The following is a 55,005-nucleotide window of genomic DNA, read 5'->3' on the forward strand; positions in this document are numbered from 1 at the left end:
CCAAAAGGGCAACAGCCTCTCGCTTGAACTCCGGGGTGAAGTCTCGCCTCGTCTTCGTCATCGAACACCCTCCCGCTCCCTCAGGAGCTTAGCAAAGGTGTCCACCAATGCGAGGGAGGATCACCCATTCATGCCGCCAACAGCTACGCCGCATCAGCGTCTGGTTGCCGACGCTCGCACCTCAGATGCAGTCCGTTCCCGTCTGCAGGAAATCTACGCCGGGCTCGATCCTGTCCTGCTATTGCGCGATATCCGCGCCGTGCAGGAGCGGCTCGCTGCGCTAGCCGATACTCCGCCGGCCATCCCGCCCTGACGGGACAGCTCAGCCAATGGACCTTTTCCTGGCGAGTTTGCGGACTGCTTGGAAGGACGGAGCTATCCGGCCGACGGATCGCCCGATTGTGAAAGCCAAAAGGGGGCGGCGGCGTCCTGACCCTCTCGTCAAGGCGACTGCTGACTTGCGAAATTGGTTCGAACCATGGCGAACCGGCAGCGAACTTCTGTCACGACTGCAGGCCGAGTATCCCGGCGATTACCCGGACAAACTGCTTCGAACACTTCAGCGTCGGCTGAAAGTCTGGCGCAGCGAACAGGCGGACGAGTTGCTGTTTGGCCCCCTAAACAACTGGCCGCCGATCCCGGAGATCGCAAGGCCACACTGAGGCTTCCTGGCGCTCGCCAAGGAGGCTGGTGAGCAATTTTATTGCTCGGGGCAAGTCGTTGATTCAGAATAGATTTCGTGCTGGGCCGCTGAGGCGGATGCGGGCTGTTTGACGATCCAGGAGCCCTGCCATGAATGCCTGTCTCTACGCCAGCGATCTCAATGATGCCGAACGGGCGCTGCTCGAGCCTCTGGTCCCGCGCAGCCATCCGGCCGGGCGGCGGCAGACCTATGCGTTACGGCGCATCGTCGATGCGATCTTCTATCTGCTACGCACCGGCGCTCAATGGCGGCTGCTACCGCACGAGTATCCACCGCGCTGCGCCGTCTTCTACCACTATGCGCAATGGCGTGAGGATGGCACATGGGAGCACGTGACCCAAGCTCTGCGCGAGAGCTATCGCCGCACGATCGGCCGGGCGCCGCAGTCCACGGCGCGATCATCGACAGCCAATCGGTCAAAACCACTGAGATGGGCGGACCGCGTGGCTATGATGGTGGCAAAAAGATCAAGGGCCGCAAGCGCCATCTGCTCGTTGATACGCAAGGCACGCTGCTGAAGAACAAGGTGCACCCGGCTGACATCCATGATCGCGCAGGGGCCGAACTCCTGTTGGAGGGTTTGCAGCATCTCTTTCCGGCCATCGAGCAGATGTGGGCCGACACGGCCTATCGCGGATTGAAGGATTGGCTGCGCAGAGCGCTGGGCTGGAGGCTGTCGATCCCGCAACACTGGTGGAGCGGAGGCGTCTGGATGCGGGTTGGCGCGGAGCCGCTAACGCGCCCGAGTGGCTTTCAGGTGCTCGCGCGAAGGTGGGTGATCGAGCGGACGATCGCCTGGTTGACCACCAACCGGCGGCTGGCCAAGGACTACGAACGCCTGATCGAGATCGGCGAGATGCTGCTTTATCTTGCCATGAGCCGCATCCTGCTGCGTCGCCTCACGCGAAAGGAAAGATAATTGCTCACCAGCCTCTTACGCCTGCGAAGGCCTTGCGGGTTCCCACTGTGCGCCTGCTGATGACGTTGAGGGCGTAGGTGAAAGCCATCTGCATCTTCCTTTCGGGGATTTCTCAAATCATTGGATCGCAATCTTGGCTGGATCAAAAGCGATGGGGTTTGGCAGCGGCAACAATAAAAAAGGAGGCCCGGAGGCCTCCTTGTGCCGCCTAGTGGGCGGTACGGGTCGCAAGCAGGTGGAAGGCGGCCGTTTCCCGGATCGCCTGGTCAACGGCGGTCGCTCCGTCCGTTGGCGCCAGATCCATGAGCTCGGTCTGGCGGGTGTCGGGAACGAAGATTTCCGGATTGATGAAATCCTCGTCGGCTGGGCGGCCGAGAAGCGAAGCAGCAGTGGCACGGATCGCTTGTCGTATCGCATTCGCTGGGAAGGATGCTGACAGGCCGATCAGATCGCTGCGGCGGTCAGCCGGCAGGAACTGCTGCGGGTCGAGGGAACTGGCAAGGCCTTGGATGGTCGAATGGCCATTCTGGTTCATGTCTTTTCCTTCCGGGGATTTCAGATCAAACTTGATCGTATCCTTCGCATCTAATCGAAGTCGAGTTGACCCCTTGACCTAGGTTCCCGCCGAAGGATTCTGAGCATCGGTATTACCTTTTTGTCCGACGTTCGTGCACTCTGATGGTGCCTGGCTGGTTTGCTTGCCGAATGATGTCAGGAGCTCAACCGTGGAGACGACGGCTCGGCCGCAGGCAATGATAAAGACACCGGCAGCCAACATAGTTAGGAGGGGCGCATTCAAGCCGTTCAGAATGGTCTCAAGCTTTAGTGCTTCGCTACTGCCGGATTGTGTCTTGAAGGTAGCTGCTGCAGCGAATATGGTGGCGACACCCAATCCGCTCCATACGTTCCAAAGCAGATCAAGCAGAGCCTTCATGGGCTTCAAGACGGTTTTGACGCGGGCAAGCACTAGCGAGACGGATAGCATGGCGGCGAGCGCTAACGCGATATTTGGCGCCCAATGGGGTACGAGTTGATCAAGCTGAATAGCAAAGAACAACACGACCATCAGGATAGGCGGGACAATGGTGATTAGCACCGTCCACAAAGGAAGCGGCTTACTGTTGTCATCACGGTAGAGATGTACTGACATGTTAAAAGGGTTCTTCATTTTTAACATCTGTGTAAGTTAAGGGAACGTCAGGGCACTACGTCATCCAAGAGTGGATATCGGTCAATCGCTCTGGCTGATTATCTCCACATAGGTCTGCGTGACCCCGTGCTCATGTGGATCGCCTAGCCCAGCGGCTGTCACCCGATGGCCTGCGTATGTGCCGCCGTATTGATACCGACTTGTCGCGTAAACTTCATGACGGCGACCGGCGATGTTGCCTCTTTCGTCATGATAGTTGTGCTCATTGTCCGCTCGGATGGTCACTCCGCCATAGGGATCGAAGTTGGAGATCAGGGTTCCGTTGTCCGAGAATGTGTTGATGTAGTGTGACGGCAGGACGAACTTGACCCGACATCCGGGTGTGAACGGCTTGCCGTTGCAGTCCACAATCGGAGCATTCCCCGGATTGAACGGCGTTCGGACCTGGAGGCTGTTGATCTCGTCGCTGGGATCATCCTGACGCGGTGTCTGATCGCCCATCGTCCTCATCTCCTGGGGTTTGCAGTAGGTGTGACCTACTCAGGGCTTGAACAGCTTCAGGAGAGGGGCATGGGCCCGAGCTCCGTCTCGCTTGATGAGTTCGACGGTGTCAGGTGCACAGGTTGCGAAGGGGCTCCATCCGTCAAAGCCCTCGGCACGCTGGTAAAGGATGCAATAATCGGCATCGACACCGAGCTGCCGGCAGTGTCGCCACACCGTCGTGTCGGTGAGCGGCCGGAACTCGACATCCGTCTCGGGGCCGTTTAGCACCGTTCCAGTCACGCCTTTCATAGGCGAGGCGAGCCTGCACGATCGGATGCACAGGATCGGTGACATCCCACCCGCCGATATATTGAAGGAGCCTGAGCAGAGGAGCAGCCAGCGGGTTTTCGGGCCGTGGCGCCTTACTGGCGAGAACGAGAACGAGCGGTTCGCCTTTATCGAGGCACTCGGCGATTTCGCGAGCCTCAGTCTCCGTGAGGCGAAGTTCGCCATTCGCTCCGGCGACGGTGGCCCCACCCTCAGAATCGCGGCGGTCTACGTACCAGTATCCACCTCGCTCTGAATAAAGAGCGACGTGGCGGACTTCATCATCGGTCTCCTCTTCCTCAACCTCTTTGGCATAGGCCTGGAAGTATTTGTTCTTGGCGAGGTCCCATGCCCTGTTCCACAGAGCGAAGTCGGCATCATGTTCCGCTTCAGAGCAGCGGCCTTCCTCCCAGTCAGAGGGCATCCAGGTCTTGCGGCCAAGAACCTCCTCAAAGGCCGAGGCCATGACCATGTTCGCATCGCAGAAATCATGACTGCTGCAAACGAGGTCACTCTGGGTCTCACTGTTGCGGCGAACCACATCCGGCATGTTGACCCGGATATCCTGGGCGAGGTGGAAGGTGAAGACGGCCGCCAGCCGATGGTCCAGACCTAAGGCGTCATTATCCTTGCGGATTGCAAGGGCAGGCTTGCTCCACCTGTTACCAGGGTTTGCCCGGTCGGCAGGGTCCGCTCCGGGATCATCCTCGATCCTGTCCCAGTCCGGGCCGTAGAACTGAACGCAATCGCCCCAGTGGGCAAGGTTACCCTCTTTCAGGAGAGCCTTGTCTTCTGGAATCAGGCGAATATCCAGAGCCGGGCTATCCTGGGCTTCGAGACAGTTGCTGACGACCACAAAGCGGGCTCCTGCCTCAATGAAGTAGGTCGGGTAAGAGTCCAAGGTCCGGGTGCCGATAACGACATCTCCGACTTCCAGATCCCGGGCCGCGGTCAGGTAGGCCATCGCTTCGCCGGCCACAGAGACCGATTGATTAGCTGGGCCTGACTCTCGGAACTGATCCTCAAGTTTAAGCCAGTCCCGAAGTTGGGCTTCGCGTTCAGCAACAGAGATGAGGGGCCACGCGTCTTCCCAATCGAGCAGATCGCCGAGCTCGGGCTGCGCTGGGTCGGTGCTTTTGCCGCTGAAGTGGATTCCGGCAATCCCGCCATCCGTGATGCCAACCGCGTTCTGAAGCAGAGCGCAAGACGCATTAAGGTCGCTGAGGCTGGCGGCTTGGCGAATGAGGTCATCACCTGCTTGGGCGGCGTAGGAGTTTGCAACGGTCATGGGAGATCCAATTGGGAGGAGAGCGGAGCGCAAACGTAAAAGCCCGCCTATGAGGGCGGGCTGGATCGGCTCTGTTTATACGGGGACTAGCTGTCTGGATGCGAGACCTCCTTGGCATGAGCAACGACCCGGAGGGCTTGCGGCAACGCGTGTGAATCAGGCGGCTTGAAGCGCCGGTTGGCCAGCTTCGGCTCGGCGGCCAAGCGGCTCCGCACAACCTCGTCTGGTGATCGGCCCTTCAATACGCGCTGACGTCTCCGGTTATAGGCCTGATTGAAGCCCTTGAGCAGCGTCTCGAGATCCCGGTGGCTGTAGATCGTGATCCCCAGCACCTCACGCTGCACCCGGCCATTGAAGCGCTCCACGAGACCGTTCGTCTGCGGCGTATAGGGCTTGGTCTTTCGATGCTGCACCTTCAGCCTGCGGCAGGCCTCCTCGAAGCCATCAGCCGTGAAGCAGGATCCTCTGTCCGTCAGCACGTGCGTGACCTTGAAGGGGAACGCGCGAACCGCCTCTTTCAGGAAGGCGACCGCACTTGTGGTCAGCTCGTCGTCCTTGACCGCCAGGTGCACCCAGCGCGAGCAGCGGTCGATGGCCACATACAGATAGCGCTTGCGGCTCTCCCCATTGGCGGTTCTCAGCTTGGGCAGGTGCTTGATGTCGATATGGACGAAGCCGAGGTCATACTCCTTGAACGTGCCGCTCTCGCGCTTGGGCCGGTGAGCCGGCAGCCGCCCCAGCCCTTCAGCCTTGAGGATGCGGTAGACCGCATCGCGGTTGAGATGCGGCAGGAAGTGCGTGACCACGAAGGTCAGATCATCGAGCGGGAAGCCGGTCGAGCGGCGTAGGGCGCAGACGATCGCCCGCTCCTCGTCCGTGGCTTTCCAAGGCAGCTTGTGCGGCCGGCTGCTATGATCCTGACAGTCCTTGGCTCCGCGCTTGCGCCATTTGCGGATGGTCTCGGTGCTGACCCCGAAGCGTTTGGCCAGCACGCCGGTGGGCTCAGATGAGCGGGCGATCTCTTGGCGGACAGCCGGGGTGGTGCGGGCTTGCGGGTGGATGGACAGCATCAGGTCCTCCTGCGGTGAGGAGCTCGGCGTCGCAGACCGTCAAAGCGCCAAGCATACTCCTCAATCGCGCAACGCACCTGATCCCAACAACGTTCCGCTACCAAACAACTAGCACTACAGTTGCACCCTGCACTGGCGCTCTAATTACCTCCTGATCTGACCCAGGAGGCTGCCATGACTGGTGTGGCCGTCGAGCAGATGCTCGAACTCTGGTGTGTGGAGTTGCGTCAGGTTAAAGCTCACCTCAAGTCTCTGTTTGCTCATCCCAACATCGCCACCTCGGCGGCTGCCTTTCTCGATGGTCTGCTCGGGCCTGAGCGGCGCAAGACCGGCTGGATGCGGGCCGAAGCCGCGGGCGATCCAGGCCCCTGGCGCCAGCAGGCGGTGCTCGGCCGCAGTCACTGGGATGCGGAGGTGCTGCGGGACATGGTGCGCGAGTATGCGCTGGAGACGCTCGCCTCACCCGGTGCGGTGCTGGTGATCGACGAGACCGGCTTTCTCAAGCAAGGCGTGCATTCGTGCGGAGTGGGCCGCCAGTACACCGGGTCGGCGGGTAAGATTGCCAATTGCCAGATCGGCGTGTTTGCCGCCTATGTCTCGAACAAGGGCTGCGCTTTCATCGATCGTCAGCTGTATCTGCCCAAAGACTGGACCAACACGCCTGAGCGCCGCACCGCCGCTCTGGTGCCCGACAGCATCGGCTTTGTCACCAAGCCGCAGATTGCAACAGCAATGATCGAACGGGCCCTGGCGGCGGGCGTGCCCTTCGACTGGGTGGCCACCGATACGATCTATGGCGTGGGCAAAGTGGAGATGCTGTTGCGCCGGGCCGGCAAGGGCTATGTGCTGGGCGCGCATGCGAGCGATCGGTTCAACTCCTGGGACAAGAGCCCGCCGGTGGCCGGCACGGCCGCGAAGATCGCGAAGACTCTTCCGTCTGAGACCTGGCAGCGCCTGTCGGCCGGCTTCGGCACCAAGGGAGCGCGCCTGTATGACTGGGCCTATCTCGAACTCGCAGATCTTGAGGCAGATGAGTACAACGAGCACCTCACGGGTCTGTGGACGCGCGGCCTGCTGATCCGACGCTGCATCGCTGATGGGGATCTGGCGTTTTTCTCGACCTGGTGCCCGGCCGGCACGTCGATCGAAGAGCTGGCGCGGGTGGAGGGCCAGCGCTGGGCGATCGAGGATGCGTTTGAGACGGCCAAAACGGAACTGGGGCTGACGCACAACGAAACCCGCTCGTGGCATGGCTGGCATCGGCATGTGTCGCTGGTGATGCTGGCCTTTGCCATGATGGCGGTGGTGCGCGAGCGCGCCAACACTCTCACGTCACCCCAAAAAAGAAACGACGAAGCCCGGCTCCAGCGCTGGTACGATGGTCTGTCCAAGAAATCCGCCGCGTGGCCACCCGCCTCCAGCAGCGTCGGATCGAGCCTGCATTCGTGATTGCCTGGTCCGCGTGGCGACGAGCGCATCAGGCGATGGCGCAAGCCTCACAACGCAAACGCAAGGTGCAACTGTAGTGTTAGAACAACACGGTTCTTGTTCGTCACTGGCGACAGAATATGCAGTTCGGCCAGGAGTGTACGAGGCTTGATGAACCTTGGCTCGTCGTTTTCGTCGTCTCCAAGCTCAATTTCGTGACCGTCCTCAGGTATGGAAAGCCATGACATCGCTTGGATCAGAACTATTGATCCGGATTGGGTGATCGTAAACGTCCAAGGGACGATTAGCGAGCTCACGCGGGCGACGGGCCGTGAACCAGGGATCCTCGGTGAGAAGCCTGGGTCGTGGTGCATGACCTGGCATGCCGACGGGGAAACACGGTGCATTTTTGCGTCGCTCATTTACGACCGCATTGAAGGCCGTACAGCATTGGTTCTGACCAAGCCCGAAGGGGAGGGGCCCAAGACCAGTGGGGTCAAGTCTATCGAATGATAGGCTTTTGCGCCTATAACGGCGTCAACTGGGATGTGGAGGAGGCTCTATGAGAGTTCATCAGCTTTACCGTGAGAGTATCACTGCTTTCATCCGCCGAGTGGGCAGAGGAGGGGCGGTTCCAATTGCCGACATCGCGGCTCGATTTGCCTGGAGCGTTCCTGATACCTGCACGCGGCTGCTATTCCTTGAGAGGGCGGGCCTGGTGCGCCGGCTGGGGAAGCACCTTTGGGAAGCCGTTAAGGTCAAGTAAGGTCGCAGCCGCGATCGGGATTTCGCGCCTTCTCATGGTGCATCGGATGGACATCGGTGGCCTGCCTCCACAAAAGTGGTCCTCCCTGATGTATGGCTTTCAAGCCGAATGGAGCGCGAAAGACAACGAGCAAGAAGAGACACACGGTTGAGGAAATCGTCGCCAAACTGCGGCAGGTCGATGTGCTGACTGCGCAGGGCCGTACAGTCGCTGAGGCCATCCGGGATCGGGGTGACAGAGGTCACTTTCTATCGCTGACGCTCCGATTACGGGGGCTCAAGGGGGACTAGGTCAAGCAGCTCAAAGAGCTGGAGGCGGAGAATGCCAGGTTGCGGTGGGCCGTCTCGGATCTCACCCTCGACAAGACGATCCTGAAAGAGGCTGCCAAGGGAAACTTCTTCTCTATTCGGGGCTCATGGATCAACTCCCTGATGCTTTCTTCCTTTGGCTCCGGATGAAAGATCCTGCGGAGCTCTTGCTTCTCTCCGAGGTCGGCCGTCCAGCCGCCTCATGATGGGATCAGAAGGAGTGGGCGGAGCCATCTAAGCCGCGCGATCAGCCGAAGCGATCGCTCCAGTTTCCCCGGCCTCGCCAACTCTGGAGTTGCTTCGGTTTAGATACTGCTGGCGAATGTGCCGGAGCCCTTGAGGCAGGGATTGGCGTTCTGGGTTTGAGGGGGCAGCCCCACTAACCCGGAGGTCCTCATGTCGCTCCGCCCGACCCCGTGGCGTGATGTCCCGGCCGCAATGGCAGTCATCGCGCGTGCCGCGTTCCCGCATGGCAGCCCCTATCTGCGCCTGCGTGACCAACTTGGGACGATCTTTACCAATGCCCAGTTCGCGTCCCTCTTCGCTCCTTGCGGGCAGCCGGCCGAATGCCCGTGGCGACTGGCGCTGGTGAGCTTGCTGCAGTTTGCTGAGAACCTCTCTGATCGGCGAGCGGCTGATGCGGTCCGCAGGCCCTGTCCGATCCCACCCTGATCGAGGAGGTGCAGTTCCTGGAGCACCGGATCCGGTTCGGGCCGACGCAGACCGGCTGGGTGTCCTTCATCGCACGGCAGGGCCAACGGCCGACGATCCTGCTTGCGGGCGATCGCGAAACCCTGATCGCCGAGGCGCACAAGCTGATCAGGCACCGGATTGCCGAGAGGAGGTGAGGGGATGCCGTTGGTTGCCAGAGGTCAGGAGATCATCGTGGATCCTTGGACAGTCTCGGCGTGAGGCGTGGGTTGCCTTTTCTGGCCTGTGCCCAAAACCTACCCTTGCGCCCTCAGCCGGGCGGAGTGCTCCTGATTGAATCAGATCACGAGCCGGAGCGGCAACGGAAAACGCAGGAAATCCGCCGTTGTCGCCCCGCAATCCTACAAAATGGAAGGCGATGATGCGTCAGATGAACCAACCATCTCAACGAGATCGGGGTTCTTCACGGACGACTACGTACGAGAGGCGCCAGGGCCTGTTTATCAATCCAGTTCGCCAAGCACGTCGTGCAATCGATCGTATGATTCAAATACGGCTGTTGCACCTGCTAGCAGCAACCTTTCCCCGAGCTTCTTGTCACCATGTCCACCACCGGTGAAGCCGAGGACTGTCATTCCAGCCGCAACGCCTCCCCTAACCCCGTGTTCAGCATCCTCTATCAGTATGCACCGTTCTGCCGGAACTCCTAAATCTTGGGCAGCAAAAAGGAACAAATCTGGATATGGTTTTCCTCGGGCCACCATTTCAGATGAATAAATATGCCCACCAAAATATTCGAGTAACCCGCACAATGCTAGCTTCTCACTGAGGGCACTGACAGTTGATGAGGAGGCCACTCCAATGGGGCAGCAGAGACCAGATAGTAATGCGTGAACGCCCTCGACTGCCTTGAGCTCCGATCTGAACCTCTCCTGCTTTGCTGAGTAGAGCGACTCGGCAAATCCCTGAGGCAATGATTCGCCTAGAGTTGCAAGTCGCACTTTCTCTACGGACGCCATGAAGTCAACGTCAGACAAGCCGCCGTATCGAATAAGAAATTCGTCGAGACTGTAGGGGAGTCCAATAGCGGAAAGAAACTGTCTCTCCACCACAACTCCGATTTCTTCAGAGTTCACGAGAACTCCATCACAATCGAAGATTATCGCTTCTGACGCGGCAGCCATGCTCCAAGACCTAGCTTATGAGAAGTTTAGAATTTCTTGGCCAGAAAGAAAGCATGCCCCGCGCTGGTGCGCATACTTCCTCGCCCTATCAATCGATAGGGCCTCGCCGGTATAGGCGTCGATAATCTCAGACGCCACCATAATAGGTTGTAGCCCACCAATTTCTGCAATTCTCATAATCAACTCCGTATGGCCACGACGACGGTTCAGTAGACCTTTCGCTGCAGTGATAAGCGGTACGTGTCCTGGTGACCGAAACTTGCTCTCAAAATCAGCGGTCCGGCCGTCCTCTATGATTTTCGCAAGTTCCCTAATGGTGTTAGAAGTCTCGATGTGCGTGCAACCTGTCTTGTTGCCACGGAAATCTAGAGTGATGCAAAAGCGAGGGTCAAATCCGCCTGCCGGTTCTACTAGCCTTTTGAAGCGCTGGTATTGATCGCCGGGCAGGGACAATATGAAGTCCTGAAACGTTTCAAGACCGAGCTTAGTCCCTGAGTCGTGGTCAATATATACCGAGAGTGGTGCTCCAGCACTCAACCGGAGATCGGCCACGGCTTCGGGTGTAATCTCCTTTCCGTAATAGATTAGGTCAGTCTCCTCTTCTCTCCCATCAAAGTCGTAGAGGAAAATGGGCTTACCTGAGAGAAGATCGCCAATTGCACGTTCGATAAGTTTGGAAAGCTGCGATGACACTGCGGTTGTACCTTTGGATGGTTTGCTGGGATGAAATTTAATTGTCACCGGCGAAAGTCCGGCATCACGTCAAGAAGCTCTATCAGTCGGTCGACTTCATCTACTGTATTGTAGTGGCAAAATCCTACTCGGATAAATCCGCCCCGATTATCGGGATCGTCGAGTCCAAGATGTTCCGAAAGTGATATAGAGTAAACGCTCCGACTCCACACGTCGACGTCATTTTGAGAAAGGTATCTAGCAATGTCATTAGGTATGACGCTATCCAGAGAAATCGCTACGGGCGAGAGGCGTTCGGCACGACGATGATATTCATCGATGCCCCAGATCTTGAATTTTTGCTGTTCCTTTATTTTCCCTATGAAGTACCACGTCAGGAACTCCTCATATGCTTCTATCGCCTTAAGACCTGCATGAATCTCCCTAGTCCGAGGACGGGCTGTTGATTTGGCGTCCTGAGCTTCAATGCCGAATTCGCGTCCGAGACCCGCGATGTACTCAATGGCTGCTTTGACACCAGCGGCTAACTCATATGGCTGTGCACCATTGACCCACTTTATCGGAAGAATATTTGGCGCGGGGCGGACTTTGTATGCCTCGACAGACTCTAGGATGTGACGCTTGCCCCACACAAAGCTAAGGTGTGGCCCAAAAAATTTGTATGCTGAGCAGCCGACAAAATCGACGTCCCAGAGCTTTACATCAATCGGAGCGTGGGGAGCATATGCTACCGCGTCCACATATACTAAGGCCTTCCCTTTTGACCGCACTACTTTGGTAAGTTCGGCGACATTGGGTTTTGTCCCGACCGAGCTCGACGCCGCACAAAAGGCTACCAAGCGGGTGCGGTCGCTTAGTACTGTGATGAGTTTGTCAGCTGTCAACTGACAAGATCCAGGTTCAAGTTCTATATACCTTACAACTGCTCCAACATCCTCAGCGGCTCTAACCCAAGGTGAAACATTCGCATCATGGTCCAACCTAGATACGACTATCTCATCTCCTTTTTCCCAGGTGCGGGAGAGTGCACGGCTGATACTGAATGTTAGAGTTGTAAAGTTTGCATCTAAGATGACCTCGTCGCCATCATCCGCGTTGATAAAATCTGCAATGATGCTCCGGGTTTCATTCATCAACTCGTCAGTTTCTCGGCTTCTCCGAAAGATGCCACCTCTGTTGCCATTGCTTTTGGTTAAGTGGTGTGAAATGGCCTCAATGACAGTTTGCGGGACTTGAGTTCCGCCAACACTATCAAAGCAGATCGTTCGATATCCTTGCGAAAAGTACGGGAACTTGGAACGTACCTCAGAGACGTCAAACGTCCCTGGATATACTGCTTGAGTGGAAGCTTCTGCTACCGCTTTCGAAGCAATGTTCATGTTAGTCATTAGATGAGCTCCAACTCATTCAACATCCTGACAGCGTTGTCGTAGGCGACGTCTGTCAAACGCCTGTGCTTTCCCTCACTCTGTCCCGTTGAAGCGCCCCGCTGCCATCGATGCTCGTTTGCCGCCGTGTCGAAGTTTGAGGCTTGGAACTTCAGGGGCTTGCTACGAAGAAAGAGCGTGACTAATGGCCCTTCCGGAACAGCGAGCTTATGAACCATCAGATGTGTCATCGAGTATGTTTCGCCCTTCCGCACTACAAAGTTCGCGCACGGCTTATTGGACGATGAAATGGGATTCTCGCCATAATCGAAATGGTCATAAACGGTTTGGACGACGGTACCATTTAGGACGATACTTCCAAACGAGTAACGATGGCCGTGAGGGTAGTCTGAAATCCCAGTCGGCATGATGTGAAGCCGCAACCGGTACTCTTTGCTGTCTGGATCAACTAGCGCAATTTGAATTTGACCTGTACTGTCGACTTCGCTCATATCGCGGAGTTTCTGATCGCTTCTTGCGATGGAGATTAAATTAGACAGTACGCTTTTCTCTGAAAGCGGCTTTAGGACTTTGCTTGTTGCTTCAAATACAGCGCTTGCATCAGACCAATCAATGTCGTGAAGCACACTCCAAGGATAGCTTTGAGCTGATATCATCCATTCGCTCCGTCGTTTATGAGGCTAATCGGGCAAAGTCTTCTCTCAAGAAAGCGTCAGCAATCTCGTCTATCCTGAAAAGTGAGCTATCAATTGGGCCACTATTGTCGAGGCTGTAGACGTTGCGAGAGTAGGCTGAGCACATCTCAGGATAGAGCGCAGCAGATGCACGCATAAGGTCGACATTCTCGTCCTGCGTCCGACCGCCCCTTCCCGCGTAACGTGCATCGAGAAGTTCCTCCGCAACCGTAACAAATACTGTAAAATCAGCTAACCGAATGTTCGAGAAGAATGTGGCTTGGTCAAAATTCGGAGCAACCACGCGCGCATATGTTGCATAGCACGGAAGATAGCGATCTAGGAAAACTGCTCGGTAGCGCCCACTTTCGAGAACTGGGGTGAGCTCCTGGTCATAGTATTCGATAAAGTCGATTGCTGTTGCAATGCCCAGGGCCTCCGCGAATGCGCCGTTATTGTAGTCGCAGGGTTCTCCGGACGGACGGGGATGATACTTATGTATCAAGTTTTCTGATCTCTTATTAGCTTTCTTGAGGAATTTGATTTCAGCAGACTCCAGTCTGTCGCGAAGGTGCGCGAACAGAGTTGACTTGCCCACGCCGTCAATGCCGCAAATCGCGAATACGCGCGTCTTGCTCATCCTGTCCCCTTCCGATTGCGCGGAGTGTATTCCTTAGCTCAAGCGCGCGCGATAACAGACCAGAATCTTGTCTTTGTCAACGGAGAAAAGTCTTACATATGCTCGTGAAATTCAATGAACTGGACCCAGCACGATAGAGCCGCCGGAGAACGCATCGCGCAGTACTAACTCTCTCATTCATAGGCTCCACCGGCATGTCGTTTCGGACACGCAAACCGAGCCGAACTAGGCGATGATGAGTTCTCTCAGCAGGCTCGGGGCCACACGTTCTTGCAATGAACTTTGTTAGGCCGTGCACACAGGCAAAGACTTTACGCCGATCCCATATGAGCGGCATGTCGTCAGGCCCGTCGTCGAAAGCTCTGACTGTTCAGGGCAGAGCATTGTAAGCGCTGTTCTCAGGTCACAACCTTGAGGTCTGGCGTGGTGGCATAGGCCCACGGCAGCAGATCATCGATGCGTGTGTTGAAATGACCCGTGACGATGCGGCTCAGCACGTCCGCGAGATTGGCCTGGGGATCCACTCCGCACAGTTTGCAGGTCTCGACCAATGAGGCGATGACGCCCATTGCTCGCCGCCGCGATCCGAACCGGCATACTGCGCATTCTTGCCCGTGAATGCCATGGGTCGGATCGCCCGCTCGACCACGTTGGAGTCTATCTCGATCGCCCGTCATCCACGAAGCAGGTCAGCCTCGCCGGTCATCCCATCGAGATCGTCAGCCCAATGGGCTGGTGCATCCTGGTGAGCCGGGAGCGCGCCCGTGCGGATTGTGCGCGTCGCGGAGATCTCCGCCACAGATGTTCCATCCGCGCCCTGCTTGAGGATGAACACCTTCTGGGCGTCTGCGAACCGTGCTGCCTTCATGGATCTTCCGCTCCTCCCCAGCCGGCGGAAATACTGCGGAAACCCTAACCCAAACTGGTTCGGATTTAAGGGATCAGATCATTGTTCGCCAGCTCCACGCTGCCGCCCACGAGCTCCCGCATCCGAGTGTTAAATTCTAGGAGCAACCTCACTTGCTATAAGCTCAATCGAACGCAGAACCGCCGCATGAGGGAGGTCAATCGATGGCACCTGAAAGACCAGGTCAGTGGCACGCGTCAGCGCAGTGTCACGTCGAAGTGAGGCGATAACCTCGTCCGGCGTTCCTATATGGTGATTAAATGCTTTTGCAAGATCTCCAAGACTGTTTCCGGGAACCTTATGGCCAACCGCAACCAGCCGACCGGCAGTGTTGCGCAAGCTGACTTCGGCCTGTCCAAAAGCGTCGGAACACTTGTCCGCCACGAATACGCTGCGCGAGGCAAGGATGCGCGGGGAGCGACCGACTGGAAGGGCTTGAAGATACGCATCAATCATCTCGTCCTGAATTTCGGCAACGCCGGTTTTGGGATTATCAGCCAAACGGGGTTGAAAATATGCTAGCATCAATCCGTCGCCACTCCCACCGGCGAGGCGAGCCCCCTCAATGGAAAGGGTAGCGAGCCAAACTCTGTCAACAAGGTGAGAGGCCCTAGGAAAGAGCCGTTTGCCCCCGCCAAGATCGTGGCCAGCCCACGCCTCGCGCAAGCGCCTGAGACTGGATGCATAAATCTCCTTGCGTTGGTCAGGATCAATACCGAACGCCTCATAGGACTCTGGTGAGTCACCGCTTCCCAAACCAACCTCGAGACGGCCGCCGGAGAGAAGGTCTAGGACAGCGGTGTCCTCCGCCACGCGAATAGTGCTTTCGAGGGGCAGGATAATCACCCCGGTACCAAGACGGATTCTCGAAGTTCGGGCCGCAATATGAGTTAGGAATAAGGCCGGCGCTGGCAAGCCTCCTCCTTTAGAATGGAAATGATGCTGAGCAACCCAGGCGCTGTCGTAACCAAGACGCTCAGCATGAATAATCTGCTCAGCCGCCAATCGGTATCGGTTGGGGGAATCAGCTTCGACCTCGTCTACCAGGTGAGTGAAAAAGCCGAGCCTTTTGGCTTCCAGCTTTCTGGAGAAAGGAGTGTCGGACCTTTGCGCCTCAGTCATTATTCTGTCTCACGAAACCACGGGAACGGTCACAAATCAGCTCTCTACCGAATAATCACCACTTGGATTCCACCATCAAACTAACCGGCCTAGCAGATCGCTACTGCTTCCGTTGAACACCATGCGTTGCTTGTGGAAGTGCGACTTCGCTTTAGTCATGTGGATTGTGTCCGCGATCGACCGATGTAAGTGAGCGCCGTTCCGATTGTTGCTCGCTCTCCAGAGCAAAGAACTTCCAAGCTCGCCTTCACCATTTCCGGTAAATATTTATCATGAAGGTTTCCGGGACTAGACCATTGCTCGACCCTCACTCTCACCATCCCGTCAGCCAAAACCGCCCCCAGCATCACATTAAAAGGTGTGCGTCGATCTTTGCGAGCAACATCCGTCACCGGCATGTACAGTTCTGGAAGTGAGAGGCTTTTATGCTCTCTGGTTAAATCCAAAAAGTTGTACCCGGCTCGCCACGCTCCAGTATGAAAGAGCGCGCGCCCTTTCAGAAGAGAATCCGCAGACAAGTCTAGAACATCTGGCAGTGCGACAGCTCCAAATCTTGCTAACGCAAGACGACGTTCGTTCAACTCAGTCAGAGCGTCCCGTAAGAGACTGTTTGTCCGAAAGACAACTCGTATCGGAACAAGATTCAAATAGAGGCCCGCAGCGTAGCGCGGCACGCGATAACGCGTCGATTGGAATGACAACACCAGTGATTCGTCAGTGCCGTACAAAACGCTCAGGCAAAGTGACCAAGCAAGGAGCAACTGAGTGTTTATGGAGGGCCCACTCTTCGCAAATCTTTCGGTCTCAAAGTCAAAGAATTCAGCTACATATGGGGGCTCCTCACCGCTCGGAATACTGTCACCCTGCGTCTGAGTAATTCCAGAGTAGCGCAATTGCTCGTTGCGCCAGAACTCTTCTGCCAGAGCTTCATCGTAATTTGGAATATGCATATAGTCTTGATGTAAAGGCAACTCCGTCGGCAAAGAGAGCCCAGCATAGATCCTTAATATACACTTTGTGATCAGCGAAGCAGAGTCATTATCGACAATAAGATGATGATAACTCGCAATAAAGAATACACACCCTGAACTGTCGGTTGCCACGTAAAATCGGAACAATGGTCCACTTGATACATCAAACTCCGCGTTCTTTGCCTCTCTATCTGCCTCGAAGAGGCCCCATTCTCGACGCCCGGCGTTTTCTAAATCTACGAGAGGAATGTCACCACTGGGTGCAAGTAATGCCTTCGACGTGATCACACCAGCCTGTATCCCTGTATATACGTAGCGAAGTGCGGGGAAGATTTCTAATATGGCTCTGATGGCTTCGTGAAGCCGAGGCCAATCGATTGGGCCCGGCATCTGGACGCGACGGGTGATGTTCACTACCGGCGAATTGGGGACGCTCATCAGTAAAGCAAAAGTACGCTCCTCCGGGGTTTCCGCAACCTGTTGTCTGATGGCTCCCAAATTGGGCGAGCGCGGTTCATGGCGCAACGTCACGTCCTAATCCCTCCTGCGTTGAGAGTGAGATCAGACAGCCCTTTCCCCCAATAACCGCAGCGAAAATAACTTACTGTCAGGCCGACCAGTGCCAAGGAACTAACAGGGAATGCATACCATGCGGCTTCAACTCCATACCGGTCGTGGAAAATTGCTGCGAAACCGACGCGAGCAACTAACATCGTGATCACCAACAAGAGCAAAGGTGCTGTCGATGAGCCGGCAGCACGCAACAAGCCAAACATCGGTTGGGCAATTGCCCAGCCAATCAACCACAATGACGCTGATTGGTTGATCTGCAGCGCCAGTGGCATGATTTCAGGCGAGCCAAGCTCAAAAATCGTATCTCCAAAAGCAAGTATCATCTCCAGGATAAGTAGAGCCGCCACAGAGAACACTATGGACACCCTAATGCCTTCATTCATTGCCTTGACAGCTCGCGGCCGATTACCAGCCCCAAAGGACTGAGCACAAATCGTAGAGACCGCCATGCCGATGGAGCTCAAGGGAAATTCGATTAGCGTCCAAAGCTGAGACGCGACTGCATAAGCCGCCAGAGTCAACGGACCATGACTGCTGATAGTCTTTGCCATTAGCAGAAGGCTCGCGCCAAGCACGAACCTTGAAAGGCCAATTGGAACACCCATTCTCATTATCTTGAAGATGAGTCCTATCTCGCCCAGGCCTTTGAAAGTAACTGCAAGGCAGGAAGCTCCAAAATGCTCTTTGCGGAATACCCAGATTACGAGATACATCAGCGCCGCGAGATTCGCTGTCAGTACTGCAACAGCGGCGCCGGTGATTCCGAGTGGCGGAAGAAAGCCCGCACCAGAAATCAGAAAAGGAGTAACTATCAAAGTAAAAAGCACGCTTCCTGTACGTGCAACAAATGGGCGGACGGTTTCGCCTGTTGCGCGTAGCAATGCCGCTAGAGCATCGTTCACGAAAAGCGCGGGAAGCGCTAGAAGCAGAATTCTCAGGTAAATCGTTCCGGACACTATAGATTCCGAAGGAGAGTCTACAGACTGAAGAATTTCTCGGGCCATGGCCCAGCCGACAACCGCCAAAAGCAATCCGCTTGTAAATGCTAAAAGGATCCCGGCCTGCCCAATTTTGGTGGCTTGGAGAAGATCCTTCCGTCCCAACGCCTGTCCAGCGAGAATTGCAGTAGCGCCGGCGATGCCAAAACTGGCTCCACCTAAAAGAAAAACAAACGTATTTACAATCGTAGCACCTCCCAGTGCCGCTGGGCCTGCATTTCGACCAATCCAGAAAAGACTTGCGGTCGTTGCCAGCGACCCGAGGATCATCCCACCCATAATCGGCCATGCTATTCGCAGCAATGGAATGAGGATTGGACCTGTCGTGAGGTCCTGGATTCCTCGGCCCGCCCGCGCCGTGTTTGAGACCATCAATCCTACCTTTCAGATCGCTGAGATTTGTCTTATCAGCTTTGTCTCTTAATACGGTAGAGAATCTTTTCCTTTTGTTTCCGGCTGATGAGAAAGGTTTTTCTCTTTATCTTAGAACAAAAGAGGTTTTTTCTCCTTGCTAACCCTAGCCATAATAAGAATCTTTTGCTAGTTACTGCACCCGGCGTCAGATCCGTTCTCACCTATCGTAGAATAGAATTTAAGGTCTAGGAGGCTTGTGTGAACTACAATGCGAGCGGCGTCGAAAGCAGCGAGTTGGCCGTATTCGGCGGGGAACCAGTACGTAAAATTCCGTGGCCGACCTACGAGCGTGGTGATGTATTACTAGACGATGCCGAGATCGATGCCGCGAAACGTGCAGTGGAATCGAAGCGTCTCTTTAGGTATGATGATCGTCCGTTCGCTGAAACGTTCGTTGGCAAGTTCGAGACTCTGCTCGCACAATATTTTGGTGTGAGGCATGCCCTGGCCGTTTCCAGCGGAACGGCGGCGATTACATTATCTCTGATGGCCGCGGGGGTAGGCGCGGGAGATGAGGTCTTGTTGTCCGCCTTCGGATTCCCGGCGTGCGCGAGCGCAATAATCTTAGCAGGTGCGAAGCCGATTGCAGTGGATTGCGATCGCGACCTGCATATGGATCTGGAAAAGCTTAGAGCTAGCATCGGTCCCCGGACTAAAGCAATCCTGATGATACATATGCGAGGGCAAGCAGGAGATGTAAATTCAGTAAGTAAGATCGCTGCCGAGTTTAACATTCCTCTGGTGGAGGACGCTGTCGGCGCCCTTGGTGTCTTCCATGATGGAAAACTTCTTGGCACGCACGGGAAAATAGGTGCGTTCAGTATGCAGTCGGATAAGTCCATTAATACCGGCGAGGGCGGATTTCTCGTTACCAACGATACTGATATCTTCCGCAGAGCCGTCCACCTCTCTGGAGCTTACGAAGGGCGTGCCGCCACGCATCCTGGCATTCCTGGCGACGAGGAATACGAACTGACCCTTCCTTTGTTCAATTTCCGCTTGGACGAGGTGCGTGCTGCAATTGCCATTGAACAACTTAAAAAGCTTTCCGGACGTACCCTGCGCCTTCGGGCGACATATGAAACTATCGCTGCTAGATTATCGCGCCTCAACGGATTAAGGATCCGAACATCCTATGGTGGAAATCAGTCGTTAGGCGATAGTCTGTTGTTTGAAATAGCCGGATTGGAGGGTGCTGGCGTAATCCAGTTTTGCAATGCTCTAAAAGCGGAAGGTTTCAGTGCGCGCACGTTCACGATCCATGGGCCCAGGAACGTCCGGGCATTTTGGAACTGGAAGTTTGCGTTCGATGACCGGGACGTGTCACTCATTCGCAAAGATTTTCCTCAAGTGACCCAGATTCTCGAACGGCTAATCGACATTCCTCTTTCTCCACTGTTGACTGTTGAGGATGCGAACCAACTCGTACAAGCAATCGAGAAGGTCTATTGCGCGCTTCAATGCACAGGTTCGACTGCGCACCCGTTTGCCCGTAGCCATTCTACTCCTGAAGTCTAAACGCATTGATTGCTAAGTCTCTATTGATGCGTTCGACGACGGCTCTTGCAGTGCCATCCCCTTGGGACGGGGGCCGTCTGTCGCTTTTATTTAGCGGTGCTACCCGCGCGGGGCGCTATTCAATGCCTCCGCCATATCTAATCACTCGGGATCGCCGCGGAATCGCTGCTATCCAACCCCTTTGAAACAGGCTCTGAACTGGTGTCAACATGCCGGAACTAGGAAGCGAAGAGATACTGTTGCTGACGGTGGCGAGAGCCATAGTTGCTGGCAACAATCCTCAGCTGCAACGCACCGATTTTGAAGGCGTAGAGTGGGGCCGGGTTCTGCAGCTAGCAACGCGGCACAAGGTTCTAGAATTGGTCTTTCAATATGTTCTCGGTTGTGAAGCTATTCATTACCTTTCGTCTTCTCATCTCAAACAGGCTATTGTCGACCACTTAGAGGCAAGGACTATTAGAGCAGAGATTCAGTATTCAGTTGCTATCGAAATTCAAAAAATCCTAAAGAACGAGCATATCGCCTGCGTTGCGCGCAAAGGTCTCGTGTATGATAGCCTTTTGTATGGCGGTCGAGGTCTTCGCCGGACAAGCGATCTAGACTTTTTTATCTCTGCTGCAGATGCAGGAGCAGCAGAAGTAACTCTCCGAAAATCAGGCTTCGAATTCGGAATAACCGGCTTTACTGCAAACGAGTCCATGCCACTGACCTGTGAGGAGCTAACACTCAGGCGGTTATATCCTGACCATTTGCCACGTATGGTAAGGAACGTTGACAGCCGCTTCGTCCGGTTCATTGAGGTGGATATAGCCTTCGACTTAGCCTGGTTTGGATCAGGGATGGAAGAGCTTTCCGCCAGCCTTCTGCGCGATGCTTTTGCATCGGACGTTCTTATTGACGAACTCTCGACTATGCCAAATTGGATCCACTTTTTAGACTGCGGCTGCCATCTTTTTCGAGAAGCCTATTTTGAACATACAATAGCAGAGTCTGATTGCCTCGGCGTCACCTTACATAAGTTCATAGATTTGGCGCTGTGCTGGAGGTCGTTAACACATAGCGGTCGGCAGAACCTATTGCTTACATTAAAAACGTCACAGTCGCTATCGGATGTAATTCTCTGGTCTGCTTATCATACGGATCTTACACTAGGAACGAGGATTGCTCAAACACTTTTCCCCGGCCTAGATACCCAGCAAAAATCTTATTTTAACAGTTGGAAGAAGCGAAATGGGTCGCTAGGTACTTGGGAGGGCAATATGTTGCAGCGACTTTTCAGAAGCGAAGCCGAGGTCTTCGGTCAGCAAATTATGCACAAACCAAATTAAATAAGGCGTGCGCGTGCACTGCCTCGGAAATCGCTAGGTTCACGCCATTCGAATTGTGTCATCTCTCCAATCAGCCGAGGCTATTGTGACCAAGCTGCGCGAGACGCTCCACGAAAATGGCATGTGCAGGGATCTTCATTAACGAGGGTAAAAACGCACTTTTATCTGATCTAGTGTGGGAGGGCGTATGAGGATTCAGTTGGAGTTCCACTTTGTAAGGGCGGATCTGACTTGAAGAATAGCGATGAAGTACCGCATGAAGGGCTGGCTTTGGCAGCGGGTTTGAGTAGCACGCTGAGCGATCCCATTTTTGCAGCGTCAGTGCGCATGGTCGTGGCCGAAGCATCGCGATCTGCTCGCAGCGTCGACAGAGAGGGTAGGTTTCCGTCAGAGACAATTTACGCACTCAAAGAGCATGGCCTTTTGGGACTTGTCGGCGCCGACCAGGCCACGTTGGAAAAGGTCGTCTATGTCTGTATAGCGCTTGGCCAGGTTTGCGCATCAAGTGCAATGATATTTGCGATGCATCACGTTATGATGGGAACACTTGCGGGTCACTTAGGCTCCTCCGAGTGGCATCATACTTTCTTGGAGCGGGTGATCTCGCAGCAGTTGCTTCTGGCTTCTTCCACCACTGAGAATCATGGAAGTGACTTAAGGAACTCGACATGCGCAGTCGAAGCTTCTCCGGACCACGCAAAGCTCACAAAGAACGCGCCTGTAATCTCTTTTGGAGAACAGGCTGATGCAATATTGGTGACCGCCCGAAGAAGTGAGTCGGCGAAACGGAGCGAGCAGTGTCTGGTTCTTCTGACCAGGGATTGTTACGAGTTGGCAAGGATACGAGCGTGGCAGGCTCTGGGGATGAGGGGAACTTGTTCGCATGGCTTCTTGTTAACTGCCAACTTTAGCCAAAGTCAGATATTCTCGGAGCCGTTTGCAGACATCGCAAAGAAAACAATGATACCACTTTCTCACATATACTGGAGCGCCGTATGGTTGGGGATTGCAAAGGGCGCTATTCATGTTGCACGTGATTATCTCAAGTCTGGCCTGGGCAAGTGGGACTCCGGCGGCCACAGATTACTGAGAGCGACTGAGGATATCGACAGTATCTGGTCGGATATCAAAAGTTCTATTCAGCTATTCCTCGAACGCGAACCTGTTTCCTTCTATGAAGACATGCGGGAATCGCTTCGATTCAATAGCCTAAAAGTCCGATCATCCGATCGCCTGCTTCTGATTATCAATGAATGTATTTTAATCTGTGGCTTGTCGGGGTACTCGACGGAAGGTGACTTCAGCGTCGAACGTTACCTTCGAGATGCTTATTCTGCGCAAATTATGGTCTCGAATGACAAGTTGCGTTCCGATTCCGCAGCAATCCTTAGAGCAATAGATCCCCAGCTGAATTCTTAGGAGGAGCTGCGTATGTCGTTCTTGTCCCGCCTACTCGATTCGGGCATCTTTTATCCAACTGGCGTGCAAGGCGTTTATGGGAAGAGCAGGACATTTGAGAAGATCATTAGTGGGCTCGAGCGTGTTCTCGACGACTATGGTAGGCGATTAGAAGTCGAGGCCATATTTTACCCGCCTGAAATGAGCCGCGCGACACTTCAAGAAAGCGGATATTTCCGATCCTTCCCAAATCTACTCGGTGGCATCAATACCGTTTGTAACTGCGAGAAGCCTCCCGCAACATTCTCTGCGTGGGATGCGCAAAGTCAACCAGCCAACTTGGCCCTCACGCCGGCGGCGTGCTACCCATTGTACCCGTTATTGGCTCAGCGCGGCCCCATTCCTTTGGCTGGCACCATGAGCATGGTGCAGTCTTTTTGCTTTCGTGCTGAACCATCTATGGAGCCGCATAGGCAACAGTCCTTCAGAATGAGAGAGTTTGTTCGCGTCGGGACGCCCATGCAGGTCGAGGAGTTTCGCAATGACTGGTACGATCGAGCGGAGAGATTCATTCTTGATCTCGGACTGACAGGAATCCGTGTGATCGCCAGCGACCCTTTTTTTGGCAACGAGGGGGAGATTTTTAAGGTCGATCAACGCAATCGAGCGTTGAAGTACGAGATGATACTACGGGTCAGTGAGGACAGCGAAGCTGCATGTATAAGCTTCAATAACCACCTAGACAGCTTTGCGCGTAAGTGGAGGCTGAGGAGTGAGAACGGAGGTGAAGTCCACTCAGGCTGCGTAGCATTTGGTCTTGAGAGAATTGCGCTGGCGCTACTCCATACGCATGGACTTGAGCCAGCAGCATGGCCTGCAGCACAGCGTGATCTTCTACAATGAGGGGAAATAGATGAAAACCTCCAGTATCTTATCGCAAGTCAATTGTGTCATCGCGGAGTTTCTCAACGAACGCGAGATTGTCGTTGCACCTGCCGTTGATGAGCCTCTAGATCAGATCGGACTTTCTTCTATTGACTTCGTGCAATTGATTTTCGTGGTTCAAGATACGTTTTCAATCGCGCTTCCTCACAACGAAATAAAGCTAGAAAACTTCGCCACCGTAGGATCTATAGTCGCGTTGATAGAGAGATTGGGTGGCTCCGTTGGCCCTTGAACAATAACGTTTGTAGAGTTGATGCTATTTATCTAACGAGGCTGATCATGGCAGGGCGCGTCGGCCCGCTTGATCTCTTTTTCCGGATGAAGAATTCTAGCTTCTCCCCCTTGCCGGGCGGGTACGGGCGTAATCCTCCGGTAATAGCAGCGGGATGGCAGCACAGATCACAGACCGATGAATTCTGCGGTGTAGCGAGCTGAGCCGTCAACTCGACGCTGGCGATGCCTGGGTGGAGTGAGCCAAGCGCCTCCAATCCGTCGAAAGCTTCGTGTTTCTCACACCGAAATTCGAGTTAATGCGCGAGAACGGCCCGCGTTGGTCTCTGTCATACAGCCGTGGAAACGTATTGACTTGCTCCCCTGAAATGTTCTCGGTTTGAGGTTAGTACAGGAATTACATCTTTTGTTTGTAGCCTGAGGCGTGTGCCATCGCTTGATGCGCGCGGCGCCATGCGGACCAGGCAATCATGACGGCAGGCTCGCCTCGGTAACGTTGCGGAACCTCCCGACCTATGAGCACGCCTAATGGCTTTCCGACGATCCAGCGCACGTTGGGGATGGCACGCTCGGTTTACTGACTGCGGCACTGCGGGTTGAATCTTGTAATGATTTCTGCTCTCACCCTTTCAGTCTGGCGTTTCGGCCAACGTCGGTGACTCAATAACGCGGCTCTATGCGCGAGATGAATCGCTCTGTTATCGGGTCCGTCTCAACCGCGTTCCTTTTAGGCGGAACGTATCGTCCTATATCCTACAAGGCAGGTGAAGCATCTTGACCGGATTATCTAGCAACGGTTCGGTGAATTCATGATTGTCGGTGAGCTTCAAGAAGACTGCCCATTTGTCCTGCCGGATCTGGTATGGCGCGCCGTAGACTTCAGGCACGTGGCCGCGCCGCAAGTCACATACGGTAGGGGCGAGGCGACTCTCCGAGTTAGCCTGCCCGAAATATTGCAGCACGCCACGCCGAAGCGCCAGGCAGAGTTTCTTGCAGGTCGGCTTTGCGCCGCCGACGCGCTCAGGTCGCTCGGCTTGCCCCAATATGTCGGCATTGATGGGCGCTCGCCGGTTTGGCCCGACCGATCCACTGGTTCTATCAGTCATAGCCCTAATCACGCTATCGCAGTAGTCTCGACGGTATACACTGCACTTGGAGTAGATTGCGAACCGCTGCTGAGCTTGGATCAAGCGAAAAAATTACATCACCTGTTCTTGTCTGGAACTGAAATGGCAAAATGCCCGTCAGAGATGAACTTTGGGACCTACGCCACCATCGTCTTTTCGGCAAAAGAATCGTTCTACAAAGCAGTTTTCGCTCGTATCAGACGGGTTTTGGAATTTTCTGAGGCCACGCTCATTGATATCGCTCACGGCACCCTGACGCTGGCGTTCGAGGGGCGGCGGTACCGGGTCCACTGGCGCATCTCCAGAGGAGTCTGCCTGACGTTGATTGCGGAACCCACTATGTAAGCTGCTACTTACGTGAAAGATTTCAACCAACAACCTGCTCACCCAGCACATTTGGCTGCCCCGAGTAGATGGATCGAGTGACATTGATTCAGATTCGGCTGGGGCGCCAGCTTGGAAGCCGGGACCAGTACCTCTGGTGCTGGTCCCGGCCGCCAGAGGATCAGCATAGCGTTGGGTCAGCTAGGGGGACGGCCGAGTAAGTGACGGTAGCCAGTGTGCGCCATCCACTGCGCCCGCGCTAGATGACTATCGTGGACGCGGCGAGCGCGCTCGGGCTCGAGGCCAGGATCGATTCCAAACAGAATTTCGGCAGCCTCGCGCCAATCGGCTCCGTCTGCCGCGGCATCAAGCGGCCTGAGATAGAGCTTGGTGTGGCTGCGATCATAGCCGGTTAGTGTCTCGCTTGCCGGCGGACTGTCAAGAAAGTCATCTGCCATTTGGCGCTCCCCACGCGTTGACGTGTCTTTTTGCACCCGCATGCTAGCCGTTCTTATGCACGAGACGGCAGGAAAGGGCTGGCGGATGTAGCTTAAGCATTTGAAGCAGCGTAGGATTTGGTTGCTGACACCTGTCCTGCAACACCTTCAAGGCTGCCACACCCGCCATGACGGACGATACAACTGCGACGTTCCCGTTTCCAGCTGTTAGCCGCAAGAAGATCACCGCCGCTTTCGATGGGGGACGCCTGTCGTCCGACGGCGGCGTCATGCTCCTGGCCCAAGCCGAGCGCCGGCTCGGCATCGCCGAGCGGCTCGCCTGCTTCATCCCGGATCGGCGCGATCCGACCCGCGTCAGGCATGCTGTGGCGGACATGATCCGCGCCCGCATCTTCGCCATCGCGTGCGGCTATGAGGACTGCAAAGACTTCGGCCCGCTGCGCGCCGATCCGGCGTTCAAGCTCGCCTGCGGACACTTGCCGGAAACCGGGGCCGATCTGGCCTCGCAGCCAACCCTCTCACGCCTGGAGAATGCCCCGAGCCTGCGCGATGCCATCCGGTTGACCTATGCTCTGATTGACCAGTGGATGGAAAGCTACGCCACCGCGCCGGACGGCGTTGTGCTGGATATCGACGACACCTGTGACGTGGTGCATGGCCATCAGCAGCTGTCACTGTTCAACGCCCATTATGACGAGCGCTGCTTTCTCCCCATCCATGTCTATGACAGCGCTACGGGTCGGCCCATCGCCGTCGTGCTGCGGCCGGGCAAGACGCCCTCGGGCGTCGAGGTGCGGGCTCATTTACGCCGGATGGTGCGGCGCATCCGGACGCGTTGGCCTCTCACCCGCATCACGATCCGCGGCGACAGTCACTATGCCCGTCCCGAGGCTATGGACTTCTGCGAGCAGAATGGCCTCAGCTATCTCTTCGGGCTGGCTGGCACCCGCCCCCTCATGGCCAAAGTTTAGGATATGGCCGATGCGGTGCGCACCCGACGGGCGATCGAGGATCGCGAGGTGGTGCGGGATTTCGCCGAGACGACACACCGGGCCAGGAGCTGGTCGCGCGAGCGTCGCGCGGTGGCCCGCATCGAGGCGACCCGCCTGGGGCTCGACATCCGCTTTGTCGTCACCAACCTGACCGGCACCAGCCCGCGTATCGTCTACGAGAGCCTGTACTGTGCCCGCGGCCAGGCGGAGAACTGGATCAAGGTCCACAAGGCGCAACTCGCCTCCGACGGGACGTCGTGCCGGCGCGCGGTGGCCAACCAGGTCCGGCTCGTGCTGCACACGGCCGCCTATTGGCTGATGCTGTCCATGCGCGAGGCCATCCCGGCCACTCGCGATCTCGCCCGGGCCGAGTTCGCGACGCTGCGGCTTCGCCTGCTCAAGATCGCCGTGCGGGTGCAGGAAGGCGCCAGCCGCGTCCGGCTGGCCTATGCCTCGTGCTGCCCGGACGCGGATCTCGTCCGTCGTCTTGCGGGGGCTCTCGCACCCCGGCCACGGGCAGCCTCGCCCTGAGCGATGGGGCTGCCATCGCCCCGATCATCCCATCCGATCCCTGCAAACGCGTTCCCCACGTTCCAGACCTCGCCGCGGTGCAAGAAACGCAGCGGATCCGCACGCCCGCGCTGCAGATCAAATCATCCCGACCAACTCTGGTGAATACGATGGGCTAAGGCTTGTGGGGATTTATCGTGAATTGATGACGGCGGCTGCGAGATAGATCATTGCGGAGAAGCTTTGGTCGGTTTTGTCGGCTCTCATGGCAATGCGCTTGAACTCCTTGAGCCGACAGAAGAAGTTTTCGATGAGATGCCGCCATTTGTAGAGTTCGCGATCGAGCGGCAGTGGTCGTGCGCGTCTTGGGTGCTGAGAGATGACGATCTTGGCACCGCGCGCATTGAGATCGGCGATGATGGTATCGCTGTCAAAGGCCTTGTCGGCGATGAGACCACCGAAATCGAGACCTTCGATCAAGGGCTCGACGCCGACCGTGTCGAAGCGATGGCCGGGCAGGAGTTCGAAGCGCACGAGATTGCCGAGCGCGTCGGTCAACGCAAGAATCTTGGTCGTCATGCCACCCTTGGAGCGGCCGATGGCCTGGCTCTCAGTCCCCCTTTTGCGCCTTGTCCGTGGCGGTGAACCTTGACGATGGTGGCGTCGACCATCGCGTATTCCATGTCGGGTTCGTCCGAGCAGGCGTGGAAGAGCTTCACAAAGATATCGGCCTTGCGCCAGTCGCTGAAGCGGCGAAACGCCGTGCTCCAGTTCCCGAAATGCGCGGGCAGATCGCGCCATGGCGAGCCGGTGCGCACGATCCACAGCACGGCCTCCACGAAGCGGCGGTTGTCGCTGCCGCTGCGTCCAGGGTCGGTGGGCTTACCCAGACAATGCGGCTCCATCTTCGCCCACTGGGCGTCCGTCAATACATAGCGATCCATCAAGAGCTTGAATCATAATCCCAAGCTCTCGTGAATCCCCACAGACCTTAGTGCAATGGAACAACGACCCCGATCTCAACAGGAGAGTCGACCTGAAGAAGCTAGCGGGCTTCCAGTGGGACGACTTCTGGCAGAGAAGCAGCCCTGACATCCGCGGAGACGTGTCATCGGAATCCGACATCGACGCGTATCTGGCCACCCCGAGCAGCAAGAGCTTCTCGATCTATGCCATGAGCGACTCGGCGCTGCTCGACAGGATCCACAACATCCAGATAGTAAGTATGCCTTGGCCAGTGTTCCTGGGCGGCCTGACCCTCACAGCGATCGACCGTTTAGTGTGGCTGGCGCCGCGAGGTGTCCCGGCGTGGCCTGACCCGCACTCAGATCGACCACGATCCGTGTCTTTCCCTTGACCTGTCGGCCGCCCGGGAGCCTTGCGGTGAGGTTTGCCTCACCGATGCATGTGACCCGAGAAGGGCCTGACGTCCTGTCGCGTTACTGTCCTGTCCAGGCATACGGTCTTGGTGAACCGTTGATCCACGGTCGAGCCAGGAGAGCCGGTATGGAAGGTGGTCAGGAGGTTGTATCGCGTCTCGTCGTAGGCGGCGTCGATACGCATAAAGATCTTCATGTCGCCGCTGTCGTCGATGAACAGGACCGTGTTCTCGGGACCCAGTGCTTCGCGACAACACGACAAGGATATCGGCAGATGCTCGCCTGGATGCGGTCCTTCGGACCGCTCCGGTGCATCGGCGTTGAGGCCACAGGCACATACGGCGCCGGGCTCCTGCGTTACATGCAGAATGCTGGTGTCGAGGTTCTGGAGGTGACAACCCCAGATAAACATGACCGTCGCAAGCGTGGAAAGAACGATGATCTGGATGCTCAGAACGCAGCCCATGCGGCCTTTGCCGGCAAGCGCACCGTCACGCCCAAAACCCGTGACGGGATGATCGAGTCCCTCCGGGTCCTCAAAGCCTGCCGAAAGACGGCAGTCGCTGCCCGGCGCGTTGCGGTGCAGATGATCCACAACACGATCATCTGCGCACCCGACGAACTTCGGGACGCCTTGCGCAAGATGACCCGCATGCAACTGGTCAGGACCTTGGCGGCCTGGCGGCCGGATCTGACAGATTATCGCAACGTCATCTCCGCCTACAGGATCAGTCTCAAGTCGCTGGGTCGCCGATATCTCGAACTGCACGACGAGATTGCTGACCTGGACGCCATGATCGGCGCGATTGTCGATGAGCTCGCCCCCAATCTGGTGGCTCGGAACTCGATCGGTCAGGGCGGTGCTGCGCAGCTGCTCCTGACGACCGGGGATAACCCGGAGCGTCTGCATTCTGAAGCGAGCTTCGCCGCGTTATGTGGCGTAAGCCCGGTTCCTGCTTCGTCCGGCAAGACGACGCGCCACCGCCTCAACAGGGGCGGTGATCGAGCCGCCAACAGTGCCTTGCACATCATCGCCATCGGGCGGCTCCGGACCGACCCGCGAACCAAGGCCTACATGGCGAAGCGCGTCGCTGAAGGCCATTCCAAGCTTGAGGTCATCCGGTGCTTGAAACGGTACATCGCTCGTGAGGTGTTCACCCTGATCACTCAGCGGCGAAAGGAGATCAACCAGGCTCGTACACCGCTTGACATTTAGAAGGGCGTCAAGGGCGATACGATCGGCTTGAAGCTGGTGGTCGACCTACAGGACGTACACCTCACCGAACGGACCCAGGTCCAGGCGACCATCACCGATCCCGATGGCCAGCACAATTCCTGTGCCGTGCTGGATGTCTTGGCGAGAAATCCGTTTAACCGGGAACCCTCCGTGCAAATTCCGAGGCAATCCGCCCCCTGATTCCGAAATCATTCCGCCCCCCAATTCCGAGAATTAGTCGCCCCCTGATTCCGAGATAAAGCCGCCCCCTTTTTGGGAAGTTGGCCTGGGTGATCTGCCGGTGCGAAGTTCGTCCTTTTCGAGTGAGAAGAGGAAGGACTGGATGCCAGCGGAGAGAATTGAGATGCGGCGTGTCCGCGAGATATTGAGATATCGATTTGAACAGGAACTCGGCCACAAGGCGATCGCGCTGCGGGTGGGAGCCGCGCCGTCTACGGTACGCGAGACGTTGCGTCGTGCGGCTGCCGCCGGTCTGTCGTGGCCTTTAGGGAATGAGGTCAGCGACGCGGTTCTGGAAGCGTCACTCTACAAGGCGGCCGGGACGAAGACAGGCCACCGCCGCTGCGTCGAGCCGGATTGGGCGCAGGTTCACCGCGAGCTGAAGCGCAAGCATGTGACGCTGCAAATCCTTTGGGACGAATACATCAACCGTCATCCGGATGGATATCGTTACAGTCGTTATTGTGACCTTTATAGCGGCTGGGCGATGAAGCTGCCGGTGACGATGCGCCAGGATCATGTTCCCGGCGACAAACTCTTCGTCGACTATGTCGGCGACACGGTGACGGTGATCGTCGATCGGTTGACCGGCAGGACACGCCAGGCGCATCTGTTTGTTGCGGTGCTCGGCGCATCCAGCCTGTCGTTTGCGCAGGCGCGCTGGAGCGAGACGCTCCCCGACTGGATCGAGTGCCATCTCCTGGCGCTGGAGTTTTTTGGCGGCGCGCCGGCTTTGCTGGTCCCGGATAATGCCAAGGTGGCCATCATCAAGGCATGTCACTTCGATCCGCAGGTCAACCGCACTTATGCAGGTATGGCGGCGCATTACGGCAGCGCTGTTCTACCGACGCGGCCGCGTCGCCCGCGCGACAAGGCAAAAGTTGAAGCGGCGGTTCGCATCGTCGAGCGTTGGCTGCTGGGCCGATTGCGCCATCGCGTCTTCTACAGTCTGGTCGAGGTCAATGCGGCGATCGCCGCATTACTTCACGATCTCAACAATAAGCGGGTTCTGCGACGCGTCGACTGCACACGACGTCAACTGTTCGAAGAGCTTGATCGGCCGGCTTTGCGACCGCTTCCTGTCGAACGCTACGTCTTTGCCGAATGGCGTATCCGGCGCGCCGGGCTGGACTATCACGTCGAGATCGAGCGGCATTACTATTCCGTTCCTTATCGCTTTGCCCGCGAGCAGGTCGAGGCACGCATCACCGCCAATACGATCGAGATCTTCCACAAAGGTGAGCGCATCGCCGCCCATAGGCGCTCCAGCGGCAACGGCAAGCACACGACGGTCCCCGAGCACATGCCCTCGTCGCATCGCCGTTTTGCCGACTGGACGATAGAACGCATCCAACGAGAAGCAGCCGCCATGGGACCGGATATCGCGCTTTTGTGCGAGCGCATCCTGAATGACCGGCCACATCCCGAACAGGGCTTCAGAGCCTGCCTCGGGATCATCCGCCTCGTTAAAAGCTTCGGCCGCGACAGGGTCAATGCCGCCTGCGCCCGTGCTCTTGAAATCGGGGCGCGAACCTACGGCTCAGTCCGTTCCATCCTCGACAATCATCTCGATCGAACCCCTGCGTCAGCGGCAGCCACGTCGCATGAGCCCATCCACCACGCCAACATCCGCGGACCTCGCTACTACAACTAAGGAGAACGAAAATGCTTTCCCATCCAACCCTCGACAAACTGAACGCCCTGGGCCTGGCCGGCATGGCCAAGGCTTTCAACGAACTGGCCGCCATCGGCGAAAGCGAACAGCTCTCACATGCTGAATGGCTCGGATTGTTGCTTGAACGGGAATGGAGCTCCCGCCATGACCGGAAGCTTGCTGCACGCCTCAGGTTCGCCAAGCTTCGTCACCACGCCGCCCCTGAGGATATCGACTATCGTAGCGAGCGCGGCCTCGACCGCGCTCTGTTCATGAAGCTTGTTGGCGGCGACTGGATCGATGCCCATGACAATCTGGCCATCTGCGGGCCGAGCGGGGTCGGGAAAAGTTGGCTGGCTTGTGCGCTCGGGCACAAGGCTTGCCGAGACGATCGATCCGTTCTCTACCAGCGCGTCCCAAGGCTCTTTGCCCAACTGGCGCTCGCCCGGGGCGATGGGCGCTATGCCCGCCTGCAGCGAACGTTGGGGCATGTGCAGCTTCTCATTCTGGACGATTGGGGCCTCGAACCCCTCGACGAGCAAGCCCGGCATGATCTCCTTGAGATTCTCGAAGACCGTTACGGGCGTCGTTCCACCATCATCACCAGCCAGCTCCCCGTGTCAGCCTGGCATGAGGTTATTGGAAATCCGACCTACGCCGACGCCATACTCGACCGCCTTGTTCATAATGCCCATCGCATCGATCTCAGCGGCGAAAGCTTGCGGCGAAATCAATCCCGAAAAGCTTGACTTCCTGCACCAATGAACTGACAACAATCATCGCCTGCAGACCCCACCAAAAAGGGAGCGAGATCATCCCGGAAACCGGGGGCGCAATCATCTCGGAACAAAGGGGCGGCTTCATCGGAATCGGCACCCTCCGTGCCCGGCTTCAGTTGTGACCCGGTGAATCCCCAGGATCCCGCAGCAGTAGAGCGGGCAAGGAACCTGCTGTGCAAGCCGGTCATCCTTGGCACCTTCCGGTTCGTAGCGAACGATTCCTATACAGGTTACGCGGCCTGCATGTTCACGAACACCTGCCTAGATGGTGGCTCGTTCGGGAACGACGGCGGCACCGGCGCCCTGTACCGCCATGGCCTCCCGGACTGGGTGCGGACTTGGGTGCCGATCCACGAGCTCGGACACACCTTCGGGCTCTGCCACGTCGATGGGTTGGACCGCATCATGGTCAACCCGAAGGACCATAGCTGGTGGAGCGGGTGGCTGATCCCGGAATACCTCTGCTTCAGCGGCGAGCCTCAGTTCAGCCACGACGAAGCAAGGAGGGTCTGGGACTATATCATAGCGAACTTCCCAATCGACTGCCTCGCTAACAGGCATGTTGTCGTGACATGAGCAGGATCAGCGACGATCGTAGCTTGCGGCTAGCGCTGACGGCGCTGCCGGCCCATGAGGCGGCGGCCGTGAAGCGGCGGCTCGACGCGCTTCGTACCGACTGCGGCTGTCGCCTTGGGGCGATCGTCATGCTCGGCGCGACGGGACTCTGGGTCGCCCGTATGGTCGTGGCGCCGGTTGCCGGGCGGTCCTGGCTATCCACGGTCGCCCTGGGATTGCTCGTGCTCTTCACCAGCACATTGATCGGCAAGCTGCTGGGAATCGCGCTGTCACGCATACGTTTCCACTTCGCGGTGCGAAGCCTGAGGCGGCGGGTTCCCCTTGAATAAAAGGACTGGTGGATGGTAGAACCCGTCATCGTTGAAGGTGAATGGCGGCCTCAGAGCCGCTACGAGTCACATTTCACGCTATTCATCAATGGCGAGTGCCGGATCGATTACGAAGTCGGCAACCTGTTCCAAGAGGGGCGGGTCACAATGAATGGCCGGGCGCATCGTATGCGCTACAGGTACATCAGGAATACGCTCATTTGTGAGGGTTCGGGTGCGAAGCTGGGGCTCGCCTCACTGAATTTCTTCGGATGGCACATTGAGGTCCCGAAACGATCACGGCTGCAGGTGAACCAGTTCCGAGTCTGGGACGAGAGCACTGGGATATCTGAGATCCTCTACGAGGTGTCTCATGGCCGTTTCCCATTGGATACCGTGAGATTCCGAGCCTTGGACGGCCCGGATTTCTCGACAATTTCTGTCCTTGCCTTCGAGACTATCCGCCGGATCACTTACGTGGATGTCCCCCGTGACTAATGCAGCCTCCTCAACGGGCGGCTGCGCCAGGTTTCGCAAGGGGTTGAGTGGCCACTTTGGTAGCGGCAGTGGCCGCTGAGGGAGGAGGCGGCGAGGCAATCAGGAGCATGCCCGTAGATGCAATGGCGAGGATGAGGCACCAGCGCCAGACCGACGCCTCATTCCAAAGCCTCCGGATAGGTCGGGGAACCAGCCGATCGAACATGGTGCTCCTCCTATCCGGTGATCGTCACCTGGACCCTATCAAGGTCCGATTCATCTATCGTGAGCTTGACGCGGCGAGCGCCCTTCTGCCTGGCCTCGATCAGGACATCGGCAATGCGTTTTTCGAGGGCTCTGATCACCGCCCGTACACCGCCGGCAGTCTGCAGAACCTCGGCGCGCTGCATGGCTTCGAACAGGATCATGTCGTCGATGCCGCCCTCGTCGAGCTCGATGCCGTAACTCTCGACGATGTTAACAATTTGGATGATTGCCACCCGGGCAAGGTCGAGCCCGAAAAGCGGATTGAAAACGAACACCTCATCAATTCTGCTCAACACCTCGGCCGGGAAACCGGCTTCTTTGAGCACGTTGTGAACCGCAGTCAGGAGCTTATCGCGGTCGGTGATCTCCCGAGCCAGTTCGCCAATCCGGTCTGCGGCCGCATTGGTCGTTGCGACAAAGATCGCCCGGTTGGTTGGCACTTTCTGGCCAGTCGAGGCTTCGGTTACGAATCCATCATTCCAGGCGGTCAGGAACCGCTTCTGAACGTCGACATGTGCTTTCTCGATTTCATCGAGAAGCACTAGGGAGTTCTCCTGATCCCGCAGGCCGCCTGTCAGCGTTCCGTACCTGTCCGAGCCCGAGTATCCCGGAGGAACGCCAAACAGCCGTTCGGCGCCGGCGGGATTGCTGCAGGTCGACATATCTTCGAAGATGAACCCGCGCTTCAGGTTGCGGGCAAACTGCTTGCCCATTTCGGTTTTGCCCACGCCGGGAGGGCCAACGAATAGGAAGACGCCGACGGGCTTGTCACGTGCGACCTGTGCAAGGCGACGACGCAGGGTTGCTGCGACTTCATCGGCTACGAGGTCCTGGCCGACAACCTTCCGCTTGACCGCGGCAGCAAGCGCGGTCGCATCGAGGTATTCGGAACGCTGCACAGCGGCGAGACGTGCGAGGAGGCCATCCTTGTTGGTGTAGCGATCGAGAAGGTCCATGATGATCCGCAGCCACCTGGGTGGCAGTCCTTTGACGAAGATTGCGACGAAACGGGAGGTAAGACGGGTTTCGTGGGCGAGCCCTACAAGGACCAGAACCCAGGTCACGATAGCAATACCGACGAACCAATCGAAGTAGGAGCGCCCATAGAGGGGCAGATTGGTCATGAGAAAGATGGCCGTGATGTAGAGGGCGAGAAGGGTGAACCCGACCTTCACGATGAAGTATGGGAACGAAAATGACTTCCTCATCGGCTCCTCACTGCGCGGTGACGGGCTGATACCGGATCTGAAGACCCGGTCCGTACTGCACTCCATAGCGACGGCCAGCGGACTGGCTCCAGCCTTCAGCCTCTGACCAGGCGGCGAGGTCGGCCTCGCTGCATTTCGCAAGGTCGATCACCTTGGGAACCTCGGTGACTGTGACATCGACATAGCGCCCCTTCATGTCGCGATCGGCATAGAACCGGACCTGATCGCCAACCTTTAAACTCTTCCAGCGCTCATATCCTGGCCACGATGGAAATCGTGTCGTCGAGCTCCGCTCGCCTGCCAGAATGGCGTCGAATGTCGTCTTCGATTTCAGACCCGACCGTACATCGCGTCCGTAAGAGAAATACATCGTCGCCTTGAGCATGCTCATCATCCTTTTTGCGGGATTTCTGATTTGAGTTTTCGCTGCTCCTTCCCGTCATATGATCTTGTAATTCGTTCTGCGGAAATAGATGTGACTTTGAATCACTAATGGTTAAAAATGAGGCCCGCCAAGGGTTTGCACCGATCCCGTCCTGTTGCTTCTCACGGCGTGACACGCTGTCCCGTTGACCATTCCTGACGGTTCCTATTTTGTTCTAACTCTTATCAGAACAGAGAATAGGAGCCGTTGGGGCCATGATGGACGCGGGGCAAGGGGCCAACTCTCTCAAAGCCGGGGTGACGCAGCCGGAGAAGACTCCCGAGAAGCTGCTCGCCGAGGCGGAGCGTAGGATCAAGAAGCTGGAGGCGAAGATTGCCGATCAGCAGGCGACGATCCGTGCCTTTCGAGCCGAGGTCAGGGATTTTGCCGCCCTCGAGGCAAAGATCATGGACCTGAAAGAGGTCATTGGCGAGCTGAAAGGTGAGATCAAAGAGGTGACCCGCGCAAACCATGAATATGTAGCGCGCTATGAAGCACTTAGAGGCGACACTGCCAATCGGAATGGTAGGTCAAAGTCTCTTAAAGAGGTTGCCGTCACCTTAGATGTGACCGATCGTAAGGGACCTGGTGCTGTTGCGGCATAACTTGTTCGAGGCATCCGCTCTCTAGCCGGCCATCCTTCTGGATGTTGGCGAGTTCAAGATCTGAGCCGCCTTTTAGAGCGGCTTAGATTCAAGGCGTCTTCAAAGACATCGCTACTTCGGCCTTCCAGTATCAAAGGGCTCGGTAAGATCCCGACTGCTATACTCACGAGATAGAGGTAAACTGAACGCTTAGCGGCCGGTGTCGAGGATCAACACGGAAAGGTTCTGTTTGGGCTTGAAGTTCTTCTTGACCATCTGAAACTGTGTCGGGGCAATCTTCTTGACGCCTTCCCCGCAGAAGCTGACCAGATTGTCGGGTCGCCCCTTGTCTACTGTCAGCGTGAAGGTGCCGATGGGACCGGCCCAGTTCGCGCCAGTGACCAGGATGTACTCGAGCATCCGCTGGCTGCCGCCGCCACCCTGTTTGATCTGGCGCGCGGCCCACTTCTTCGACCCGTTGATGAAGTCCTTGTCCATGCAGGAATTCTCGCCGATGAGGTACATGTCATCTTCGGTCTTGGCGTCGATCATCGACTCCAATGAGAGAACAGTGGCTCCGACGCTGGGCTTATACCGATGCTGAATGACTGTGTCCCTCCCAGCTGGGAAGGTCTGCTGCCAGTGATACGATCCAGCCAAGGCCCAGTTCGGGCTTCTTTCATTGTCAGGGTCAAGGAGACCCTCTTTCTCTAGTCGGCTGATAGTCTGCTGATCGAGTTTTTGGAGAGCAGAACCGGCGCGGTCGCTGTATGGCGAGATTGGAAGCTTGAGGTCCCGAAGGATCTGGCTCACATCCCGGCCCTCGATCATGGCTTTAGCCTCGAATTGAACGGGCAGAGGCCGCCCGTCGACAGTAACCGAGAACCGCATTGGATTTGCCTCGGGTCCATCGGGGTAGTCTGCGTCTGACATCGTGACGCGAACCTCCGGCATGGGGAACGCCACTGTGCCTGTGACATCCTGGGAGGTCAGGTTACGGAATCGGTAGGTGACCCGGACTTCCTCAGTCGAGAGGAACAGATCTTCCGAAACCATGCTTACGGCGTCGGTCTGAGTAAAAACGAGCTCGCCGGCGGCAAAGTGGGCCATCGTATCGTTTGCCTGGACCGGCACCGCCGTGGGGCAAGCCAAGGTCAGGGCAGCAACCGCAACGAGGTAACGCATCGAAGAATCCTCGCACCGATGGCGGGCAATATTCTGGAATAGACCATATGAGAAAGGGCGCTTGTGCGAACCTTTCCTGGCCCTGCGACATAGCGCCGTTCTGGGGCAATCTCATCGAGCATGAAAAAAAGCCGCCCGAGGGCGGCTTCTTCATAAGGCCGATTAAGCGGCCTGCTGCATCTCTTCAGCCGCCTGCTCACGCGGGACCGACCGGCCGATAATCCGGAAAACCTGTTTCGCCTTCCGCTCGCCGTCTGCCGGCATCTCGTCGAAGACGCCGAAGACGCGAATGGGCTGGCCTTCCTTTAGCTGCTCGCGAATAGAACTCAGGGCTGCACCACTCGCGGTGTGGAACATGGTGTAGACCTTGTCTTTGCCCTGACGGCGATACTCGCCGATGAAGCTCACGAACTCCGTGCCGTTCTTGTTCTTGCCTTCCTTGATCGTCTTGGGCGTGACCGTGCGCGGGTAGGAGCGGGCGCGGGTCTCGGTGGAAACGGCGGCGGAGGTGGCGGTGTTGTCGTTCATCGAACTCTTCCTTTTGGGGATTGAACCGAGCTTTTGCTCACTATTCTGCAGGAACCTGAATTCTCGTCTTTCTGTCGGAGACCTTCAGATCGTTTTCCGGATGGTGCGTAACCACGCCCTCCGCACCCATTAGAAAAGCCGCCCGAAGGCGGCTTTCTTTATCGTCCCGGGTTATGGGACTTGGCCTTACGCGGCCTCTTTCATCTCGGTCTGGGCGGCCTCGCCCGGAGCGTTCTCACGCGGCGTGGAAAGGCCGATGATGCGAAACACATCACCCTCGGAGCGGCCTTCCGTGGCCGGCATCTTCTCGAAGATACCGAAGACGCGGATCGGCTGGCCTTCCTTGAGCTGCTCGCGGATCGCATCGAGGGACTTACCCGACGCTGTGTGCAGCATCGTCGAGGGCTTGCTGGCGCCGCGGCGGGTGTACTCGCCGACGAAGCTGACAAACGGCGTGCCGTTCTTGTTGGAGCCTTCCTTGATGGCCTTCGGCGTCACCATGCGCGGGTAAGTGCGCTGCTGCTGACCGTTATCGTTAGCGGCGACGGTGGTGGCGGAGGTGGCAACGGCTGCGTTTGTCATCGAACTCATCCTATTTCTGGGGATTTTGATGAAACTTTTCCCGCTTCTTTGAAGCGAAACCTGATCTTTGCTTTCGGGGATTTTCTGAATTTCCCTTAGCGCTCGATTGAGTGAGAGAACGAGCCAATATCCGAGCAATAAAAAAACCCGGCACCGGGCCGGGTTTTTCGAGCATCTTGTGTATCCGCAGTAATCTAAGCAGGATGATCTACGCTCAGTCTGAATTCTTTGATCACCACGTCGCCGTTGTTCTTCAGCGTCCCTGTGATGAAGGCCGGCACGGTCATCGAGCCTTCGACCTCAAAGCCATCGGGATATTTCACCGGAACGTCGACCAGGAGCTGGGCGCGAGTGCTGAACTTCCCACCGGACTCGATCTCGACCGAGTCGGGCGAGCATTCCGTCACGAACAGGCTCGCCTTGGGGTGATCCTTCTTCACCTCATTCCACGACGGATGTTTCTGGACATCGAAACTGCGAACGAAGGCAGCCACATGGACAGAGTCTGTTTCAATCAGGCAGGATTTAATCACTTAATCGCCACGACGGAACTGTGAGGAGGTTTCCTTGCTGCGGACTGCCATGGAATCCCTTCTTCATTCGGGCAAGTGTTCACGGGCCCACAATGCTGCCTGAGTCCGGTTCTTTGCATTTATCCTGCGAAGAATTGCTTTGACCATAACCTTTACGGTAGCCTCCGACACCTCGAGTTTCCGCGCGATCACTTTTGTTGGGGAGCCCTCTAAAAGGCAGCTAAGGATCACATTCTCTCGTGCGGACAGGGTGTCCAATCCCGATTTAACTGCCCCAGTTTGGCTCGAGGTTGTGGCGCCGGCGTCTCGTTCAGATCGTTCGGTCCCGGGTGGCTGATCAAGGCCCAACCTGAATTCCTTGATCTTTAGTTCGCCATTGCCTTTGAGGGTTCCAGTGACAAACGCCGGGACTGTCACCGATCCAAAAGACTGTCTCCCACTAGACAGATTCTTTGGGACTTCAACAAGAAGGCGGGCTCTCGTGCTGAACTCACCGTCTTCGCGAAGATCAACTGAGGTGGGGGCGCACTCAATTGCGAATTTCTTCGCGCCGGGGATCATCTCCAGTAACGATCTCCACGCCGGGTGCCCTTCGATATTGAACTGGCGGATAGTCTCAGCAATGTGCATGGGGCTCTCGCTTATTGGCAGAACCGCCTTTTCGGCCGGTGTGGCTATGACCGGAGCGTATTGCGGATTCGTACTTTTCCTCTGGCGTGGGTTTCCCGGATGTTGAACAACTTGTACTGTTGCTCCCCCCAAGCTGCCTTCACCTACGGACCTAGAGTGATTGCTTCCGCCCAAGTACCCAATAAAGAGGGCACGTTTCTCGACGGAAGGGATTATTTGCTTTCCGTCCCTAAGAGTCATCTTGGGGCTTCCAAATCCGATCTCGGCGTTAGAAATAATATCACGATTCCGTGACCTGCTACCGATTTTCTTCGACTTTACAGTCACAGGACCAGTCCCTTTGCGGACTGTGGTTTTCTGTTGACCCGTCTGAGTCTTTGCCATTGGGCCCCCCTTAGGTACGAGTACGATAGCCCCATGCGAGCGTGGCGCATACCCCGTCCAGATCAACCATTAGACGTCCACGATTGATCCCGAACGCATGCAGAGCTTGCCTGAAATATGGTTTCTCCGCTGCTGGGATTTCAAGTTTTTCATACCTGACCGGCGCCGACCGGGGATCCCATTCGGCCGTGGGATCGGGGTGAAGGGAGAAAAGGCCCTGCTGAGCCGTAATCCGAGCCGCCCGAGGTGGGACTCGAACCAAGGTGACCCCCCTTAGTGCTGGGTCAAAGGGGTCATCCACCTCGTCGGCAATCTCATGGGCAGGAACCCAGATCATGTGGAGTCCACCGGCGGCTGACGACTCCTCATTCTCGCAAGCGAACCAAGCCGCCACGAGTGGGTTTGTTGACCAGTCTAGAAGCCGGGTAGGCAAAGCGTGATGCTGGGCAAGCGCAAGCCACTCGAGATCTTTCGTCAAGCGATCTTCGAAGCGAATTGCCTCACGCTTGAAGGCCAGGAACATCTCACGTTCGTCGTTGGCACGGTACCCGGCGGGGCCGAGCTTCTGAGGGCGGCCTGCCGACGGGCTCAGGCCCCAGACAGCCTCTGTTTGCCCTCGAAAGAGCCAACTCCCGTCCGTTCGATCCGAGACAATTTCGATGAATTCTGTCCATGCTGGACCAGGCCGTGGAGATATCATTTTCGATTGGATCGTTCAGTTTGGGGTGAGAAGCTAACCGAAGGGCAGCAGCGGCTGAGCTTCCCGCTGACACCGCTATATAGCCTTTTGGAAGCGAGGAAAATCCTAAGCTGCCGCCTTCATCTGTTTCACCTCCGGGTGGCATTGGAGGTAATAGGGAGCCTTAGTCCAGTTGGCTCCGGCGTTGTGGACGAACAGTACCACTGCGTCGTCCACCGGCAGCGCCGAGAGCAGCGAGCGGATCCGACGCTCCTGCTCCGCGTAGGCGCGATTGGGGCGGTCGGCCATGTCGTAGCTCCAATCCATGGTTCGGATCAGGCCAGCGAGCTCGCCGTTCTGAGCCGTCAGGACCTCCGGGTCTTGTCCCTCGGTCCGAGCGAACGCTTCGGCCTTCTGCTCGATCTCCTCAATCTGAGCGTCGTAAGCGTTGAACTTGGCATCGAAGGCGCGCAGATGCTCCATGTTGGCATCTTTGCGCTCGATGACAGACCTGGCGTAGTCCGCCAGCCGGGCGAAGGCCGGGTGGGTGAGGGCAGGGCCCGACACCGGAAGCAGGATCTTCCCGAAATAGCTGTCTTTCACGTCGGCGTGGAACACGCCGTCCGTCCATACCTTCCGCTTCTGGGGGTGGTTGGAATAGACCATCCAGTCCGGCCAGAAGGTGGAGTCACGGAACGAGAACTCGTTCACCTCGCCCAGGAACTCATCGCGGGCGACGTCCCAGGCAGCAAGGCCGGCGAGGCTCCGGCAGATGTCGATGAGGGTGAAGCGGGTGCGGGCGCCGTTGACAATCCCACCTTCAGGACCGTCAAGGTCAATGAGCAGATAGCGGTTTCCCTCGGCGGCCAAAAACGCGTGGGTGAGGTGCCGCAGGCCCATTGGCAGGTTCTGGAACAGGGCACGGATGTCGTTCTGAACCGTCGTGCGGGCGTCCCTGCGCTCCTTGGAGAGATTGTACTGGGCGGTCCCAATCTCCGAGATAGCGAGGCGCTGAGCACGAATTTCATTGTAGATGCGAGACATCGGCGAGCCCTTTTCCTTTCGGGGATTTCGAAATCACCCTGGTTCGATCTTCTGGATCGAGAAAAAGAGCTTGAAATTGTGCGTCGCGGGCCCGCGATTTCTTATTCCTTGACTGGGCGTAGGCCGGCGCGGCGGACCCACTCGCCTATCGCGGATTGGACTGCGGCCTGAGCTGCCTCCAGAGTCACCTCCTTCCCTCGGCTGGGCGTGACGAACTCGGCAAAGCCAGTGTCGATATCCCAGTCCCAGACGCCAAAGCCGAAGAGCACTGATCCAACCTGGAATTCTCCCAGGTAGGCAACGTGGCATTCGTCATCAGGATAATTCTCAGCGTCCCTTTGCCACTGAAGGTTCATGGTACCCTCGTATCCGGTCCGAAGCGTCAAATTACTGCGACCTGAACGCAGTTCACCTGCTCGGTCAATTCCTAACGGATCAGACGCTCTTGCTCAGAGCGTAACCTACTATGGCCAGGGGGAACACGACCCCGAGTGCGAAGCGCATCAGTTGTGCAACCATGTTGACCTCCATTCAGACCAGCGAGTGCGAGCTCGCAGAGCACATGAAAAAAGCCGCCCGGAGCGGGGCGGCTTTCGTGTTCGGCATGTGGTGCCGTTAGGCTGCGGAAAGAGGCTCATCGTCGGAGCTGTCGGCCTCAACCTGGTAGTGGGGGTCGGCACGTCGCTCGCCGTGGCAGGCTAGCGCCTGCGCCGACCCCAGGTGATGAGTGCCGATTACGCGGCCTCTTTCATCTCGGTCTGGGCGGCCTCGCCCGGAGCGTTCTCGCGCGGCGTGGAAAGGCCGATGATGCGAAACACATCACCCTCGGAGCGGCCTTCGGTGGCCGGCATCTTCTCGAAGATACCGAAGACGCGGATCGGCTGGCCTTCCTTGAGCTGCTCGCGGATCGAATCGAGGGACTTACCCGATGCTGTGTGCAGCATCGTCGAGGGCTTGCTGGCGCCGCGGCGGGTGTACTCGCCGACGAAGCTGACAAACGGCGTGCCGTTCTTGTTCGAGCCTTCCTTGATCGCTTTCGGCGTCACCATGCGCGGATAGGTGCGCTGCTTCTGGGCGTTGTCATTGGCGACGGTGGCGACGTTGGAGGCGACTGATGCGTTTGTCATCGAACTCTTCCTTTCAGGGGATTGAAACGAGCCTTGCTCACTTTTCATCTGAGGAAACCTCATTCCCTTTCGGGGATTGAAACCCTTCCTCTTCGCTGATCCTTTCTGAACCCAATTCTCGCCCGAGTATCCGCTGCCTTTGAGATCAGTCCGCGGACTTGGAGTAAATTGACCGGCGTGATTTCAGGGGTTTGGCTCGACGAGCAAGAAAAAAGCCGCGAGAGGGTGTTTGTGCCTTGTGGCACTCTCGCGGCCTTTTTCCGGTAGGTGACCTTTAGGTTGGAGGTCGGTCCACTCTCGTTCCTGAAGAGATAGGGAGCCCGTCAGCGGTGCTCAGTGCTACCCAGTGTTTTAGATCCGGGGGTCTTGGATCCGCGTCAGCGATGATCAGAGGCTGAGGCAACGATCGGGTTACATGTCCGTCGTGTACCTGGCCAAAAGGCTACTTTGGTCAAAGAGTTCCTGCAGTACGGCCAATGGGCCAACAGATGAGGCAGGTATGTTGTTCGACTGTCAATGTCTGAAGCTGTAAGCTTATCTAACGTTTCATCTTAACCTCCTCTCGGGTCGATCTTCTGGGGATTTCAATTTCCCCTCTTGCGCGATTTCAAATCGATAAAAAATCTCTTGATGAATGGCTGCGATCTGGGGTGGCAACCCACCCTCGATGCGCGAGAGGCTGGAAAGCCTTGAGCGATGGCCGCGCCTGATGGTTGAGGGAGACGACTTGCCGGATAACTGGCAAACCAGGATCTAGGAACAGGTTGTGAAGTCAAAGACTGAGAAACTGTTCGGACGTACCAACCGGCAACTCCTTGATCCCAGCCCGACTCTTTCGAACTTGAGGCGCGCGGGTTGCAGATTTGGCAGCTTCACTCGGCAATCTTTTGCGGCGGCCCTTGATCGCTTCTTCGGCCAAGAGGCGGATATCCTCCAGTCGCCACTCTTCAGTCAACCAGCTTCGTCTGATGACCTTAAGGATGGCGTCGAGGGCCGCATACGGATCGACAATTTCGGAGGTAGCCGCCGAGCCTTTCATGGTAATCCCCTATCAGGTCAGAGGTTTTCCTCTGATCGTCTTGAGTACCGAGGCTCGCGCACGCCGAGAGCCTCGGCAGTTCCTGGATTCTGCGGAAGAGTTCGGCAAAAGGCAATAAAGCCTTTCGTACATGATTAAGCGCTTCGTGAAGCTAACGAAGTACCAACAACATGGCCGGGCAGTGTCCTGGTGGAGCGTTTACTTTTGGGGTTTCAACTTCCCCTTCTTCGCATTCTCAACTGGAGAGAAATCTCCACCTCCTATGCAGCGGAAGCATGCGCTTCGCTCTCATCGATCTGGTGGAGAACCGGGTGAAGCTGGCCGCGGAATTCGCTGTAGATTTTCGATTTGCGAGCAGACGCCAGAAAAGGAATGATCAATTCGGCAGGAACGTAGGCGCCCACATGGGATTCCTGCGATCCGAGGTCAGCTCCAACCAGCACACCTGCAAGGCGACCTTCATTATCGACCACAGGACCGCCCAGATCACTTTTGTTCGGGTAGCCGAAGCAAACATGACCGGCGATAGTGTGCTTGTTTCCGAAGCTCTCATCCGCACCGTTGCGGAAGTAGGTCATGCAAGGGTGATAACAGATCCATCCGTCCGTCACGACTTGGGGTGGCTCAGTGCCAAGGGATCTCAGATCAAGATTCTGGTCGCCGAAGACGCCCTTGGCATAGCCGATGCGCCATACGTGGTTCTTACCGTGCATGTCGGCCATAGTGGCGAGTTCGGGCGTGGGCCAACGGTCAACACCATCTCCCCGAACCTGAAGAACAGCGATCGGCAGGATCGGCGTCTCATGGATCCAGTCGATCCAGAGCATCCTATTCGAGCCATCAAGCAGGTGGATGCGGAGGTTGCTGTAGCGCCCTAGCCCGTCCCACTTATCGAAGGGGAGTTGAAGATTCCCGTCGGAAATCGTCGCGAACGCTCCGCCTCCGAGGTGGGTGGCGAAGCCAACAAAGGAGCGCTCTCCTTTGTACGGATGTCGGCAGATGGCTGCGATGTTCCCTCTCAGGGACGAGAGGCCTTCATCAGTGAAGATTCCAGGATTCTGCGGCAAGCGAGCCTCCAAGGGCTGTCGATAGGAGCGGAAGAGAGAGGGACCCATTCGGGGACCGGGTCCGGTGCAACAGGTTGGCTATTGGATCCAGGCCACCTGCCGGGCCTGGGCTGCGAAGTGGTGAGCGATGACGGCCTGGGGAATCTCGACCGGGTCGGACAGCATGAACGCGTTCTCTTCGACGATCCGACGCCAAGGCGAGGTTGGGCCGAGGGCTAGAGCCTCGAGGCTCGGCCCGGAGAGGCCTGCGTGGCGCTCATCAACCCATTCAATCAGCTCGTGGCTGATCCGATCTTCCTCCGGTACAGCCGGATAGTCGACTTCCGAGGGTTTGATCGGTACCGGCTGCAGGATCGAAGCGTCGCCATGATGCGACAGTTGCGAGAACAGGCGGCCGAAGATGGGTCCCTTATTCCAGACTTCCGGGGCTTCGGTCAGGAGCGGCTTCCCAAGGATCGGGATCGACCATCCGTAGAGCAGGTAGCAGAGCGTCTGGATCCGCATGTGTGTGATGCCGCCAGAAGCTGCGTGGCGCTGGATCAGGGTATTGGCGACTGCAATCGGGGGATAAGCCATGGTCCTGGATCTCCATATGAGGGAAGGCATGCGAAAGCAGCGCGGGAGGAGGATTCCTCCCGCGGGAAGGTCGGTCGGGTCGGCGTCGGATCGTGGCCGGGCGTGGGTCCTTAGCCCTCTTCTGAGCGGTTCCACTCCATGTTGATGGCTTCGTGCATCGCAGCGCACATGCCATCCTGAAGATCGTCCTGGTTGTCTTTCAGCCAGGTCCGGATGTCTTCATCGGTGGGAGCCGGATCAACGTCGTCGCTGATCAGGGCGTCCACATCGTCGACGTCATAGGCTGCCACAGCCCAGCCCCGGCGGCGCATTTCCTCGAGGGCGAGGCACAGATCATGGTTGCTGAGTTCCTTTGGATCGAACGCGACCGGCAGGAGGGCGATGCGATCGGGCGTGGAGAGCCGTTCGGCCTCCTCTTTGGACGAGTGGGTCACGGCCCGCCCCAGATAGACGGCAACCCACTGAGGGGCGACAGCGGTTTCAGTCGACATGCTTCAGGCCCTCGGTGGTAGCCATCACTTCAGAGTGGAGGTCGTTCCAATCGTCGCCGTTGGGCGGACGGGCGTTCGTCCCCGATCCATCACTAGAGGGATCGGACATGTCCCTATCCTGCTTGGCGGCAAACTTGCGAAGATGGAGGAGCGCGTTCGAGGCGATCCCGTCCGACAGCCGGAGCCGATCGAGGAGTTCCTGAACTCCGTCCTGGTCGAGGGAGATATCCTCGTCGAGGCCCTCGGCCTCTCCGGAGGCTAGCAGGTGGACCTCGTTGGACCGTTTGAAGGGCTCTCCGAGGCCGTCCTCGTGGTAGTGGAGAAGCGCTGCGAGGACAGTGTTCTTGGCCTGAGTGCTGAGAGAATAGAGGAGTGGATCTGCGGCGGAGGCCTGCGGCGGAGCATTGATCCTGCGGACTTCGTGGGCGCGGAGGTTCTGAAGCCCGAATTCCTCTGGACTCTCCTGCGGAGTGTAGATGCCGATGTCTACGCCCCATTGGAGGATATCGCCTGCTTCGTTCAGGCCGAGGACTTCACCCTCTTCGAGAGACTTTACGTCGAGCAACTCTCCCGTTGCCGGGAGGTGAAGCATCAGTTTCGGTTGATTCACGTTTTAGTTCCTTACAGAAGGCGAGCGCACAGAGATCGAAAGCCAGATGGGCGGCGTATTCCCGCGCTACGGCTTCCGTGAATTCAGGATCGGTCTTGAGGGTCTTCATCCGCTCTGGGAGCAGCGCTTCCTTGTGCTGGCGTGCCGCCATAAGGGCGTCGTAGGCAGTCAAAAGGGTGTCGCGGGCGTTCGCCATGGGTCCTGGATCCAGCGTCTGTAAGGCGGGAGCGGCCACGGCCTCCTCTGGAGCCTTCGGCCAATTCTCCCGCCTCCACGGTAGCAGAGGCGGGTAAACCAATCGCGACGACGTCAGTGGTTCTGCCATCGGCCGAGCTCGCTGGGGCGAACCCGCGTGAACGACGTTGCAGTGCGGCCGTCATCATGAAGGATGTCGGCACCATCATCGTGGAGCCGGACCCCGAAATACCGCCGCGTTGCCTTCGGGTTCAGGGAATAGAACAGTCGCAGGAACCCAGGCCTCGTCGAGGCTGTCGATCTGGCAAGCTGGCGCGATTCCAGCCGGCGGCCGTCTTCGTAGTCAATGACGCGGTAATGATCCGGCATCGTGCTTCCTCTGTTGGAGATGCGATCAGGCGCAGAGCAGTCGCTCGGCGGTGGCCGAGGCGGAGGCATAGGTGGTGTGGGGAAGGGAGAAGAAGTCGCCCTGGGCCGTTTCGACCTGGACCACGAAGCCGTTACCTTCCGGCAGGACGGTTGCGTCCTTTACGTCAGAGCCGAAGGTGTTGATGTTGGCTGCTTCCTGCGACGAAAAACGATCGTAACCGGACATCGTGGCTCTCCTTGATTTTGGGGATTTTCAATTCATCCCTTTCATCTCGGACTGAGCCTGGAATTCAGATCTTGGGAGTTGGCACTCCGCTAGCCGCGCAACAGAGCGATTGCTGTCTCCGCATCGGTCCATGTGAGCCCGATGCTAGGGTCAACCTGAATGTGGAAATGCTTCTGGTGCGGTAGCATGCCTGGATCATCATCAATGATGACGTACCGGGTGGGTCGGTGGCGCTGCAGATGACGATCGATCTCGGAGCCTCGGATCGGAAGGTCGGCAATCTCCTCCTCCGGGAGAAGATCCGGCGTTCGCCAATCTATGAAATAGCGATCCTGACCAATCCCAGCCCTAGCGAGCTTGTCCCGGCAATCGGCATCGCGGCGCCAGGTGCTCGCGACAACCAGACGCGCACCTGTCTGGTCGAGGATATCGACAACCATAGCGGCGGATCCTGGCGGTATGTAGCCGGCGCCGCCGAGTTTCGTCGACCGATCTGTGACGATGACGCCATCGATATCGAGATAAACGAGCGGGGTCGCGGCCATCTTCATCCTCGGGGATTTCGTCCTTGGGTGTCCGGTTCCTGTTAGAGGGGGAGAAACCAAGGAGCTTTGAAATGGTTCGGTGGTTTACAAATTCGTGCAAAAGAAAAGCCACCTTAACCAAGGTGGCTTTTCTCAAGCTGGCCGAGATCCGGGGGCTATGGATCAGGCCGCTGCTTGCTCCTTCGGCGGCAGCGCCTCGCTGATCACGCGGAAGACGTTGCGCTCGAAAGTGCCGTAGAGGGCGACCGGGCCCTCCTTGAAGAGGTGCTGCGTGCCGTCAAAAGCCTTGCCGAAGGCCATCGTCGTGACGGTCACTTCGCGGTTGTCCTTGCGACGGGTGAAGGTCAGCTTTGCCTTCGCATAGGGCTTCTGGTTCTTGTCGGTCGAAACCTCGACCGCCGACAGATGGCCGCGCACCGGAAATGCGGGGGAGCGATCCTGCGACACCTGCGTGTCAGAGACGTTGTTCGAAACCTGGTTGTCGTTCACTGCCGTGTCCATGATTGGCTCTCTCTCTTTGTGCCAAAGGCTGGTGAGGATGTGGTCCCTGTCTCAGGTGACCGATTGCTGTCGTCCGGGCGGTTGATCTCCGCCTCTTTTCGTTTTGGGGATTTTGAAGTCATCCCTTCCGACCTAGCTGTTCGAATGAAGCTGATCTTTCTGGGGATTTTCTTCTTCACCCTTCCGCCTGAGCCGCTCGCTTGAAACTGCTCAACTTCCGGGGTTTTCGAAAACTTCTCATCCTAAGAATTCGGAATCTGCTTCTACAATGGCTGACCCTTTTTGGGTCAGAACATCTTCCGCAATAGCGGGGAGGGCGATACGCCCTCAGGCCCATAATGGCGGCCGCAGGCCGAACATTTGTTGCGAGAAGACTGTCAGGTCTCGCCATCGATCAAGCGATGGATTTCCTCGAAGGCACGGTGGCGATCGGGAAATGTCTCATAGGAGAGCGTTTCCTGGAGAAGCCCTTCCAGGGCCATCACAGCATGTTCGACCTCGTACCACTTCGCAATGGTGAGGGTGAACGTTCCTTCTTTGCCGTGAAATACGTCAAACAGAGGCGTGAATCTCTCACGACCGGCGTCGTCGTCCATGACGTGCCGCAAGCAGTCTGACAGGAGCGTGCAGTGTTTATCGGTGAGGGTAACCGTGCGGGTCTCAACCTCGAAATCGATACATGTCAGATCTTTCATCGGGGATTTCCTGAATCGGAGTTTCCTCCCTCCTTCAGGAGCTGATCTAAGACTTCCAGATACCGAGCAAAATCTTCCGGACTCGCTTGATCCTCATACTGCCTTGCGAACTCTTGAGCGGTCTGGGACGGTTCTGTTTCATCGTCTCCCAGAGCCTCGAGGTGCCCATCACGAGCTATATCTCCGTCGTACAACCGAATGTAGCGGCGCGCGGCATCCTCAGGCGAAAACTTGACCATCGATGTTTCCTTATCGGGAGAGGGAATAAGGCATTCTGCTTTTCCAATGTCTGACCCGTTTCGGGTCAGATCTTTCCCAAGTTGCAGGTTTGTGAGGGCGTTCCGCCCTCAGGCCAGAATTTGGCGGCCGAAGGCCGAGCGCCACTGCATGGGATAGCGGGGATAATTCGTTAACCAGAATTGACGAGAGGGAAATCGGGTGGAATCCAGAGTGAGAACAAACAAGGAACATTCACCCATGAACGGGGTATTTAGTCTGGCTCAGTGGCAGGATTTTCATCTCGGACGAACCGCAGCGACAGAACTGGAGTCGTCACCCCGTTCCAGGAAGGGAGGCCCTGCCTCACCTCCCTGCAAGGAGTCCCCTTGTCCTCCGGGTGCAGCAAGTCGGATCGCACCATCGCCTACGGCTCCGGAGCAACCGCGTTGCGCACCCATCGGCACGCCTCGGACTTCGTCTCGGGCTCTGCGCGGATCCTTGCACCCACCCTCCGCTCCTCGCCGGAGAGGCAGGGTTGCAGGAAGGGCCTGCAACCTGCCCCCCACTGAAGAAGAGGAATTCAAAATGAGCGTAGTTTCCGGAGCAATGAACGTCCTGGCCGATGTGAACGCTGGCTTTGTCTCTCAGAATGATGTTGCCGAGGCGCGGGAGCAACTAACGGCGGCTCTGCTGACGGACGAGAGCCTGCCTCTGGAAGTCCGGATCCTCTTGGAGCTGCGCGAGGTCGAGGCTGGGTTCGTGGACAACAAGCGGATCGGCCGGCTGATCGGCGAGGCTGGCAAGCGGCACTAACCAGACCGCCACCATCTCGGGGCCAAGGGGGTCGGCGTGAACCAGGATCGCCGGCCCTTTCTTATGACTTGATCTTCTATGCTGCCGATTTTCTAACGTCATCTCGATAATGAGTAATCTCGGCCAGCAACTCCTCGGCCGACATACCCACGTCCTTGTGAGCAAGGCCAAGGACGTAACCGCCCTTCCGGCGGCGGATCCACCAGGGGACATGAGCCGCATGGCTGGCCCTTATCTCAACTCCGTAGGTCCGGAGTTCGAGAGATAGCACATCATCCCACTTGACGAGCCAGGGCGTTCTGAAGGCAAGCCTTCCTTTGATGCCTGCCGGATTGAGCGAGAACATGGGCCTGCGGTTAACACTTTCCCGCAGCAGCACGCCAATGATGCCGAGGAACAGGAGAAACATCACCCCTCCAAACACATTCTCTGCGTAGGGAGGAAGTGCCTCGAAAACCGTATTGAAGAACAAGCAAGTCAGTCGGCGCCTCCTTCCATCGCATGATCCATGCGTGTGGTGAGGGTTCAATGCGATCCACGCGAACATCGCCGCAACAGGAAGATTGATGACGGCAATCAAGGCCATCTTCACTCTGTTCCTGCGATGATAAACTTGCTCCGGTGGATACGGATCTGCCGCTTCTGGCGGGAGTTGAGCAGTAATCATTGGTCGGCGCCGAGCATTTGCTTGATCAAAGTCATTACCCGAAATGCGCCAGAACCGCATCAACGAGGGCAGGAACCTTCGCGGCGTAAAGCCCGATCTGGCCCAGCCGCATCGGGTTAAGCTCGACGATCCCGACCTTTCCATTGATCATGGCGACATCAAGAACGAAGTTACCGCCCCCGAACTCCTCGACGGCTTCTGATGCGAAGGAGAGATACTGGTCCAGCCGAAGGTTGGACATTGCCGGGCCGCCTAACTTGGTATCCCCGCGATGCTCAATCATCGCCGGGTCATAGAGGGCGGTGTTGTCCAAGGGTGTCTTCCACGGAACGCATCCGGCGCCCGTCACGACCTGTCCGTCGACCACAAAGAGGCGGTATTCGTAGGTCATTTCGACGTATTCCTGCACCAGCAGGCAGGCGTCCTCATCTATGAAGGAATACACCAGGGCATCCAGGGCTTGCCAGAGCGAGGTGCCGACGGGCACGTGCTTGGTGCAATACTTGTCCCGGGTAGCCTTCACGAAGGCATCCTTGCCTTCCAGGTGGAGACGCTGGACTTCAGCGTCGGCCTGATCAAGGTCGCAGAGCTTGATGGACCGGCCGGCGAGTTCGAGAAAGCCCGGCATCGCCCAATAGGGCAGGGTCTTTTCGTTCGGGCCCGGGTACTTCAGATCGTTCCGGAAAAGATCGCTGCGATGGCCGGCCCGCCCAAAGATATGGGTGACGGTCTCCGGGACCTTGCCCACGTCGTCATAGGCCTTGATCTGAGATCCGGCGCGATCCTTCAGAGCCTTCCAGAGGACCGCGTTCTCAAGACGCTCCTCCGGATCCATGCCACGGTCCAGGACGAAGGCATAGGGAGGAACAGGCTCGAGGTTGGCGGCAAGAACCGCCATGCCGATCGAGGCGATCCGGGGCGTGACCAGGATTTCGGTCAGATTGTCCATTCCCATCTCCTTCAGGGGATTTCAGCGATAGAGTTTTCGCCGGTCTTAAGATCCTGGATTCAATCGGCTCTTGCGGAAAACCGCTCCAATGCGGTGATGTGGCGAGCGGGAATATCGATCGGGCGCATGTAGATATGCGACCGCAGGAAAGCGATCTCGTCCTCCAGCTTCTCCTCTGGGACTTCGATCCACCAAGCCTTTTGCGATCCGTCGGATCCGTCTGACCACCGGTAAGAGCGGGCTTTCAGAAGCTCCTTCCGCTCATAGGGCGTATTAGGCGCCTTGACCCGGCAGGTGATCGCCCGGGAGGCTTGCAAGAGATACGAAATCGGCGACCGACCGGATTTCGGTAGCGGCAGCTTTAGGATCTGAAGGGCTGCCAGGCAGTCTTCCGCGGCCCGGTGGGCGTTGAAAAAGAACCCCCTCTTCATGCCGATATAGCTGAGCGTGAGGCTCTCAAAGCCTTCCTCCTTCCACGGAACCTCGTGGAGCGAGCAAACCCACGGCTTCGTCGCGAAGATGGGCGTAAGCTTTTCCAGCCACCGCCGATCGAAAGCTGCCTTGTGTGCGGCGCAGATTTCGGCAGTGGCGACCAAGCCGACCACGGCGTCGATATCGATTTTCATCCCTTCGACCATACTATCATCGATGCCTGTTAGTGCCGTGATAGCAGGCGGGATCGGGTGAGACGGCTGCTGGAGCTGCTGGAAGGGCTGGAAGATCTCGATGATCTGCCCATCGTCCGTGAAGGTGAATGGGACCATGGCGAGCTCGATGATATCGCCATTCCTCGGATCAAGGGACGTGGTCTCAACGTCGACGTACAGGCCGATGCGGCTTCCGGACGGCAGGAACTGAGGATTCGGCATTGGGCGGAACGCCTCAGGATCGGTGACCAGCTGGCGCAATACGCGATAGCGGCCAGTAGCTTCCAGCGCGGCTGCCATATCATCGAGGTGCATTATCGAGCTTTCTTACTGAACGTAGATTGTGACGTCGATCGAGGTTGATCCGAAAACCTCATCGATAATGGACCTGATCGTGCGCCAGTCGCCGCCAGCGAGCCCCGTGCCAATGCGGGGCAGGGAAAGCGATGTGGGGTAAGTGACCACGTCTGGCCGCGAGGGATCGAGCGCGATGCCTGAGAGCATCTGATCCCGAGCGGAGGTCAGCGACGTGCGAACTGCGTCATATTCGACGCGCACACGATTCTCGCCGACCTCCAACTGGATGAACAGATTGGCGATAGCTGCGAGATTGGGACGAAGCCGGCGGCGTAGGCCAAGCTCGGTGACACCAACGAACTGGACGGTCCCGAGAAGACACGGCGCAATTGTCGTATTCGGGCGGGTGCCGGGGATGCGCGGCATGGAACGGTGGAGCCGCTTGAATTCGCGATCGACATGAGGCCAAGTGTCGGAGATGGCTTTGGCGAAGCCCTTGCCCATTGCACCGATGCAGTTTGTGCCCTGACCGATCACCATGGCGTCCGTCTGAAGGGCGTTGCCGCGAATTTCTCGAATCATCAAAGTTCCTGGGGTTTTCTAAAAGATCGAATTCGATCCCTTGCCCTGATCTCGATTTAGTAGTTGGCCCGCAAGCAATTTAATTCGGAATGATGAATGGCCTAATTGCGATTCAAGCCCATCTCTCGGCTTTGAAGCTTTCGCTTCCAGAGGTCTTCCATGCCGATGATGTTCTCCACGGTGGCTGCCGAGCCGGAGACCTCCAGAATGGAAACCTGATAGTCGCTTGGATCACGGCTTCGGAGGGCGACATTGCCGCCATGGCCGCCATGGACGTATGCAAGCCATCGGCCGTAGAACCCGCCCTCGCCATAGGCTGCACCGACGTATTGCTCCTTCGTCTTGGGGCACGTCAGGAGGTAAACCCCGCGGGAGTTTGAAAGAGCCGTCCGCCAAGAGGGCGGGAGCCCTTCGAGCTTCGAGAGGGGTGCGATGAAGCGGCCGAACCCGGGAAACTCAGGCTCCTGGAATGCTGCTCGGATTTCGAGAACGACCTTGTTCTGATTGTCAGCCCGCTGGATCCAGGCGCGTTCTGAGGCTCCCCAATCAATCACGAGTCGGCCAGCAAGGTCGTTGAGTTGCGCCTCCAAGGCGAGATCGTAGATGTCGCAGGTACCGGCAAGGTCGATCCCGTCGGCATGGGGCCAAACCCGGTCCTCCGTGGACGGTCCTAGATACCGGCATCGGTAGAAGCCGGCGAGGAGAGTCTCCCCAGTGGGGGTGACCACGAAAGACGCCCAATATCCTGCCTGCAGCTTTGGTTTGTTCCCGAAGCTCTGGGTACCCTGGTAGAGCTCAAATGCACGCTTGTCGTCCCGCCATAGCTCGTACGGTGTCCGGCCTCTGGCCGATCGAGGGTCCTTATGCCTCAGAAGACGAATGTCTGACGGCGGGACATTGGCTTGGGCGAAAAGCGTATTGAGGTAGAGCGGCATCGATCGCTGAGAGTGTTGCCCGCTTGGAGACCGGGCTTTCCATGAAATATGTAGCGTGCATGCCTTAAGCAGGGGTTATCCGCTAGGGTTCATAGCCACGGCTGATACGGCTTGCCGAATTCTTGATGGATGAGGCGAAGACCCACTGCATGACGTCTTCCTCATTGTCATGCGGTTCGTGATCGGACTGGTTGACGAACCGTGCCCGCAGGCCGATCTCGTCGTCCCTGAGGATACCTAGGGCGTTGTCCCAGCGAAGATTTTTCTTCACCTGTGCGGCTCTCGCTTGT

60 protein-coding genes and 6 pseudogenes (1 of these 66 only partly in view) are annotated in these 55,005 nt (G+C 57.1%); 22 read left to right on the top strand and 44 right to left on the bottom strand.

Annotated elements, in window-relative coordinates:
* Positions 1-76 precede the first annotated feature (76 nt).
* Both ACS5Q1_RS21060 and ACS5Q1_RS21065 read left to right on the top strand, forming a co-directional pair.
* A pseudogene (locus tag ACS5Q1_RS21060) lies at positions 77-662 on the top strand (ISNCY family transposase); the annotation flags it as partial.
* A gap of 130 nt (positions 663-792) precedes the next feature.
* A pseudogene (locus ACS5Q1_RS21065) lies at positions 793-1,622 on the top strand (IS5 family transposase).
* A gap of 208 nt (positions 1,623-1,830) precedes the next feature.
* On the opposite strand, the gene ACS5Q1_RS21070 reads toward ACS5Q1_RS21065, so the two are convergent.
* The 5 genes from ACS5Q1_RS21070 to ACS5Q1_RS21090 all read right to left on the bottom strand — a co-directional run bounded on the left by ACS5Q1_RS21070 (position 1,831) and on the right by ACS5Q1_RS21090 (position 5,940).
* Entirely contained in the window at positions 1,831-2,157 is a 327-nt protein-coding gene (locus ACS5Q1_RS21070) for a hypothetical protein (protein WP_473100011.1), read from the bottom strand.
* 78 nt (positions 2,158-2,235) lie between these two features.
* The gene (locus ACS5Q1_RS21075; protein WP_473100012.1) at positions 2,236-2,790 is read right to left on the bottom strand and encodes a hypothetical protein; all 555 of its coding nucleotides are present in this window, start codon (positions 2,788-2,790) and stop codon (positions 2,236-2,238) included.
* A 63-nt stretch (positions 2,791-2,853) separates the two neighbouring features.
* Entirely contained in the window at positions 2,854-3,273 is a 420-nt protein-coding gene (locus tag ACS5Q1_RS21080; RefSeq protein ID WP_473100013.1) for a hypothetical protein, read from the bottom strand.
* 142 nt (positions 3,274-3,415) lie between these two features.
* Positions 3,416-4,870: a hypothetical protein gene (locus ACS5Q1_RS21085; protein ID WP_473100014.1), complete on the bottom strand. Its 1,455-nt coding sequence runs from the start codon at positions 4,868-4,870 to the stop codon at positions 3,416-3,418.
* A gap of 86 nt (positions 4,871-4,956) precedes the next feature.
* Entirely contained in the window at positions 4,957-5,940 is a 984-nt protein-coding gene (locus tag ACS5Q1_RS21090) for an IS481 family transposase (protein ID WP_473100015.1), read from the bottom strand.
* Between the two features lie 174 nt (positions 5,941-6,114).
* On the opposite strand from ACS5Q1_RS21090, the gene ACS5Q1_RS21095 reads away from it, so the two are divergent.
* The 4 genes and pseudogenes from ACS5Q1_RS21095 to ACS5Q1_RS21110 all read left to right on the top strand — a co-directional run bounded on the left by ACS5Q1_RS21095 (position 6,115) and on the right by ACS5Q1_RS21110 (position 9,290).
* A complete protein-coding gene (locus ACS5Q1_RS21095) occupies positions 6,115-7,389 on the top strand; it encodes an IS701 family transposase (protein ID WP_473100016.1) in 1,275 nt (424 codons plus the stop codon).
* Positions 7,390-8,226: 837 nt separating this feature from the next.
* Positions 8,227-8,538, top strand: a pseudogene (locus tag ACS5Q1_RS21100) (transposase); the annotation flags it as partial.
* 300 nt (positions 8,539-8,838) lie between these two features.
* Positions 8,839-9,090: pseudogene (locus ACS5Q1_RS21105) on the top strand (transposase); the annotation flags it as partial.
* A gap of 32 nt (positions 9,091-9,122) precedes the next feature.
* Complete coding sequence (locus ACS5Q1_RS21110) at positions 9,123-9,290, top strand: hypothetical protein (protein WP_473100017.1); 168 nt, start codon at positions 9,123-9,125, stop codon at positions 9,288-9,290.
* A 306-nt stretch (positions 9,291-9,596) separates the two neighbouring features.
* On the opposite strand, the gene ACS5Q1_RS21115 is transcribed toward ACS5Q1_RS21110, so the two are convergent.
* The 10 genes and pseudogenes from ACS5Q1_RS21115 to ACS5Q1_RS21160 form a co-directional block, all read right to left on the bottom strand.
* Positions 9,597-10,277, bottom strand: a complete 681-nt coding sequence (locus tag ACS5Q1_RS21115) for an HAD family hydrolase (RefSeq protein WP_473100018.1) — start codon at positions 10,275-10,277, stop codon at positions 9,597-9,599.
* A 15-nt stretch (positions 10,278-10,292) separates the two neighbouring features.
* Positions 10,293-11,018: a 3,4-dihydroxy-2-butanone-4-phosphate synthase gene (locus ACS5Q1_RS21120; RefSeq protein WP_473100019.1), complete on the bottom strand. Its 726-nt coding sequence runs from the start codon at positions 11,016-11,018 to the stop codon at positions 10,293-10,295.
* Positions 11,015-12,358, bottom strand: coding sequence for a cysteine desulfurase-like protein (locus ACS5Q1_RS21125; RefSeq protein ID WP_473100020.1), 1,344 nt, complete (start codon positions 12,356-12,358; stop codon positions 11,015-11,017). Before ACS5Q1_RS21125 ends, ACS5Q1_RS21120 begins: the two co-directional genes overlap by 4 nt.
* The gene (locus ACS5Q1_RS21130) at positions 12,358-13,014 is read right to left on the bottom strand and encodes a hypothetical protein (protein WP_473100021.1); all 657 of its coding nucleotides are present in this window, start codon (positions 13,012-13,014) and stop codon (positions 12,358-12,360) included. The genes ACS5Q1_RS21125 and ACS5Q1_RS21130 overlap by 1 nt, the downstream gene beginning before the upstream one ends.
* A gap of 16 nt (positions 13,015-13,030) precedes the next feature.
* Positions 13,031-13,672, bottom strand: a complete 642-nt coding sequence (locus tag ACS5Q1_RS21135; RefSeq protein ID WP_473100022.1) for a nucleoside/nucleotide kinase family protein — start codon at positions 13,670-13,672, stop codon at positions 13,031-13,033.
* Between the two features lie 398 nt (positions 13,673-14,070).
* Positions 14,071-14,365: pseudogene (locus ACS5Q1_RS21140) on the bottom strand (transposase domain-containing protein); the annotation flags it as partial.
* The gene (locus ACS5Q1_RS21145; RefSeq protein ID WP_473100073.1) at positions 14,346-14,540 is read right to left on the bottom strand and encodes a hypothetical protein; all 195 of its coding nucleotides are present in this window, start codon (positions 14,538-14,540) and stop codon (positions 14,346-14,348) included. The pseudogene ACS5Q1_RS21140 and the gene ACS5Q1_RS21145, both read right to left, overlap by 20 nt.
* 129 nt (positions 14,541-14,669) lie before the next feature.
* A complete protein-coding gene (locus tag ACS5Q1_RS21150; RefSeq protein WP_473100023.1) occupies positions 14,670-15,701 on the bottom strand; it encodes a putative FMN-dependent luciferase-like monooxygenase in 1,032 nt (343 codons plus the stop codon).
* Positions 15,702-15,856: 155 nt separating this feature from the next.
* Entirely contained in the window at positions 15,857-17,203 is a 1,347-nt protein-coding gene (locus ACS5Q1_RS21155) for a condensation domain-containing protein (RefSeq protein ID WP_473100024.1), read from the bottom strand.
* The gene (locus tag ACS5Q1_RS21160; RefSeq protein ID WP_473100025.1) at positions 17,200-18,522 is read right to left on the bottom strand and encodes an MATE family efflux transporter; all 1,323 of its coding nucleotides are present in this window, start codon (positions 18,520-18,522) and stop codon (positions 17,200-17,202) included. The genes ACS5Q1_RS21155 and ACS5Q1_RS21160 overlap by 4 nt, the downstream gene beginning before the upstream one ends.
* A gap of 333 nt (positions 18,523-18,855) precedes the next feature.
* On the opposite strand from ACS5Q1_RS21160, the gene ACS5Q1_RS21165 reads away from it, so the two are divergent.
* From ACS5Q1_RS21165 to ACS5Q1_RS21190, 6 genes are all read left to right on the top strand, one after another.
* The gene (locus ACS5Q1_RS21165; RefSeq protein WP_473100026.1) at positions 18,856-20,175 is read left to right on the top strand and encodes a DegT/DnrJ/EryC1/StrS family aminotransferase; all 1,320 of its coding nucleotides are present in this window, start codon (positions 18,856-18,858) and stop codon (positions 20,173-20,175) included.
* A 248-nt stretch (positions 20,176-20,423) separates the two neighbouring features.
* Entirely contained in the window at positions 20,424-21,503 is a 1,080-nt protein-coding gene (locus tag ACS5Q1_RS21170; protein WP_473100071.1) for a nucleotidyltransferase family protein, read from the top strand.
* Between the two features lie 231 nt (positions 21,504-21,734).
* Positions 21,735-22,922, top strand: coding sequence for an acyl-CoA dehydrogenase family protein (locus ACS5Q1_RS21175; protein ID WP_473100027.1), 1,188 nt, complete (start codon positions 21,735-21,737; stop codon positions 22,920-22,922).
* 12 nt (positions 22,923-22,934) lie between these two features.
* The gene (locus ACS5Q1_RS21180) at positions 22,935-23,804 is read left to right on the top strand and encodes a class-II aminoacyl-tRNA synthetase family protein (RefSeq protein WP_473100028.1); all 870 of its coding nucleotides are present in this window, start codon (positions 22,935-22,937) and stop codon (positions 23,802-23,804) included.
* 10 nt (positions 23,805-23,814) lie between these two features.
* Positions 23,815-24,078: an acyl carrier protein gene (locus ACS5Q1_RS21185; protein ID WP_473100029.1), complete on the top strand. Its 264-nt coding sequence runs from the start codon at positions 23,815-23,817 to the stop codon at positions 24,076-24,078.
* 808 nt (positions 24,079-24,886) lie between these two features.
* On the top strand, positions 24,887-25,549 hold the full coding sequence (locus ACS5Q1_RS21190) for a 4'-phosphopantetheinyl transferase family protein (protein WP_473100030.1): 663 nt from the start codon (positions 24,887-24,889) through the stop codon (positions 25,547-25,549).
* 176 nt (positions 25,550-25,725) lie between these two features.
* Here ACS5Q1_RS21190 and ACS5Q1_RS21195 read toward each other — a convergent pair whose 3' ends face one another.
* Entirely contained in the window at positions 25,726-26,028 is a 303-nt protein-coding gene (locus tag ACS5Q1_RS21195) for a DNA -binding domain-containing protein (protein ID WP_473100031.1), read from the bottom strand.
* Positions 26,029-26,153: 125 nt separating this feature from the next.
* Between ACS5Q1_RS21195 and ACS5Q1_RS21200 the strand changes: the two are divergent.
* Positions 26,154-27,509: pseudogene (locus ACS5Q1_RS21200) on the top strand (IS1380 family transposase).
* Between the two features lie 171 nt (positions 27,510-27,680).
* Here the strand turns inward: ACS5Q1_RS21200 and ACS5Q1_RS21205 are convergent.
* A protein-coding gene (locus ACS5Q1_RS21205) for an IS5 family transposase (protein ID WP_473100032.1) occupies positions 27,681-28,432 on the bottom strand; the annotation gives its coding sequence in 2 pieces (ribosomal slippage) (positions 27,681-28,102 and positions 28,102-28,432; 753 coding nt in all).
* Positions 28,433-28,994: 562 nt separating this feature from the next.
* Here ACS5Q1_RS21205 and ACS5Q1_RS21210 point away from each other — a divergent pair.
* The 6 genes from ACS5Q1_RS21210 to ACS5Q1_RS21235 all read left to right on the top strand — a co-directional run bounded on the left by ACS5Q1_RS21210 (position 28,995) and on the right by ACS5Q1_RS21235 (position 34,138).
* On the top strand, positions 28,995-30,083 hold the full coding sequence (locus ACS5Q1_RS21210) for an IS110 family RNA-guided transposase (RefSeq protein ID WP_473100033.1): 1,089 nt from the start codon (positions 28,995-28,997) through the stop codon (positions 30,081-30,083).
* A 364-nt stretch (positions 30,084-30,447) separates the two neighbouring features.
* Positions 30,448-31,977: an IS21 family transposase gene (gene istA, locus ACS5Q1_RS21215; RefSeq protein ID WP_473100072.1), complete on the top strand. Its 1,530-nt coding sequence runs from the start codon at positions 30,448-30,450 to the stop codon at positions 31,975-31,977.
* A gap of 11 nt (positions 31,978-31,988) precedes the next feature.
* Positions 31,989-32,726 (top strand): IS21-like element helper ATPase IstB, encoded by a 738-nt coding sequence (istB, locus tag ACS5Q1_RS21220; RefSeq protein ID WP_473100034.1) that lies wholly within the window; start codon positions 31,989-31,991, stop codon positions 32,724-32,726.
* Positions 32,727-32,999: 273 nt separating this feature from the next.
* Positions 33,000-33,332 (top strand): hypothetical protein, encoded by a 333-nt coding sequence (locus ACS5Q1_RS21225; protein WP_473100035.1) that lies wholly within the window; start codon positions 33,000-33,002, stop codon positions 33,330-33,332.
* A complete protein-coding gene (locus tag ACS5Q1_RS21230; protein ID WP_473100036.1) occupies positions 33,329-33,661 on the top strand; it encodes a hypothetical protein in 333 nt (110 codons plus the stop codon). The genes ACS5Q1_RS21225 and ACS5Q1_RS21230 overlap by 4 nt, the downstream gene beginning before the upstream one ends.
* A gap of 12 nt (positions 33,662-33,673) precedes the next feature.
* Complete coding sequence (locus tag ACS5Q1_RS21235) at positions 33,674-34,138, top strand: hypothetical protein (protein WP_473100037.1); 465 nt, start codon at positions 33,674-33,676, stop codon at positions 34,136-34,138.
* 215 nt (positions 34,139-34,353) lie between these two features.
* Here the strand turns inward: ACS5Q1_RS21235 and ACS5Q1_RS21240 are convergent, their stop codons facing one another.
* Positions 34,354-35,592, bottom strand: coding sequence for an AAA family ATPase (locus tag ACS5Q1_RS21240; RefSeq protein WP_473100038.1), 1,239 nt, complete (start codon positions 35,590-35,592; stop codon positions 34,354-34,356).
* Positions 35,593-35,599: 7 nt separating this feature from the next.
* Complete coding sequence (locus ACS5Q1_RS21245; protein ID WP_473100039.1) at positions 35,600-35,977, bottom strand: hypothetical protein; 378 nt, start codon at positions 35,975-35,977, stop codon at positions 35,600-35,602.
* Positions 35,978-36,231: 254 nt separating this feature from the next.
* On the opposite strand from ACS5Q1_RS21245, the gene ACS5Q1_RS21250 reads away from it, so the two are divergent.
* Entirely contained in the window at positions 36,232-36,621 is a 390-nt protein-coding gene (locus ACS5Q1_RS21250; RefSeq protein ID WP_473100040.1) for a hypothetical protein, read from the top strand.
* Between the two features lie 189 nt (positions 36,622-36,810).
* Here the strand turns inward: ACS5Q1_RS21250 and ACS5Q1_RS21255 are convergent, their stop codons facing one another.
* From ACS5Q1_RS21255 to ACS5Q1_RS21320, 14 genes are all read right to left on the bottom strand, one after another.
* On the bottom strand, positions 36,811-37,785 hold the full coding sequence (locus tag ACS5Q1_RS21255; RefSeq protein WP_473100041.1) for a DUF4424 domain-containing protein: 975 nt from the start codon (positions 37,783-37,785) through the stop codon (positions 36,811-36,813).
* Positions 37,786-37,947: 162 nt separating this feature from the next.
* A complete protein-coding gene (locus tag ACS5Q1_RS21260) occupies positions 37,948-38,313 on the bottom strand; it encodes a hypothetical protein (protein ID WP_473100042.1) in 366 nt (121 codons plus the stop codon).
* A gap of 186 nt (positions 38,314-38,499) precedes the next feature.
* Positions 38,500-38,895 carry a hypothetical protein gene (locus tag ACS5Q1_RS21265; protein ID WP_473100043.1) on the bottom strand — a complete coding sequence of 132 codons (396 nt, stop codon included), beginning with the start codon at positions 38,893-38,895 and terminating at the stop codon, positions 38,500-38,502.
* Positions 38,896-39,089: 194 nt separating this feature from the next.
* Entirely contained in the window at positions 39,090-39,389 is a 300-nt protein-coding gene (locus ACS5Q1_RS21270) for a hypothetical protein (protein WP_473100044.1), read from the bottom strand.
* A gap of 102 nt (positions 39,390-39,491) precedes the next feature.
* Positions 39,492-40,442, bottom strand: coding sequence for a response regulator transcription factor (locus ACS5Q1_RS21275; RefSeq protein WP_473100045.1), 951 nt, complete (start codon positions 40,440-40,442; stop codon positions 39,492-39,494).
* Between the two features lie 10 nt (positions 40,443-40,452).
* Positions 40,453-41,142, bottom strand: a complete 690-nt coding sequence (locus tag ACS5Q1_RS21280; protein ID WP_473100046.1) for an FRG domain-containing protein — start codon at positions 41,140-41,142, stop codon at positions 40,453-40,455.
* A gap of 105 nt (positions 41,143-41,247) precedes the next feature.
* The gene (locus ACS5Q1_RS21285; protein ID WP_473100047.1) at positions 41,248-42,165 is read right to left on the bottom strand and encodes a hypothetical protein; all 918 of its coding nucleotides are present in this window, start codon (positions 42,163-42,165) and stop codon (positions 41,248-41,250) included.
* Positions 42,166-42,266: 101 nt separating this feature from the next.
* The gene (locus tag ACS5Q1_RS21290; RefSeq protein WP_473100048.1) at positions 42,267-42,521 is read right to left on the bottom strand and encodes a hypothetical protein; all 255 of its coding nucleotides are present in this window, start codon (positions 42,519-42,521) and stop codon (positions 42,267-42,269) included.
* A gap of 378 nt (positions 42,522-42,899) precedes the next feature.
* The gene (locus ACS5Q1_RS21295) at positions 42,900-43,292 is read right to left on the bottom strand and encodes a hypothetical protein (RefSeq protein WP_473100049.1); all 393 of its coding nucleotides are present in this window, start codon (positions 43,290-43,292) and stop codon (positions 42,900-42,902) included.
* Between the two features lie 772 nt (positions 43,293-44,064).
* Positions 44,065-44,331 carry a hypothetical protein gene (locus ACS5Q1_RS21300; protein ID WP_473100050.1) on the bottom strand — a complete coding sequence of 89 codons (267 nt, stop codon included), beginning with the start codon at positions 44,329-44,331 and terminating at the stop codon, positions 44,065-44,067.
* A gap of 260 nt (positions 44,332-44,591) precedes the next feature.
* Complete coding sequence (locus ACS5Q1_RS21305; protein ID WP_473100051.1) at positions 44,592-45,398, bottom strand: hypothetical protein; 807 nt, start codon at positions 45,396-45,398, stop codon at positions 44,592-44,594.
* A 78-nt stretch (positions 45,399-45,476) separates the two neighbouring features.
* Complete coding sequence (locus ACS5Q1_RS21310) at positions 45,477-45,974, bottom strand: Panacea domain-containing protein (protein ID WP_473100052.1); 498 nt, start codon at positions 45,972-45,974, stop codon at positions 45,477-45,479.
* A gap of 110 nt (positions 45,975-46,084) precedes the next feature.
* On the bottom strand, positions 46,085-46,465 hold the full coding sequence (locus ACS5Q1_RS21315) for a hypothetical protein (RefSeq protein ID WP_473100053.1): 381 nt from the start codon (positions 46,463-46,465) through the stop codon (positions 46,085-46,087).
* Complete coding sequence (locus ACS5Q1_RS21320) at positions 46,455-47,075, bottom strand: hypothetical protein (protein WP_473100054.1); 621 nt, start codon at positions 47,073-47,075, stop codon at positions 46,455-46,457. Before ACS5Q1_RS21320 ends, ACS5Q1_RS21315 begins: the two co-directional genes overlap by 11 nt.
* Positions 47,076-47,121: 46 nt before the next feature.
* Between ACS5Q1_RS21320 and ACS5Q1_RS21325 the strand changes: the two genes are divergently transcribed.
* Entirely contained in the window at positions 47,122-47,295 is a 174-nt protein-coding gene (locus ACS5Q1_RS21325) for a hypothetical protein (RefSeq protein ID WP_473100055.1), read from the top strand.
* Between the two features lie 89 nt (positions 47,296-47,384).
* On the opposite strand, the gene ACS5Q1_RS21330 is transcribed toward ACS5Q1_RS21325, so the two are convergent.
* The 5 genes from ACS5Q1_RS21330 to ACS5Q1_RS21350 form a co-directional block, all read right to left on the bottom strand.
* The gene (locus ACS5Q1_RS21330) at positions 47,385-47,639 is read right to left on the bottom strand and encodes a hypothetical protein (RefSeq protein WP_473100056.1); all 255 of its coding nucleotides are present in this window, start codon (positions 47,637-47,639) and stop codon (positions 47,385-47,387) included.
* A 25-nt stretch (positions 47,640-47,664) separates the two neighbouring features.
* Complete coding sequence (locus ACS5Q1_RS21335) at positions 47,665-47,865, bottom strand: hypothetical protein (RefSeq protein ID WP_473100057.1); 201 nt, start codon at positions 47,863-47,865, stop codon at positions 47,665-47,667.
* A gap of 89 nt (positions 47,866-47,954) precedes the next feature.
* Complete coding sequence (locus ACS5Q1_RS21340) at positions 47,955-48,410, bottom strand: HAD domain-containing protein (protein ID WP_473100058.1); 456 nt, start codon at positions 48,408-48,410, stop codon at positions 47,955-47,957.
* A 162-nt stretch (positions 48,411-48,572) separates the two neighbouring features.
* Positions 48,573-48,911 carry a hypothetical protein gene (locus ACS5Q1_RS21345; RefSeq protein ID WP_473100059.1) on the bottom strand — a complete coding sequence of 113 codons (339 nt, stop codon included), beginning with the start codon at positions 48,909-48,911 and terminating at the stop codon, positions 48,573-48,575.
* A gap of 377 nt (positions 48,912-49,288) precedes the next feature.
* A complete protein-coding gene (locus tag ACS5Q1_RS21350; protein WP_473100060.1) occupies positions 49,289-49,606 on the bottom strand; it encodes a hypothetical protein in 318 nt (105 codons plus the stop codon).
* An 804-nt stretch (positions 49,607-50,410) separates the two neighbouring features.
* On the opposite strand from ACS5Q1_RS21350, the gene ACS5Q1_RS21355 reads away from it, so the two are divergent.
* Positions 50,411-50,638 carry a hypothetical protein gene (locus ACS5Q1_RS21355; protein WP_473100061.1) on the top strand — a complete coding sequence of 76 codons (228 nt, stop codon included), beginning with the start codon at positions 50,411-50,413 and terminating at the stop codon, positions 50,636-50,638.
* Positions 50,639-50,714: 76 nt separating this feature from the next.
* On the opposite strand, the gene ACS5Q1_RS21360 is transcribed toward ACS5Q1_RS21355, so the two are convergent.
* The 6 genes from ACS5Q1_RS21360 to ACS5Q1_RS21385 all read right to left on the bottom strand — a co-directional run.
* Positions 50,715-51,224 carry a hypothetical protein gene (locus tag ACS5Q1_RS21360; protein ID WP_473100062.1) on the bottom strand — a complete coding sequence of 170 codons (510 nt, stop codon included), beginning with the start codon at positions 51,222-51,224 and terminating at the stop codon, positions 50,715-50,717.
* A 115-nt stretch (positions 51,225-51,339) separates the two neighbouring features.
* The gene (locus ACS5Q1_RS21365) at positions 51,340-52,254 is read right to left on the bottom strand and encodes an ATP-grasp domain-containing protein (RefSeq protein ID WP_473100063.1); all 915 of its coding nucleotides are present in this window, start codon (positions 52,252-52,254) and stop codon (positions 51,340-51,342) included.
* Positions 52,255-52,313: 59 nt separating this feature from the next.
* Positions 52,314-53,216 carry a 3'-5' exonuclease gene (locus ACS5Q1_RS21370; RefSeq protein WP_473100064.1) on the bottom strand — a complete coding sequence of 301 codons (903 nt, stop codon included), beginning with the start codon at positions 53,214-53,216 and terminating at the stop codon, positions 52,314-52,316.
* Positions 53,217-53,228: 12 nt separating this feature from the next.
* Positions 53,229-53,780, bottom strand: coding sequence for a macro domain-containing protein (locus ACS5Q1_RS21375; RefSeq protein WP_473100065.1), 552 nt, complete (start codon positions 53,778-53,780; stop codon positions 53,229-53,231).
* A gap of 101 nt (positions 53,781-53,881) precedes the next feature.
* Entirely contained in the window at positions 53,882-54,508 is a 627-nt protein-coding gene (locus tag ACS5Q1_RS21380; protein WP_473100066.1) for a GIY-YIG nuclease family protein, read from the bottom strand.
* Positions 54,509-54,797: 289 nt separating this feature from the next.
* On the bottom strand, positions 54,798-55,005 hold the 3' portion of the coding sequence (locus ACS5Q1_RS21385; RefSeq protein ID WP_473100067.1) for a hypothetical protein. Its footprint extends 80 nt past the window's final position; the window shows 208 of its 288 coding nt (coding positions 81-288); the start codon falls outside the window, past its right edge; the stop codon is at positions 54,798-54,800.

The sequence above is a fragment of the Microvirga sp. GN3 genome (assembly GCF_055792825.1).

Bases quoted from the DNA above. Each gene is read 5' to 3' on its own strand.
- ACS5Q1_RS21070 (WP_473100011.1), bottom strand. From the start codon at position 2,157: ATGAACCAGAATGGCCATTCGACCATCCAAGGCCTTGCCAGTTCCCTC.
- ACS5Q1_RS21075 (WP_473100012.1), bottom strand. From the start codon at position 2,790: ATGAAGAACCCTTTTAACATGTCAGTACATCTCTACCGTGATGACAAC.
- ACS5Q1_RS21080 (WP_473100013.1), bottom strand. From the start codon at position 3,273: ATGGGCGATCAGACACCGCGTCAGGATGATCCCAGCGACGAGATCAAC.
- ACS5Q1_RS21085 (WP_473100014.1), bottom strand. From the start codon at position 4,870: ATGACCGTTGCAAACTCCTACGCCGCCCAAGCAGGTGATGACCTCATT.
- ACS5Q1_RS21090 (WP_473100015.1), bottom strand. From the start codon at position 5,940: ATGCTGTCCATCCACCCGCAAGCCCGCACCACCCCGGCTGTCCGCCAA.
- ACS5Q1_RS21095 (WP_473100016.1), top strand. From the start codon at position 6,115: ATGACTGGTGTGGCCGTCGAGCAGATGCTCGAACTCTGGTGTGTGGAG.
- ACS5Q1_RS21115 (WP_473100018.1), bottom strand. From the start codon at position 10,277: ATGGCTGCCGCGTCAGAAGCGATAATCTTCGATTGTGATGGAGTTCTC.
- ACS5Q1_RS21125 (WP_473100020.1), bottom strand. From the start codon at position 12,358: ATGACTAACATGAACATTGCTTCGAAAGCGGTAGCAGAAGCTTCCACT.
- ACS5Q1_RS21130 (WP_473100021.1), bottom strand. From the start codon at position 13,014: ATGATATCAGCTCAAAGCTATCCTTGGAGTGTGCTTCACGACATTGAT.
- ACS5Q1_RS21135 (WP_473100022.1), bottom strand. From the start codon at position 13,672: ATGAGCAAGACGCGCGTATTCGCGATTTGCGGCATTGACGGCGTGGGC.
- ACS5Q1_RS21145 (WP_473100073.1), bottom strand. From the start codon at position 14,540: ATGAAGGCAGCACGGTTCGCAGACGCCCAGAAGGTGTTCATCCTCAAG.
- ACS5Q1_RS21150 (WP_473100023.1), bottom strand. From the start codon at position 15,701: ATGACTGAGGCGCAAAGGTCCGACACTCCTTTCTCCAGAAAGCTGGAA.
- ACS5Q1_RS21160 (WP_473100025.1), bottom strand. From the start codon at position 18,522: ATGGGTGGGATGATCCTCGGGTCGCTGGCAACGACCGCAAGTCTTTTC.
- ACS5Q1_RS21180 (WP_473100028.1), top strand. From the start codon at position 22,935: ATGTCGTTCTTGTCCCGCCTACTCGATTCGGGCATCTTTTATCCAACT.
- ACS5Q1_RS21185 (WP_473100029.1), top strand. From the start codon at position 23,815: ATGAAAACCTCCAGTATCTTATCGCAAGTCAATTGTGTCATCGCGGAG.
- ACS5Q1_RS21190 (WP_473100030.1), top strand. From the start codon at position 24,887: ATGATTGTCGGTGAGCTTCAAGAAGACTGCCCATTTGTCCTGCCGGAT.
- ACS5Q1_RS21195 (WP_473100031.1), bottom strand. From the start codon at position 26,028: ATGCGGGTGCAAAAAGACACGTCAACGCGTGGGGAGCGCCAAATGGCA.
- ACS5Q1_RS21210 (WP_473100033.1), top strand. From the start codon at position 28,995: ATGGAAGGTGGTCAGGAGGTTGTATCGCGTCTCGTCGTAGGCGGCGTC.
- istA (WP_473100072.1), top strand. From the start codon at position 30,448: ATGCGGCGTGTCCGCGAGATATTGAGATATCGATTTGAACAGGAACTC.
- istB (WP_473100034.1), top strand. From the start codon at position 31,989: ATGCTTTCCCATCCAACCCTCGACAAACTGAACGCCCTGGGCCTGGCC.
- ACS5Q1_RS21225 (WP_473100035.1), top strand. From the start codon at position 33,000: ATGTTCACGAACACCTGCCTAGATGGTGGCTCGTTCGGGAACGACGGC.
- ACS5Q1_RS21230 (WP_473100036.1), top strand. From the start codon at position 33,329: ATGAGCAGGATCAGCGACGATCGTAGCTTGCGGCTAGCGCTGACGGCG.
- ACS5Q1_RS21235 (WP_473100037.1), top strand. From the start codon at position 33,674: ATGGTAGAACCCGTCATCGTTGAAGGTGAATGGCGGCCTCAGAGCCGC.
- ACS5Q1_RS21240 (WP_473100038.1), bottom strand. From the start codon at position 35,592: ATGAGGAAGTCATTTTCGTTCCCATACTTCATCGTGAAGGTCGGGTTC.
- ACS5Q1_RS21245 (WP_473100039.1), bottom strand. From the start codon at position 35,977: ATGCTCAAGGCGACGATGTATTTCTCTTACGGACGCGATGTACGGTCG.
- ACS5Q1_RS21250 (WP_473100040.1), top strand. From the start codon at position 36,232: ATGATGGACGCGGGGCAAGGGGCCAACTCTCTCAAAGCCGGGGTGACG.
- ACS5Q1_RS21255 (WP_473100041.1), bottom strand. From the start codon at position 37,785: ATGCGTTACCTCGTTGCGGTTGCTGCCCTGACCTTGGCTTGCCCCACG.
- ACS5Q1_RS21260 (WP_473100042.1), bottom strand. From the start codon at position 38,313: ATGAACGACAACACCGCCACCTCCGCCGCCGTTTCCACCGAGACCCGC.
- ACS5Q1_RS21265 (WP_473100043.1), bottom strand. From the start codon at position 38,895: ATGACAAACGCAGCCGTTGCCACCTCCGCCACCACCGTCGCCGCTAAC.
- ACS5Q1_RS21275 (WP_473100045.1), bottom strand. From the start codon at position 40,442: ATGGCAAAGACTCAGACGGGTCAACAGAAAACCACAGTCCGCAAAGGG.
- ACS5Q1_RS21280 (WP_473100046.1), bottom strand. From the start codon at position 41,142: ATGATATCTCCACGGCCTGGTCCAGCATGGACAGAATTCATCGAAATT.
- ACS5Q1_RS21285 (WP_473100047.1), bottom strand. From the start codon at position 42,165: ATGTCTCGCATCTACAATGAAATTCGTGCTCAGCGCCTCGCTATCTCG.
- ACS5Q1_RS21290 (WP_473100048.1), bottom strand. From the start codon at position 42,521: ATGAACCTTCAGTGGCAAAGGGACGCTGAGAATTATCCTGATGACGAA.
- ACS5Q1_RS21295 (WP_473100049.1), bottom strand. From the start codon at position 43,292: ATGACAAACGCATCAGTCGCCTCCAACGTCGCCACCGTCGCCAATGAC.
- ACS5Q1_RS21300 (WP_473100050.1), bottom strand. From the start codon at position 44,331: ATGAAAGGCTCGGCGGCTACCTCCGAAATTGTCGATCCGTATGCGGCC.
- ACS5Q1_RS21310 (WP_473100052.1), bottom strand. From the start codon at position 45,974: ATGGCTTATCCCCCGATTGCAGTCGCCAATACCCTGATCCAGCGCCAC.
- ACS5Q1_RS21315 (WP_473100053.1), bottom strand. From the start codon at position 46,465: ATGTCGACTGAAACCGCTGTCGCCCCTCAGTGGGTTGCCGTCTATCTG.
- ACS5Q1_RS21325 (WP_473100055.1), top strand. From the start codon at position 47,122: ATGGGCGGCGTATTCCCGCGCTACGGCTTCCGTGAATTCAGGATCGGT.
- ACS5Q1_RS21330 (WP_473100056.1), bottom strand. From the start codon at position 47,639: ATGCCGGATCATTACCGCGTCATTGACTACGAAGACGGCCGCCGGCTG.
- ACS5Q1_RS21335 (WP_473100057.1), bottom strand. From the start codon at position 47,865: ATGTCCGGTTACGATCGTTTTTCGTCGCAGGAAGCAGCCAACATCAAC.
- ACS5Q1_RS21340 (WP_473100058.1), bottom strand. From the start codon at position 48,410: ATGGCCGCGACCCCGCTCGTTTATCTCGATATCGATGGCGTCATCGTC.
- ACS5Q1_RS21345 (WP_473100059.1), bottom strand. From the start codon at position 48,911: ATGGACACGGCAGTGAACGACAACCAGGTTTCGAACAACGTCTCTGAC.
- ACS5Q1_RS21350 (WP_473100060.1), bottom strand. From the start codon at position 49,606: ATGAAAGATCTGACATGTATCGATTTCGAGGTTGAGACCCGCACGGTT.
- ACS5Q1_RS21355 (WP_473100061.1), top strand. From the start codon at position 50,411: ATGAGCGTAGTTTCCGGAGCAATGAACGTCCTGGCCGATGTGAACGCT.
- ACS5Q1_RS21360 (WP_473100062.1), bottom strand. From the start codon at position 51,224: ATGGCCTTGATTGCCGTCATCAATCTTCCTGTTGCGGCGATGTTCGCG.
- ACS5Q1_RS21365 (WP_473100063.1), bottom strand. From the start codon at position 52,254: ATGGACAATCTGACCGAAATCCTGGTCACGCCCCGGATCGCCTCGATC.
- ACS5Q1_RS21370 (WP_473100064.1), bottom strand. From the start codon at position 53,216: ATGCACCTCGATGATATGGCAGCCGCGCTGGAAGCTACTGGCCGCTAT.
- ACS5Q1_RS21375 (WP_473100065.1), bottom strand. From the start codon at position 53,780: ATGATTCGAGAAATTCGCGGCAACGCCCTTCAGACGGACGCCATGGTG.